This is a genomic window from Microcystis sp. 0824 (assembly GCF_003112475.1).
GTDB classification, from domain to species: domain Bacteria; phylum Cyanobacteriota; class Cyanobacteriia; order Cyanobacteriales; family Microcystaceae; genus Microcystis; species Microcystis aeruginosa_C.
Genome location: NZ_BDSM01000075.1, coordinates 56,735 through 112,850, shown reverse-complemented (window position 1 = coordinate 112,850; position 56,116 = coordinate 56,735). Strand labels below are relative to the sequence as shown.

Sequence of the window (56,116 nt, the reverse complement as noted above, 5' to 3'; positions counted from 1 at the left end):
GGACGAGGACGGATATCTCCTGTTTCTTTATGTTGCTTCAATAACTTCTGAATAAAGCTTTTAGCCACGTCAAATCTCTGGGCTAGTCCTCGAATAGAAATTTTTTCTTTCTTCCAGACATCGATAATTTTTTGGCGAAAATCTACGGAATAGGGTCTCATAGGAAGCTGGCGAGTTCTATTATTTGTCTATTTGCTTTTCATTGTACCTCATAGCTCCAAGAAGTGCTATAATATCGACTAGTATTAATCGTATCCTCATAGACAAAAGCTGTTACTAGATCATCGTCATTGGTATTAATAATACCATCTAGACCAGCATAAGTAAAGGTATATTGAGAGCCAGAACGTGTTATCTGACCGATACCCAAATCAAGGGTTTGACCACTCAATAAATTGTAACTTTGTCCATCAATAGATAGTCTTTGATCCTGTGCTAAATCTATATCATAGTTAATATTGTAACCACCAAGATTTATAGCAAAAGCAGTATTGACTGAAGCACCAATCCAATAAGGTGAAGCTTCTTGGCGAGTTTGCACTTGAAAATCATCTATCAGGGATTTCACAAGAATAAACTCCCCAGTTGTTTGAAATTCATAGGGTTTACCATCAAAAGTTGACAGATGTACATCACCCCAACCATGACCGTTACCGACAACACCCGCAACACTGAAAAAGATGGAAAAATCTTGACCTGTAATAGGGGATACAGAACCTAGCGTCCCATCAACCTTAACCTTGTAAGCACTGTCCAACGGATTTAAACTAGCTGCTGGAATATAAATTTGTTCGATGTAATCAACCGCGTTAATAGTACCGCCAGCAACATTATCTGTTCCATTAAACCCCATACCAGAAGGTAAAAAACTAGCAGTATTGAGCGGTAAAAAACTAGGAGTGTAAATTAAACCACTATTATTCCCCTCTAACGTCAAATTTAAGTTAGCATCCGTGCTAAGACCGCCGCCAGGAACTCCTGTCCAAACTAAAGTTGCTTTAATATAGCTACCTTGAGAACGGGATAAATAACCTAAATTTACAGTTGATCCGTTGAATGTATCCTCAGCAAGTAGTTCTCTTGTTAGGGTATTTGTCGCATTTCCTAGGTTGGTTGCGAATGAATTAGCAAGGAATAAATTAGCGTTATCCGTGGGTTCCCATAAATTTGTAAAAAATAGACTTGAACCTGTCCCATTTACAGAGGTATGGATAAGTAGTCCCTTCTCCGTGGAATCTAGCGGATCAATCAATGTTGTATTGGGTGCGGCTGGACCATTTAGCGCACCTGTAGGTATGGGAGCATAAGGGATATTAGGAATAATGGCAGGAGTACTGCCAGAAGGTAACAAAATGTTTTTAAACCGCGCCCTGAATGCAACAGGACTACCAATCGCCGAAGGCATTGTTTGGACATTTTCATACCAAAAATTATCCTTAACATCTTGATTGATTAAGAAAGTCGACGCCGATACTAAGTCGGCTGGTGTAAGCGCTTGCTCTATCTGAATACTCTGGCCACCTACAGTAATTGTTGCCCAGTCATTCTCATTTTTCAAAGTGTGTAATGTCACAGCACTGAGAATATTACCACGCACCAACCTAGAAAAAATGTCTCCCTCATCACCAGCGCTATCCGTCTGATTGATATGAGCATCAATAAAATGCCCGTATTCTTCTAACAAAACCGCAATAATGTCTGTCTCCGTAGCTGTATCAAGAAAATTAGCAGCGAGATAAATCTTATTCGTGCTAGTCCCATAAGCACCACTAGCATTACCAAGAATGCTACTATCAAGGATTTCAATTTGTGGAAATGAACTAAAATCACCTACAAGCCATTGAGAACGGAGATTTGTGGCTACTGTATGGTCATATTGTGTACCAAATGCTATTTCAAACAAATTCCAGAAGTCATTTAAACCAGCAAAGTTTTTCAGTTGGTTATAGGTCTTGTTGAGAGTGGCCTGAAGAAGATTAGTCATAACATCCTTTCCATCAACTACTTGTTTGCATTTACATTTAATCGATCAAGACTTATGAGACTGGCACTAGCGATAGCCCAGATACATTAAAGTCATCGTTATGTGGTATTGTAGATGGTCTTTGCGGAAGTAAATTTTTGAGGAAACAATTTTTAACATCGGATTTAAATATCGGACTATAGCGTTTCCTGTTCGCACGAGGTACATTATTAATGTTGAAAAGCTTAATTAGCAAAGGTTTAAGTGTGCCACACAGGCGTGAGAACCTTTATATACCCACTTTCCGCACTTCTTAACATTCAATTGATAATTTTTACTAATATATTTCTGACCACCCCTTACCAGTAAGGATTATAGCTACAATGATGGATTTTTATCAAGGTGAAGAATTGTAAATTTTTTTCTCAGAAAAAATCAATTATTGAAAATGTTCTCAATAGTAGTTTCTACAATGAAGGTTTTTTGTCAAAACATCTTGGGGAATGTATAGCACTTTTCACTTTACTGAGGTATCGACAAGTTTTGCCAACAAAGGGCTTAAGCCCCTTGCCTACACCTCATTCTGATGAAAACTGCTATAAAAATACATAAAAGTATATGAAGATGTGCGGAATGTCGGATTTAGGCGTTGCTGATTTGAGATATGAATCTTCTTTTCTGGTATTTTTAAAACCTAGAGCCAAACTAACTTTTGCATCTGATGCAAAGTTGGCATTCATACCTTGATTCAGCAACGCCTCAACTGGTACAAATGTATGAACAACTGCCTGTAAGCATCCCACCGAAAAACTAATGCGCTCCGGGGTTGGGATTGAGTGATAAAATCAGAAATAACGCCCAGTTTTAGCCGAGAGTTTCCCTTTCAAAATCCCAACTCAGTAGATTGACAAAAATTGAGCTGCAGCCTCAGTTCTGATCACCGATCGCTGAAATCCCTAAAATTGAGCGATAATGTAAAGTAAAGTAAAACTTTCTGGACAAATTCTTATTATGGTGTTATTCGGATTCGGAAAAAAATTAACTTTGCCCACAGTAAGGGAAGCACTACCCGGGCGATCGGAAAAAATGCCCGTACCTAGCAGCCACTACGTTAACGGTCATCCTTTGCAGCCCCCCTTTCCAGGCGGTATGGAAAGCGCAATGTTTGGTTTAGGCTGTTTTTGGGGAGCAGAGCGCAAATTTTGGCAATTAGAAGGAGTTTACACCACGTCCGTGGGTTATGCGGCTGGTATCACCCCTAATCCCACCTATCAGGAAGTGTGTACCGGCATGACTGGGCATAATGAAGTGGTCTTAGTGGTCTATGATCCCAGTGTGATTTCCTACGAACAACTGTTAAAGGTTTTCTGGGAAAGTCATAATCCCACCCAAGGAATGCGTCAGGGTAATGATACGGGAACTCAGTATCGATCGGGTATCTATACCTATAGTCCCCAGCAAAAGCAATTAGCGGAAAAATCTCGATCGATCTATCAAGACGCTCTCAATAAAGCGAGCTACGGTCAAATTACCACGGAAATTATCGACGCACCTGAATTTTATTATGCTGAAGGTTATCATCAGCAGTATTTAGCTAAAAACCCCGGCGGTTACTGCGGTTTAGGGGGAACGAAAGTGGAATGTCCGATCGCTCTTGATCTGAAGTTAAATTAAGTACGGTTAGGAGTCAGTTATCAGTTATCAGTTATCATTCATAATTCATAATTTATCATTCATAATTCATAATTCATAATTCATAATTTATCATTCATAATTCATAATTCATAATTCATAATTTATCATTCATAATTCATAATTCATAATTCATAATTCATAATTTATCATTCATCATTCATAATTCATCATTCATAATTCATCATTCATCATTCATCATTCATCATTCATCATTCATAATTCATCATTCATCATTCATCATTCATCATTCATCATTCATCATTCATCATTCATCATTCATAATTTAGATCATAAAATATCTTTTCTTTTTTGCCACCAATAGGTAAGGATAAAATAAATAAGGGAATGAAGAATTAATACTCCCCAATTCAATAACAAATTATTGATAGATAATTGATAAACTTGATTGGTATCCTCAAAGGGTAAAGGGAGCTTAAAAGTATTTTGTTCTTTCGCTTCTGCAATCATAGCTTCCACCTCTACTAATACCCCGTAGGCACCAATCGACCAGCGACTAATCATCAACCATGATAGATATTTTCCCAGACCTTCTAAGTTAAATAATACCCCAGCAAAGATAATCTGAGGAATTAAAATTAAAGGTAAGGCACTATTTGCTTGGGTGATATTACTAACACCAGCAGAAATTAATAAACCGAGATTAATCGCCGCAAATATAGTTAAAAATGTGGTGATAAAACAGCCAATTAACCAGGTCATTAATTCCGGTTGCGGGTCAGTAAATCCCCAAAATATCACGCAGGTGATTACAATTGTTTGCAGAAAAGCTAAGGCTGCTAAAACCAGACTTTTTGACAATAAATAGGGTAATAATCCCAGATTAACTAATCTTTCTCGCCGATAAATTGGCGATTCTTTGACAATTTCCTGTAGGGAACAGGCAAAACCTACCCATAATTCCGCGCAGGTAAAAACAAAGAGAGTTTTTAAGGCTAAAGGTGCGGATTGGATAGCCTGCTCAAAACTGGGATTATCCCCCAAAAATAAAGGATTTTCGTCCCCTAAAACCATAGCCATTAAGAAAATTCCGATCGGGGCGGTTAATAGGTATAAAATTAAACTAAATTGATCACGGATAATTAACTGGCTATAGCGTTGACATAAAACCTGTAGTTGCGACCAAAAAGATTGTTGAACCTGTTGCGGTTTACTATGATTTTGCTGAAATATTTTACCGATTCTTGCTTCAATATTATTTTTGTAGTAGTCGGATTTTTGGAAACGTTGGCATTCTTGCTCAACTTTTTCGCTAGTTTCCAGATGAATATAAATATCGGCAAAATCCCCCTGAGGTAAAGAGAAAAAATTTAAGGCCTCCCCCGGAGAACCAAAATAACATAAATTGCCCCCTTGACCAAGAAAAACTAATCGATCGCAGAGATTGATATTATTAGTAGCATGGGTGACTAGGAGAATTGTTCTGCCTTCTTTGGCCAATTTTGCCAGCAATTCCATCATCTTTTTATCTAAACCGGGGTCTAATCCCGAGGTGGGTTCATCTAAAAAGAATAATTTGGGATTGGCTAATAATTCTACCGCAATACTCACCCTTTTTAACTGACCACCGCTTAAGTCTCTGACTAAAGTATTTCTTCTTGCTAACAATTCCACCTGCTCTAGGGTTTTCTCGATCACTTCTTGGCAATTAAGATCCGGAGGTAGCCTTAATTTAGAAGCATAATATAACACTTCTCCCACAGTTAAATCCCTGTGAACGATATCGTATTGGGGAACATAACCGATTTGGGTGCGATAGATATTAAAATTCTGGCGCAGCTCTTCCCCATTCAGATAAACAGTTCCCGAGGTGGTGGGTTCAATTCCCAATAAAGTCTTTAAGAAAGTCGATTTTCCCGCACCGCTTCCCCCGACAATCGCCACTAATTGACTCGGTTCGATCGGTAAGGAGATATGATTGAGAATTATCAAAGGTTGTTTCTTTTTATCCCGCACCATCCTGACGATATTTTCGGCATCCAGACGGATATTATCCCCCGTATCTAATAAAACTAATTCATCTCCCTGCAACCGAAAACTATAGGGGCCGATTCTCACTGTACAACCGTTGGTTAAAATGGCACTACCCGATACTTTTTCTCCGTCGATAAAGACTCCATTGGTGCTTTTGTCGTAGAGAATATAACGATTTTGGTTATCGCTGTCGATAATCGCGTGTTGTCGGGAAATTGTCGGTGCGTCTAAAACCACAGTCGCAGCATTATCTCGTCCTAAAACTACACTGCGATGGCCGAGGGAAACCGATTTAAAAGCGAAAGATTGGCTTTTTACCTGTTGGTTAGGATGATAATAGGTGATCTTGACCGAATTTTTGGCATCTTGACCGATATTAATCTCATCTCCATTTCGTAAAAGATAGCCCTCTTTGGGAGTAATGACGCGATTATTGATAAAAAGTTGATTGGAACTAGGATTAGTCCCGTCTCCATCGTAGATATAGTAATCATCTCCCTGACGACGAAAACAAGCTTGGACTCGACTCACCACCTTCCAGTGTGGGGGAACAACTAAATCCACCTGTTGAGCATCCCGTCCCAATTTATAATTAGGACGACTCAGATTAATAGAAGGGAGAATTTCTCCCTGATTATTAAGAATAATGTAGGGTTCTTGACTAATAACCGTTTTAATGTTGGGAGAATTGGTCATAAAAAGTCGATCGGTAGATGGCGTTCGCGGGGGACGGTAAGAAGCTAAGATAGAATTGATGTCTCGATCGCTACTGTTAACCTCAGAGTCTGCAACGAACTCTAGAGATCATCTTAGTAAAACTTCTTAGGATCGATCGAGCTTGTCTAAATTCCTATTCCTAAGACCTATCCACAGGTTATCGTGCTGTTAGACGATGGTTACAACTCCTATTTCTCCTACCGCCAAGGTTTCTAAAGTCGAAGGTATCAAAGAACGCAGTAATTATCTACGAGAACCTTTGGCCAGTGAACTCCTCGAAGATACAACCCATTTTACCGATGCGGCGGTGCAGATCCTCAAGTTTCACGGTTCCTATCAACAGGATAATCGCGACAATAGAGCCAAAGGTCAAGAAAAAGACTATCAAATGATGTTGCGTACCCGCAGTCCGGGGGGTTTTATTCCCGCGCAACTATATCTTACCCTCGATAGTTTGTCCGATCGCTACGGTAACGGCACTTTACGGGTGACAACCCGCCAAGGCTTCCAATTGCACGGCATTTTAAAGAAAAATCTCAAAGCCACCCTCGGGGAAATTATCCGCAGTATGGGATCCACTTTAGCGGCCTGTGGTGATGTTAACCGCAATGTCACCGCACCGCCAGCCCCCTACAAAAATCGCCCCGAATACGGCTATGCTTGGGAATATGCCAATAATATCGCCGATTTGCTCACTCCCCAAACTGGAGCTTACTACGAAATTTGGCTCGATGGCGAAAAAGTGATCAGTGCAGAAGAAGCACCAGAAGTCAAGGCATCGAGACAAAAAGATACAAATGGGATTAACAAAAACGATCCCATCGAACCGATCTACGGTCAACATTATATGCCCCGTAAGTTCAAGATCGGTGTCACCGTGCCGGGAGACAACTCCATCGATATCTACACCAATGACCTCGGTTTGGTGGTGATTACCGACGCAAACGGGGAATTGCTAGGTTTTAACATCCTTGCGGGGGGTGGACTGGGAAGGACTCACAATAAGGAAGAAACTTTCCCCAGAATGGCCGATCCGATCGGTTATGTGGACAAAGAAAATGTGTACGATCTGGTAAAAGCGATCGTGGCAACCCAAAGAGATTACGGTGATCGCGGCGATCGTCGTCATGCCAGAATGAAATATATCCTCGAAGAATGGGGAGTAGAAAAATTCCGCAGCACTGTTGAGGGTTATTTCGGCCAAAAAATTGCCCCCTACCAACCCCTCCCCGATTGGAAATATCAAGACTTTTTGGGATGGAATGAACAGGGAGACGGAAAATTATTTTTTGGTCTTTCTGTGGAGAATGGCCGGGTCAAAAATGAAGGCAGTTTTCAGCTAAAAACCGCCTTAAAAGTGATTATCGAGCGTTTTCAGCTACCCATGCGCTTGACGGCTAACCATAATATCATTCTCTACGACATCGAACCCAAGGATCAGCAAGCGATCGAGGCGATCCTGAAAGAACACGGAATTATTACCAATCCCGCCGAAATTGACCCTTTAACCCGTTATGCCATGGCCTGTCCCGCTTGGCCTACCTGTGGATTAGCGATTACTGAGTCAGAAAGAATTTTACCCAGCGTGATTGAACGCATTCGCACCCTGCTTAATCGTTTAGGATTAAGCAAAGAGGAATTTGTCATCCGCATGACAGGATGTCCCAATGGCTGCGCGCGTCCCTATATGGCAGAATTAGGATTTGTGGGTAGCGCTCCCAATTCCTACCAACTCTGGTTAGGGGGAACAGCCGATCAAACTCGACTAGCGCGTCCCTATTTGGATAAAATGGCGATCGATGATCTAGAAAAGGTCTTAGAACCGATTTTCGTTTACTTCCAACAGGATCAACAAAATAACGAAACCTTCGGAGAATTCTGTCATCGAGTCAATTTCCCTGCTTTACAAGCATTTTCAGCCACCTACACACCTAAAATGACCGAAACTACTACCACTGAATCAAAACCCAAACGCGTGCGTAAAAATCAAAACCGTGTCAGCGTCCCCGATGATATGTTTGTCCGTCTCAAGGAAGCTTCGGAAACGGAAAAACGGCCGATGAATCAAATCATCAATGAGGCGCTAGAGGCCTATTTCAGCCAAAAATCCTAATCAGTTATCAGTGACCAGTTATCAGTGACCAGTTGTCAATTTAAGAGAATTAACTTTTGAGAGTTATCTGGGAAGATTACCAATAACTCTTAATTCTCGTATATATCCTCAGTCTATGCTTAAAAATGAATGAGGGAAGTCCAGTCATATCAATTTGTACCCCTCTGGTGGGAAATTATGACAATCTCACGAACTAAAACAAATCCTTGGCAAAAACGTTCCGGAGAGGATGTTAAAAAATTATCAGATAATGAAATTAATGAAAAATATGAACAAGGTGAACGAAGATTATTATTAGAAATGAATCGAGAAAAGTTGCCTAGTTTTGCTGAGTCTTTAAATAAACCTAACTATATGGAAAAGCGTCCTTTCTATCAGAGACGGGATCGCTGGGACGCACAAAAACAATCGAGACTAATTGAATCTTTTTTGATGAATATTCCCGTACCTCCTCTGATTCTCTATGAAACTTCCTATAACTCCTATGAAGTAATGGATGGTCAACAAAGAATCACAGCAATTGAGAATTTTTATAATAACAAATTAAAATTAACAGGGTTAGATATCTGGCCTGAATTAGAAGGAAGAACCTATGAAAGTCTTCCTGCAAAAATCAAAGATGGTATTAATCGACGAGCCATTTCAACTATAGTTGTTATTACCGAGTCTCTATCGGACCCAGAGGAATCTTTATCTTTAAAACAACTGGTTTTTGAACGCCTCAATACAGGAGGTGTATCTTTGAGTCGCCAAGAAATAAGAAACTGTATTTACTCTGGGAAATTCAATGAACTTTTATTAAAGCTTTCTGAGAATACTATTTTTGCTAAAGCTTGGGATATTCCTATTGATGATAAAGAAGAACTTAAAGAAAATAGATTTTATAAAAAGATGGAAGATGTAGAATTAATCCTCCGTTTTTTTGCCCTGAGGGATATTGACAAATATACAGGTAATTTATCTAACTATCTGGATAATTATATGATGAAAAAAAGTCTTAATTTTTCCGACGAGAATATCCAAGAGTTCGAGCAAGTATTTAACCAAACTATAGAGTTAGTATCTAACATTTATCAGGATCAGTTATTTAAGCCTTTCGATAGTAAAACCAAAACACATAAATCGAAAGCTTATAAAGTTTACTATGATGCAGTGATGATCAGTTTCAGCAACCATTTATCTGATTATCAAGAATTAATTACTAGAAAATCAGCGATAATTGATGAAACTATCAGCTTATTTACTCAAGATTCCCAGGGAATTACTCATCAAGATAAAAAATTAAAAAAAGGACTTTTCACCGGAGAAGGGGATACCAAAGATGATTTTAAAGCTCGTATTCAAATTTTTGATTCTCTGATTCAACGAGTTCTTAAGCAGAGTATTTGAGAATGTTTGAAGGACTTTTAAATAACCTAAAGGATGAGATAAAGACCATTCGATCAATAATTAATATCAGTGAAAAACTTAGAGAAATTATTGCGGATAATCCTTCACAACTCAACACAGAAGACTTAAAATATCTTCAAGCAAATGCTCCTTTAGGAGACAAGTGGCTAGTTAACGATCATTGTTCATCTATCACAAGGTTATATGCTCTTTACGAAAATTTTGTCGAAAATCTAGTGGGAGATTGGATTATTTTGCTGCCTCAATTATATAGTTGCTATCAAGATTTACCTGAATCTGTAAGAAATTAAGCATCAGACTGGTTGTGCTACATTACTGGGCAATGAAAATAAAAGAAATCGCTTCGATTCTCTTTCAGAGAGGGACATTATCAAAAATTTATTTGATACTGAATACAAAAATACAACTAAATATAATCTCACATCAGCTGCTTTTTTGTTACATGAAGCTAATCTGAGAAAAGATCAATTAACCAGACTTTTAGTCGATGCTGGCATATCTGCAACTGATTCTTGGCAATGGATAGAAAATCATAAAAAAGTTAAGAATTTTATTGACAATAATAGTAGGGGTAGTGTGGAAAATGAATTAAAGAATTTTATAGAACTTCGTAATAATTCTGCTCATGGTAAAGAAATAGATACCGTTCTTAATGCCAATGAGTTACTACAATTATGTGATTTTGTCGAAGCTATATGTCAAGCTATGAGTGAATTAGTTCTTTATTGCTTTGTTGATAGGAAGAAAAAGATAGGAAAGCTTCAAAAGCTCGGTGAAATTGTCAATTGGTATCAACAAAAAAAAGCCTGTGCTATCAAAATATCAGATGAGCCACAGGAACCCAATAAAAGACTAGAAGTCGGTAAAAAAGTTTTTTTAGTCAGTGAAAATAAAAAAATATGTCAAAATGCTATTATTGAAAGTATTCAAATTAATAAAAATGGCAAAAATACCCCTCGCCGAAGAATTCCAATCAGAGAGATAAAAGATTCTGAAATAGGCTTAAAATTTGACAAAGAAGGTCAAAGAGGATTAGAAGTTTATTTAGTTATTTCGGAATGATTGAAATGAATATAGCGTTTCTGGTAAATGTGAATTATAACCAGATTTGGCATCATTTCCCCACTCGCTAACCCCTCACGGATTACTTTTTACTGTTTACTAAAAAATCTCTTGTTTCTTAATCAAATTCTGCTTTTAGATCCCGACGCATTAATTCATAAACGGCAACTTGGGGAGAAATTTCCCCGCGCAAAAGACGATCAACTTGACAGGTAATCGGTACATATAAATTTTTTTCTTGGGCAATTCTCATCAAAACTTCTGTGGTATTTATTCCTTCGGCAGTTCCCTCTAATTTCGCCAAAACTTCCGGCAAAGATAAACCTAAAGCTAATTGATAACCCACTTGATAATTGCGGGATAAAGGACTATTACAGGTAGCTAATAAATCCCCTAAACCCGATAAACCGAAGAAAGTTTCTTGACAACCTCCTAGACAAGTTCCCACCCGAATTATTTCCGGTAAAGCGCGAGTTAACAGGGCAGATTTAGCATTAGTACCTAACTGTAAACCATCACAAACCCCAGAAGCGATCGCCATGACATTTTTAAGAGTGCCACCTAACTCAGTCCCCAAGGGATCGCTATTCAGATAAACCCGAAAAGATTCCCCAGATAATAATTTTTGTAACAATATTGCCGCTTTTTGCTGATAACTTGCTACCACCGTCGCAGCGGGTAAACCTTGATTAATTTCTTTAGCTAAATTGGGACCGGAAAGAACCACAAGGGGATTAGCGGGAAAAGCTTGATTCCACAGATGAAAAGGTGTACGAGTGGTGATTGGGTCTAAACCCTTAGTAGCAGTGACGATAATTGTGGAAGAATTTAATTGTAATTGCTGTAATTGTTCGATCGTGGGAACAACTCCTTTAATCGAAACTGCTGAAATAATTACGTTAGTATCTGCTATAATAGCCCCTAAATCTTCCCCAGTATGACGAGACCAAACCCTAACAGCTAAGTGATTACGTCTAGCCAAATTAGCGAGAGTTTGCCCCCAAATTCCCCCACCTATAACCGTAATTTTCTTGGCATTTTCTAACAACTTTTATGATCCTCCTTATTAGTGATCCCTGATCAGTGACTGGTTAGAAAGCATTCGATTTTAAGGTTATGAGTCTTAAATGAAATTATTCACCGATTACCGATAAATGTTGACTGACAACTGAAAAAAATGACAACCTATCGCAATCCTGCCCCCACTGTTGATATTATCATCGAACTGATCGACTCGCCCCATCGTCCGATCGTACTAATTGAGAGAAAAAATCCGCCCTTTGGTTGGGCAATTCCGGGGGGATTCGTGGACTACGGTGAATCGGTGGAAACGGCGGCAATTCGGGAAGCTTACGAGGAAATCAGCTTACAGGTGCAGTTAATCGAGCAATTTCACGTCTATTCCGATCCTAACCGCGATCCGCGTCAACACACCATTAGTATCGTTTTTATCGCCACGGCAAAAGGAAAACCGATCGCTGCCGATGATGCCAAAAAAGTCGGGATTTTTCATCTCTGGGAATTCCCCCAACCTTTATGCTTTGATCACGATCGCATTCTCAATGATTATCGTCGTTATCGGGATTATAAAATCCGTCCCACACATTAAACCCCAACTTAGCTATAAAAGCAATCCTTGCCAAAAACGTCCCCGAAAAAACCTTAAAACATTAGACACTTCTGAGGGCGACAATCGGTTCCAATTTAGAGGCACGATAGGCGGGAAAAACGCCGAAAAAGAGACCGATACCCGTGGAAACGCTCAAAGACAGGGCGACGGCGGTGGCGGAAACAGTGGCGGATAAGGGAGAGAAACTGGAGACGAGAACGATCGCTCCTGCACCGAAGAGAATACCAAGCGCACCGCCGGCGATGGAAACGAGAGTTGATTCAATCAGGAATTGTAAGAGAATATCCTGTTCTCTGGCTCCGATCGCTTTTCTTAGTCCGATTTCCCCGGTTCTTTCCGAAACCGAAACCAGCATAATATTCATCACCCCGATACCACCGACAATTAGTGAAATACCAGCGATTAAAGCCAAAAGTAGGGTTAGACCCTTGGTAATCGTGCCGAAGATTTCGATCATCTGTTTAGCAGTTTCGACGCGAAAATCATCCTCAGCGACGATTTTATGGCGTAAACGCAGGAGATTCTGGATTTGGAACTTAGCGGCGCGGATTTCCTCCCCCGATCGCGCGGTGAGACTAATCCAACTCAACTCGACACCGTAGGCAGAGGTTTTGCCCACCAGTTGCGAGTTCATGGTGCTAAGGGGAATAATCAGCATTTCATCCTGATTATTGCCAAAAAAGGAGCCTTTCGCCTCTAAAATCCCGATCACCTCAAAACTGAGATTTTTGATCCGCAGCTGTTGACCGAGGGGATTTTGGGTGGGGAAAAGTTGCGCTGCCACTTCAGTGCCGATCACCGTTACCCGTTTGTTGCGGGCTAGATCGATATTATTGATAAAACGACCTTTTTCCAGGGTAAAATTGCGAACAGAAGCGTATTCTGGGGTGCTTCCCGTGACTAGAGCCGTCATGTTGCGATTACGATAGGAAATCAGGAAACGAGCGTTTATTTCCGGGGCGACTTCAGCGACGGTGGGAACTTGTTCGGCGATCGCCTGAGCATCGGCTAAAACCAGGGTTTTCGGTAAATTAACAGTGGTATTGCGTGCTTGTCGCGACCCCGGCACCACAAAAAGAGTATTGGGTCCCAAGTTAGCAAACTGGTCATTGGCTAAGGTTTGCGCCCCTTGGCCAATACCGATCATGGCCACCACCGAAGCGTTACCGATGATAATTCCTAACATGGTCAGGCCGCTACGCACTTTATTGGCCCTTAGGGTGGAGACGGCCATTTTTAAACTTTCGATGATAAACATATAGGAGAATTATGAATTATAAATTATGAATTATGAATTAGGAAGTGGGGTGTGGGGTGTGGGGTGTGGGTAGAATAAATAAAATAATCTCCTGTCCCCTGAATCCTCTCCCCTGAATCCTGACGACCGACTCCTGACGACCGACTCCTGCCCGATCATAAAAAAGACAATTTGGAGATATTTGTCAAGAAAAATTATTGAGATTTTTGATTATTTTTGATTAGTTTTCGAGGTATCTTCGGCTCCTTCGGGGAGATCGATAAAGACCTTTTCTCCGGCTTCCAAACCTGATAAAATTTGGGTTTTATCGTCCAAGACCAAACCGATAGAAACGGGTTTAAAACTGGGTTTATTTTCGGCATCGGGAACTAAAACCCCTGACCTGCCTTCCCGGGTGACAATGGCGACAGTCGGCACGACGAGGGCATTATCTAACTGCTGGCCGACAAAAGTTACATCCACATTCATTTTCGATTTGAGTTTGTCCCGTCCCGTCACCAAACCGATTCTGACCTCAAAAGAAGTAACATTATCCTCGATAATCGCTTCAGGAGCCACAAGAATAACTCGACCTTCAAAGACTTCTTCAGGAAAAGCATCGGCGACAATTCGCACTGGTTGGCCGCGCTGCAATAAACCCACATCTATTTCCGGCACTTTAGCAATCACTTCCAATCCCGATGCTAGGGCGATAATCGAGGTGGAAGTAGCGGAAGCGGTACTAGAGGCCGAAGTGGTGGGAGTGACAAAAGAACCCTCGGTGGCGTATTTTTGGGTGACGATGCCATCAAAGGGAGCAGTAATTACCGTATCGCGGTATTGAATCTTAACTTGCTCTAAATCAGCCCTAGCGGCCGCTACAGATGATTCTAGTCGAGCCAGCTCGGTTTCTTGGGTTTTTTGGCGTTGTTCGAGGGCAAATTTCGCTTCTGCGATCGCTGCTGCCGCTCGGATCATTTCCTGCTCAATTCCCGCTACTTCTGGGGAAGCGGTTTTATCCGCTTGTTCCAAACGGCGGATCGATTCGTCTAAATTGGCCTTAGCATTGAGATATTCATTGAGGACGGCATCAAATTGGTCTTGAGCGATCGCCCCTTCCCGGACTAAATTTTCATTGCGTTTAACCCGATTTTCTGCTAGTCGAAAACGGGATTGGGCTGCTTGTACCTGAGCTTGCAGCTGGTCTAAATCTTTGGGAATTCTTTCTTTGGCCTGAGCTAAACGGGCTTCTAATTGCTTATAACTGGCCTGGGCTTGATAAAATCGGGCCTGTAATTGCCGGATATCTTCGGGAATACTGCGTTTAGCCTGTTCGAGATTGGCTAGAGCTTCCCGCAGATGCGCTTCTGACTGCATCCCCTGGGCATACACCTCTAAATTATCCATGACGGCGAGGGTTTGTCCCTTTTTAACGATCATGCCCTGATCCACCAATAATCGCACTAATCGGCCGGGGTTTTTCGGGCTAATGTTGACACTTTGGATCGGTTCCACCCTACCACTAGCTTTAATTTCCACAGCGAGGGTTTCCCGTTGAGCAGGAACGGTCATTTTCGCCAATTCTAGGGCAGGAGGAGGTGTTTGCAGCAAGCGATAAGAAACCACTCCCACCGCCAGAAAACCACTAGCCATGAGTCCGAATATCCAAAATAGGGGGCGATTTGATTTTCCCAACACGGTTATTGCCATCGATCAGCCAAAAGTTAATTGGTTATATACTAACGTCTCTAGAGTTGCCTTTGTTGTTTCTTTAGCCAACAACTCCCAAGCGAGATAGACTGATTAAAAAAGGCTTATCGCAGGGGTAAACTGTGCCAAAACTTCAATTAATCATTTCTTTGCTCATTTTTTTCGTCGCTGGCAGCCCGCCGGCTTTTTCCCAAGCTCTACTCCCCTACACCATCGAACCAGAGTTAGAACAGATGGAACAAGCGGGAATTGAAATCGCCGAGGATGCCATCCAATTAGCTCGTTTTCGTCGTACCGATGCGGCTCTTTCCAGGGCTAAGTTAGCGGTGCAGTTGGCCCCCCATCTCTATCAAACTTGGTTTATTCTCGGTAGTTTATATCTGCAAGACGATCAGGTGCAACCCGGCATCGAGGCATTAAATCAATCTTTGTCCCTTGCTCCCGCCGATGCCCAAGCTAATATTAAATTTTCCCTCGGTAGCGCCTATTTTCAGAATCAGGATTACAAGTCTGCTATTGCCCAGATTGAAGCGGGTTTGCAAATGAAACCCGATATCTCCCCCGCTCTTTTTGATCTCGGTAATTCCTATCTCAAGTTAGCACAATATCCTGATGCGATTGCAGCTTACGAAAAAGCTGTTAGTCAAGATAAAAGTTTTTGGCCGGCTATTAATAATATCGGTTTAGTTAAATACGAACAGGGTGATAAGGAAGCGGCTCTTAAAGATTGGCGGGCTGCTTTGAAAATTGATCCTAAACAGCCGGAACCTCAGTTAGCTATTGCGGTGGCCGTTTATAGTCAAGGGAAAACCGAGGAGGGCATCAAATTAGCTCAGGCCGCTCTCACTAGCGATAGTCGTTATGTCAGTCTGGAATTTTTAGAGGAAAATCTCTGGGGTAAACTTCTTCTGCAAGACACGGAGAAGATGTTTAATCATCCCAAAATGAAAGATTTTATCGCTCGTTTACCACAACCAACCCCAGAATTGGACGAAGAAAATTAAGCTTATAGCAGCAAGCAATAAGATAACTCCTTAGTTAATTTGTTAGGAATTCTTGAGGCTTGCTCCAGCTAATTAGGATAAACTCGCCCTTTCCATCCCCCCCCTTGGCCGCGCCAATAACGCAGGGCAGAATCGACGGTCATTAAACTATAAAAGAGGGCAATTAGGGGTAAAGTTAAAGCCCGCAGAGGGGATAATTTATATAGTCTTAAAGTTGGGCTATAGGAAAGGGCGATTAGTAATAAGGTGACGGCACTAATTATGATGATTGATGCTTCTTTTAAGACCAATCCCCAGATTAAACCCAAGGGGGCGGCTAAATAGGTTAAAAACATCCCGAAAATTGTCCCGATTAACCAAAGTGTTGAGTAATTTAGTTGTGTAAAGGCGGTGCGGGCTACCATATTCCAAATGCTGGCTAAATCGGGATAGGGACGGAGACTATAGGTGGTTTCTGTTAATCCTAACCAGATGGATTTCTCAGTATTTTCAGGGTGATTTTGCAGATATTTTTTAACCGCAATTGCTAAAGAACAATCATCGATCAAAGCTTGTTTAAGAATCTCAATACCGCCAATTTTTTCTAGGATATCTCGGCGAATTAAAATGCAACCTCCGGCAGCAGCGGCTATCGGGGAATTAGGGTTATTAACTAGGGGGAAAGGATAGAGTTTCTCGAAGAAAAAAACAAAGGAAGGAATGAGAAATTTTTCCCAAAAACTGTCACAGCGTAGCAACACCATCAGGGAAACTAAAGCTTGTTTTTCCTGTACTGCTTTAGTAACTAATTGGGTTAAATTATCTGGTGCGTGGGCAATATCGGCATCAGTGAAGAGAAAATAATCGGGAGCGAATTTCTCGGTAGCCTCTGTTATTCCCTGTTTCATTGCCCATAATTTACCCGTCCATCCTATCTCTAAAGGTTGTCCAGAAATAATAGTTATCTGGCCATATTTATGATATTTATCGGCAATTTCTTGGGCAACTTTTCCCGTACCATCACTGCTTTGATCGTCAATTAAAATAATCGAAAATTCTCCTTGATAATCTTGTTTAAAGAGGGATGTTAAACTGATGGGTAAAACGTCTGCTTCGTTTCGTGCGGGGATAATTGCCGAGACTTTTGGATAATTTGTTAAGGGAGAAGTGACAGGATTAATTTTTTGGTTAGATAGCCAAAATTGTCCCCTGGCTAAGATTAAATATAACCAAATTATCAGCGATAGGGAAGTAACTAATAATAAGAAAAATGTCATAAGCTAGTCGGCTTTCGATGAGAGAATGGGGAACAGTTTAAAAAGAGGATCAAATTTAGATGCACAAAAGCTTAACCAGTTTGGGGTTTAATAGAGGGCATTTAGGGTAAAATAAAAGCAAGTTAGCAAGATTAACCGAGGGAGTAAATCATGGATTATGATGTAGTAATTATTGGGGGGGGACCGGCGGGAGGTCACTGTGGCAGATTATTAAGTGAAAAAGGTTATCGTGTTCTTTTGGTGGAACAACATTCTAGTTGGCAAGATAATAATTTTTCTAGTGCCGCTTCTCCCCTAGAAATTTTAGAACAATTTAATCTCCCCGAAACCGTGGTGGCTAGGTTTTGGAAAAATATCGAAATTATCTCCACCAGCATACATCATTTTTGGTCATCACCGCAACCTTTAGGGGTAGTTTTTGATTTTGCCAAATTGCGAGAGTTTTTAGCCGCAGAAGTGATGCGTTGGGGGGGAGAAGTTCGTTTAGGTTGTCGTTATCTGAAATATGAACAGATGGAGGATAAGCTAACTGTTTTCTTGAAATCAAAAGGTGAGGAAATCGAGACAGTTACTACTCGTTTATTGGTTGATGCTACCGGATACGCTAGAGCAGTTATGTATAAACACAGACGAGAAAAACCTGATTTTTTAAAAGCAGTGGGCATTGAATATTTAATTACTGTGCCAGAACTAGATTATCAAAAATATCAAGATAATTTAGTATTTTTTCTCGGTCATAAATGGAGTCCTAAAGGTTATGGCTGGATTTTTCCTATGGATAATCAGCAATTAAAAATAGGAGCTGCTTGGTTAGAGGGAGAACATCCTTATATTGATGAAGTTAAGCCTTTAAAAAGTTATATTACACAAATTATTCAAACCTACATAAATCTCTCTAAATATGATATAATCGACATCCATGGCTCTATTTTAGAATATTCGCTCAATCTGCAAGATATTTATTATCAAGAACCGAATATTATAGCGATTGGTGATGCTGTTTCTACGGTTAACTTTTTAGGAGGGGAAGGTATTCGCTATGCTATGAAAGGAGCCGAAATTGCTTGTCAATACATGGAGGAATATTTACAGGGAAAATCGAGTAGTTTTGCCCCTTATCAACAGAGGATGCAAGAATATTTTCAACCAAAATGGAATTTATCCGATCGCCTCAGTCGCAAAGTTTATTTAGAATATAGTGATGTGCGTATAGATCAAGGAGTATCCTATCTCAAGTATCTTTCCACTCAGGATATAATCGACATTTTATTTTACTACAAATTTGAGAAATACACAAAAGGGTTAGGAGGATTTCTGCTGGGGAAATTACGTCAATGGTGGCACCGAATTTTCCCTAGTCAAAAACCTGAGTAAATAGGCTAGGATAAAGCTAAGGAAACAATATTGGTAAAGACCGTGAGTAAGTTTATTCGCTACAGTACAATGATCACTCTGCTGGGCATTTTAGCAGCCTGTAGTGGCAATCCTGCCCTAGAAAATCGTCTGGCTGCCGATCCTAATCTACAAACAAATCCCATACCAGAAAACTCTCCTAATAACCAGCAATTACCCGCAAATTTTCCCGCAGAAATTCCTCGATATAGTCAATCAGAATTATTATCCGTGCAGACAAATCCTGATAATACTGGTGGACAAACTCGTTGGCAATCCAACGATCCCAGCAATGCGATCGAGGCTTTTTATCAACAGGAATTAGTTAATAATAATTGGGAAATTATTACTCCCTTTTCTGGGGAAGGAGTCAATAGTACCCTAACGGCCCGTCGAGATAATTTAGAATTAACTATCACCATAACTGCCACTTCTCCCAATACCGAATATAGCCTTGATTATCGTCCAACGGGAACCCCGATTGCTTCCCCTAGTCCTTCCCCTATTTCTTCCCCTATTTCTTCCCCTTTACCCAATCTTAATCCCACCAGTTTTAACGATCTCGAATCCTTACCTAATCCCTTAAAAAGCCACATTCAAGACTTAGCTAGATTAGGAGTATTAACAGGTAATAACAATCAGTTTAACCCTAATGATACAATAACGCGCCGAGAATTTGCTCGCTGGTTGTTACAGGCTAATAATGCCATTTATGCTAATGTAGCGGGTAAACAAATCCGTTTAGCTACTCCCAATAGTTCCCCGACTTTTAGTGATGTTAAAAATAACGATACCGATTATGTTTATATTCAAGGATTAGCAGAAGCGGGTTTAATTCCCTCTCCTTTAACGGGGGATAGTAGCGCCCTTTTATTCCGTCCCAATGCTCCTTTAACCCGGGAAGATTTAATCGCTTGGAAAGTGCCATTAGATGTCAGAAAAGCTTTACCGAGTGCCAATCTTGATACGATTAAAAATACTTGGGGTTTTCAGGATACTAATAAAATTAACCCGCAGCTGGTGCGCTCTCTTTATGCCGATTTTCAAAATGCCGAACAAGCTAATATTCGGCGAGTTTTTGGTTTTACTACCCTATTTCAGCCAAAAAGACCAGTAACTCGCGCTGAAGCTGCCGCTACTTTATGGTATTTTGGTTTTCAGGGTGATGGTGTTTCCGCTGCCGACGCTGTGCAAGGTCAAGATACGCAACAGAGTGGGGTTAATTGAAATTTGTCCATAACAATTAAGGCTGTGTTAGGAAAATACAAGCACTCTTTTTGACATTTCTTCATATCTATTCAGAAAAATTAACAAAGGATTCTTGACCCTGCAGCTAGGGTAATATTTTATCCTAAAGATAGAACTCTGCTGCAGGGGATTTTGTTGCTGACTTCCGCTGCTATTAACATTATGACCCATCAAACTCTCAAACTCGTCGGGATGAGTTGCGCTGGTTGTGCTAATTCGATCGAGCGGATAATTAAATCTATCCCCGGAGTGATTCGATGTCAAGTTAATTTTGGCATGGAACAGGTGGAGGTGGATTATGACCCCAAGCGTACCGATCTTAACACTATTCAAGCAAAAGTTAGGGATGCCGGTTTCCAGGCCACACCGATAACAGAAATTAATCTCGAATCCAGACCAGAAAAAGAACTTCTCCCTAAACTATTGATCGCTATTGTTATTAGTATCATACTTTTTATCGGTTCTTTACCGATGATGACGGGTTTATCTCTATCTTTTATTCCCCACTGGTTACACGCTCCCTTATTACAATTAATTCTCGCTACTCCCGTCCAATTTTGGTGTGGTCAAAGTTTTTACAAAAATGCTTGGAAAGCCTTTAAAAATCGCACCGCCACCATGGACACTTTAGTAGTTTTGGGAACCAGTGCCGCCTATTTTTATTCCCTGTTTTTAACCTTCGGGAGCGATTTTATCGAAAAACAGGGGTTTCCTTCCCATGTCTATTACGAAGCATCAGCTATCGTCATTACTCTGATTTTACTCGGTCGTTTCTTTGAAAAACGTGCCAGAAAAGAAACGGCCGCCGCTATTAAACAATTAATGGGATTACAGGCAAAAACTGCTAGGGTAATTAGGGAAGAACAGACGCTAGATATACCAATAGAAGAGGTGAAAGTAGGAGATATAATTTTAGTGCGTCCGGGAGAAAAAATTCCCGTCGATGGCATAATTATCCAAGGCAGTTCTAGCATTGATGAATCGATGGTGACAGGGGAAAGTTTACCCGTGCGAAAAACCGTCAATCAACAGGTAATCGGTGCGACAATTAATAAAACCGGTAGCCTACAAATGCAAGCGTTACGGGTGGGAAAAGATACGGTTTTAGCTCAGATTGTCCGATTAGTGCAAACCGCGCAAGCATCAAAAGCACCTATACAAAGATTAGTCGATCGAGTGACTGCTTATTTTGTGCCGGTGGTGATGATTATTGCCGTAATAACTTTCCTATTTTGGATTCTCCGCACGGGTAATCTCACCCTCGCTTTGATTACAATGGTGGAAGTCCTAATTATCGCTTGTCCCTGTGCGCTAGGATTAGCTACACCCACCTCGATTATGGTGGGAACAGGACAGGGAGCAAAACAGGGAATTTTAATTAAAAATGCCGAAAGTTTAGAATTAGCCCAGGGCATCACTACCATTGTCCTCGATAAAACGGGAACTCTCACCCAGGGTAAACCAACGGTGACGGACTTCTTGACTCGCGAGGGGGTGAGGGATGGACGGGAATTATCGCTGCTGCAGTTAGTCGTATCGGTGGAGAATCATTCTGAACATCCGTTAGGAGAAGCAATAGTTAGATATGGGCAGTTAAACCAGATTAAAACCCTAGAAGTAACCGAATTTGACTCAATAACTGGGGCAGGAGTGCAGGGAAAAGTCGGGTCGGATTTCGTGCAAATCGGTACACAACAATGGTTAGAACGTCAAGGAGTTGAAACAAAAGTTCTTAAAAAAGTCGCCCACGATTGGGAATGGCAGAAAAAAACCGTGGCTTGGATAGCGGTTAACGGGGGTTTAGAGGGGGTTATCGCCATTTCCGACGTTTTAAAACCTTTTTCTTCCTCAGTGGTCGCCAAGCTCAAAAAAATGGGCTTAGAGGTGATGATGATGACGGGGGACAACCTCGAAACCGCAGAGGCGATCGCCGGAGAGTTGGGTATCCGGCGCTTTTTTGCCGCACTCCGTCCCCAAGAAAAAGCCGAAAAAATCGAATATTTGCAGAAAAAAGGGAAAATTGTCGCCATGGTTGGCGATGGTATCAATGATGCGATCGCATTGGCGCAAGCGGACTTAGGTATTGCCATTGGCACGGGGACCGATGTAGCGATCGCCGCCAGCGATATAACCTTAATTTCGGGAGATTTACAGGGAATTGTGAGCGCTATTGAGTTAAGTCGGGCAACAATGCGAAATATCAAAGAAAATCTCTTTTTTGCTTTTATTTATAACTTGATTGCTATTCCCATCGCTGCCGGAGTCCTCTACCCTTTTCTGCTCAATCCGATTATTGCCGGTGCTGCCATGGCTTTAAGTTCCCTTTCCGTGGTGACGAATGCCTTGCGATTGCGTCGAGTTCATCCCAGGGTGGGGAGCAGGGAGAGGGAATTATGAATTATGAATTATGAATTGGGGAGTGGGAATTATAAATTATGAATTATGGATTAGATGAACGTAGCTTGGCTTGAAGCATGAAACCCAACGCCCGATCATGTTACGCTACCGCTAACCCATCCTACAAATAATTGTGCCTCCCTACTTATGAATTATAAATTATGAATTAGGGAGCGCCAGAGCAGGGAGCGCCGGAGCAGGGAGCAGGGGAGTACCGGAGATGGGGAGGTGGGGGGATAATTTTCGTTAACAATTCTTAAGGAAAAACCAGAAAAATTAGCTGTACGGGGGATGATACCGTAGAAAAGGCAATAGAATAATCATCCTGATATGACTGACTCCCCTGAAATACCTTATTTATTACGCGCTGCCAAAGGAGAAATCTTACCCCGTCCTCCCGTGTGGATGATGAGACAAGCAGGACGTTATATGCAGATTTATCGAGAATTGCGGGATAAATACCCCAGTTTTCGGGAAAGATCGGAAAATGCCGATTTAGCGATCGAAATCTCCCTGCAACCTTGGCGTGCTTTTCAACCGGATGGGGTGATCATGTTCTCCGATATCCTCACTCCCCTGGCGGGAATCGGTATTCCCTTTGATATTATCGAAAGTAAGGGGCCGATTATCGATTCTCCCATTCGTACTCAAGCGCAGGTGGACCAACTTAATCCCCTCGATCCCGATCAGTCTTTACCTTTTATCAAAACGATTTTAAAAACCCTGCGTCAAGAGGTGGGAAATAAATCCACTGTCCTCGGTTTTGTCGGAGCGCCTTGGACTTTAGCAGCCTACGCAGTGGAAGGGAAAGGTTCTAAAAGTTATTCTGTGATTAAAGGGATGGCTTTTTCGGAACCCTCGGTACTGCACCAATTTTTAGATAAATTAGCGGATATGATCGCCACCTATGTCCGTTATCAAATTGATTGTGGGGCGCAAGTAGTGCAAATGTTCGATTCTTGGGCGGGTCAATTAACTCCCCAAGATTACGATGTTTTTGCCTTACCCTATCAACAAAAAGTAGTTCGTTTGGTGAAAGAAACCCATCCCGATACACCCTTAATTCTCTACATTAGTGGCAGTGCTGGCGTTTTGGAAAGAATGGCTCAATCGGGGGTTGATATTGTCAGCGTCGATTGGACCGTGGATATGGCGGAAGCGAGACAGCGTTTAGGTAAATCGATGATGGTTCAAGGTAATATCGATCCGGGGGTTTTATTCGGTTCCCAGTCCTTTATTCGCGAGCGGATTCTTGATACTATTCGTAAAGCGGGTAATCAAGGTCATATTCTTAATTTAGGTCATGGTGTTTTGGTGGGAACTCCTGAAGATAACGTGCGTTTCTTCTTTGAAACTGCTAAACAAGCGGATAAATTATTAGCAGTTCACGCCTAGTATGTCGTGATCAAGGTTTAGGGAATAGGGGTTAGGAGGTAAGGAAATCGTCTCTAACACCCAACACCTAAGAGTGCATCTCATAATTGTAAATCTACTAAGTTGGGATTCTCTGATAACTTCTGTTGAAAAACTGTGCTTTCTAGGTTGTTTGTTTCCAACCCAGACTCTTGGGGGGTTCTACCCCCCAAACCCCCCGTCGGGGGACGAAGCGCCTCCCCCGAACCCCGGAGCGCATTAGTTTTTTTGTGGGATGCTTACACGCAGCTGCTGATATATTTGTAATAATTTAAGAGTCACTGACCATTACTCATTTTTGATATTTCTGCAAAGTTTAGATGCAGCTCTCCAAAATCCGAACTCTTGATTCCCTTTTTACTTTCAAACTGTCCCCTAAATTCTGCCGTATCAATTAAAATAATGAAAAAAATATTTCTAACGGGTGTGAGTGGCTGTATTGGGCATTATATCGCTGAGATTTTACTGGAAAATCCCGACTATGAATTATATTTTTTAGTGCGTAATGCCGAGAAGTTAAAATTTAGTTACGAAGGGCGATCAAATGTTCATATACTTTTAGGCGATATGGAAAATATCGAGGTATATGCCGAGCTTTTAAAAACAATAAATATAGCGGTTTTAATCGCTACCAGTTGGGGAGGAGAGGAGGAAAGTTATCAGATTAATGTGGTAAAAACCCTAGAATTAATTAGTTATTTAGATGCTCAAATCTGCAAGAAAGTCCTCTATTTTTCTACTGCCAGCATTCTCAATCAAAATAACCAACTTTTGCCAGAAGCTGGGGAAATAGGAACTAATTATATCCGCACCAAATATATTTGTTATAGCAAATTTACTGACCTAGAAATTGCCGATAAAATTATCACTTTATACCCCACTTTTGTCTTAGGTGGTGACGAAAATAAACCCTATTCTCATATCTATGGTGGTTTACCGGATGTGTTGAAATATATCGGTTTAGTGCGTTGGTTTCAAGCTGATGGCAGTTTTCATTTTATCCATGCCAAAGATATAGCTCAAGTGGTGAATTATTTAATCGAAAATCCCGCACCAGAAAGCAAAATTGTCCTAGGCAATCAACGGACAACAGCTAACCAAGCAGTGGAGGAAATCTGTACTTATTTAAACAAAAAAATCTACTTTCGCATTCCTTTATCTTTAACCATTGCTAACTTTTTTATCAAAGTTTTTAACTTGCAGATGGAAGCATGGGACCGCTTTGCCATGAATTATCGCCACTTCACCCACATTAAAACCTATACTCCTGCTGATTTTGGTTTAAAAAACTATTGTTCCACCCTCGATGATGTTTTAGCCTTGCGAGGAATTCCCCGAAAAAAACCCTAAGTAGAGGGAACGGAAAAATATCTATAATTAATTCTGTCTGGATGCTTACAGCGTTTTCCCTAAAGATGAAGTCTAACCTAATTCCGCAACTGACTTTCCAAAACGAAAACTTCCTACCTCACCATTAAGATAACTGCTATATCGGTGACTCTTAAATTAGTACAAATATATGAACAACCGCGTGTAAGCATCCCACCGAAAAACTAATGCGCTCCGGGGTTTGGGGGGTAGAACCCCCCAAAAACTTGGCTTGAGTGATAAAATCAGAAATAATGCCCAACTCTTAACGCCAAATAGACTAATCTTGAAATTGTCTAGCATGAAATTGAGCGTAACGACCATTAAGATTTAATAACTCCTCGTGATTACCCACCTCGATAATTTCACCCTTTTCTAAAACTAAAATACGGTTAGCTTTTCTGACAGTTGCTAATCGGTGAGCAATAACAAATACTGTGCGCTCCGTCATAATTCTTTCTAAAGCTTCCTGCACTAAAGCTTCCGATTCCGAATCGAGCGCCGAAGTCGCTTCATCTAAAATTAAAATTCTCGGATTAGATAAAACCGCTCGCGCGATGGCGATTCTTTGTCTTTGTCCACCCGATAAATTAACACCCCTTTCTCCCACATAGGTATAGTAACCCTGGGAAAGTTCACCGATAAATTGATGAGCGTTGGCGATTTTTGCCGCTTTTTCCACCTCTTGCAGATTAAAATCTCCCTGGCCAAAAGCGATATTTTGGGCTATAGTACCAGAAAAGAGAATATTTTCCTGTAAAACTACGCCAATTTGTCGCCGGAGACTTTTTAAAGTCACATCACGAATATCCACCCCATCGATTAAAATCTTGCCGGCAGTGGGGTCATAAAAACGCAATAAAAGATTAACTAAAGTGGTTTTTCCCGCTCCCGATGCTCCCACTAAAGCAATCATTTCGCCAGCGTGTGCAGTAAAATTAATATTTTTTAAAACCTGTCTGTCCTCATTGTAATAAAAATTTACTTGACAATATTCAACTTCTTTGCTATGGAGTGGCAGATTGATCGCATTCGGTTTTTCGGTAATTGTTGGCAGAATAGCTAACAATTCAAAAATCCGATCCATGGAGGCTTGACCCTGTTTAAATTGATTATAATTACTGGTAATATGGGCGATGGGATCGATTAACATTGCCACCGCCGCCACATAGCTAACAAAGTCAACACCAGTTAAATTCTTTTGGGAAATTTGCCAACCCGCAAGGAAGAATAAAAAGATAACTCCCATCGCTTGCAAAAATCCCACCACGACGTATTGTAAAGCTTTGGTGGATTCCGATAGGTATTGAGCGCGGCGATTTTCCTCCGCTTCTTGAGCAAAAAGCTCGGTTTGATAATCTTCAGCTGCGAAAGCTTGCACCACACGAATACCGCCAAAAACTTCGGTTAATAACGAAGAAAGGTTAGATATTTTCGCTTGGGCGCGACGAGCATATTGTAATAATTTTTCACCAAAAAATCCCACCAAAACTCCTAACAAAGGAGCGATAATAATGACAGCGATTGTCAATTGCCAGTTAACAATAAACATATAGGCAAAGACGACAATTAACTGTAAGGCTGAGGGAATAAAATCATGGAAAAATTTGTTAATTACTTCCCCAATGCGATCGATATCTTCCGTTAAACGATAGGATAAATCACCAGTTTTTGCCGTTTCAAAGTAATTTAATCCGAGGGTTTGCAGATGAGCATAAACTTTTTTTCTTAATTCTAGGGCAATTTTTAAAGAAGCTTTTGCCATCAGGGAATCTTGCCCATACTGAGACATTCCCCGCAGTAAAAAAACCACTGCCCCCACCCCCGAAAGTGTCGCCAATGCTTGCACATTTCCCTCACCGATATATCTGGCCATTTGTCCGGCTAACCAAGCTAAAATCGGCCAAAATACCGTAAATCCGATCGTACAGATGAACGCCAAAATAATTGTTTGGGTTTGGGGACGGAGATAGGGAATGAGGTTCCAATAACTAGAGCGAGATTTCAAAATAATTTATCGCCTTTAAATATGTAGGTAGGTGTTAAAAACTGTCGGCACCCCCCTTATTAAGGGGGGATTAAGGGGGGATCAAAGGCAAAATCTATCTTCTCTTCAATTATAAATACTTACTTATTAAGTATTCCTGCAAAATTAATTTGCTAGTCGAGACAGTTATCAGTTATCAGTTATCAGATTTAAGTTTTAAGTGGGCAGTATTAAATAGAAGTTTCCTACTGTCTTTTCACTGTTTACTGTTTACTGATCACTGATTACTGTTTAGACAGTCTTGCACTTTGGCCAGAGGGTTAGGGAGAGGTATAATTAACTTTGCTTAGGTACTGAAGAAAAGGAGATTAACTGACAAATTTGTTTAAGGGGTTAATCGGGGGGTAGAGACGTTTTTAGTCCACGTCCCTACGATATTTTCCAATAATACAAAGTTATTCTGGGATTAAACCGCCACAGCTTGATTAATGTAGCCTAATTCCGTCAATTTGTTCCAGACTTTGGCGACACTTTCCTCTAAAGTCTCTAAATCAGTGCGGCATTCCACTTCTGGGTTAAAAGGTGGTTCATAGGGATCATCAATTCCCGTAAAAGACTTGATTTCGCCAGCACGCGCTCTTTTATATAATCCTTTCACATCGCGATCCTCACAGACGCTTAAGGGAGCATTCACGAAAACTTCGACAAAACTGCCAATTTTTCCCCGTACTTCCTCACGAATCTCACGATAGGGAGAAATAGCTGAAACTAGGACAATCACACCGTGACGGGTGAGCAAATTAGACACAAAACCAATGCGACGGATATTTTCATCGCGATCCTCTTTACTAAATCCTAAACCTTTGGTGAGGTTCGTCCGCACTATATCGCCATCGAGAACCTCAATTGAATAACCTTCAGCGATTAATTTTGCCTGTAATGCCTCGGTAATCGTGCTTTTCCCCGCACCGCTCAATCCTGTTAACCAAACCGTCACGCCGCGCTGTTTCATAGCAATCATTAATAATAGTTAAATCCTGTTTAGCGTACCATATCTCAGTGATCAGTGATCAGTTACCAGTGATCAGATGGGAGTTTTCAGTTCACTGATTACTGATAACTGCTTACTGATAACTGAACAACCCCCAACCTGATTGAAACAAACAACCTGTCACCACGATCACTGATAATGTATGTTGAGTTGCTGTCTTTAATAAGGTAATGTTTAAGAAATTCCCCCCTCACACCCCGCTCATTCTTGGACTAGGTTCTGGGGTTGCCCTTTTTACTCTCACCAGTCTCTTTCTCTTTCACCCGAAAATTCTCCCTTGGCTCGATCGCAATAGTGCTTCGGTTCCTAGTCAAGATCCTAACCAACCCTCTGCCGTGGTTGATAGCGCTTCTTTACCACAAACCGAGCGAGATGTCAAGTTAAAAGATGTTGCTGATGCCAACGCGCCCTCTTTAGATCGTAGTCGCGCCCGCTATCTCTTGGCTATGGATTTATTGAGAAAATATGAAGGCGGTCCGGCTTTAAAACAATTAGAAGGCTTAGAAAAACAATATCCTGTCCTCGCTCCCCAGATTCTCCTCAAACAGGGACGCGCCCACGAATTAACCAATGATAGGGAAAAAGCGCAAGAAATTTGGCAAAAATTACTGGAAACCTATCCCCAATCGCCCGTAGTGGCCGAAGCTTACTACTCTTTGGGCAAATACGACCCCAGTTATCAGGAAAAATTGCTCAGGGAATACCCCCGACACCCGCGTACTTTGGCTTTAATTCGCCAACGTCTTCAAGAAAATCCCGATCAATTTCCCTTATGGTTGCAGTTAGCCAAGGCTAATCCTTTTGATCCTACCCTCAATCAAGCCCGCGATCGTTTGGTGAAAGACTACGCCGAGCAGTTAACTCCGGCGGATTGGGCAATGATTGGGGCGGGTTATTGGCAGTCGGGATTGTACGAAAAAGCCTATAAAGCCTATGCTAAAGCCACTCCTAGCCCCGAACAAGCCTATCGTTACGCCCGCGGGCTACACATTGCCAAAAAACTGCCAGAAGCTCGCAGCGCTTACCAAAAATTAATTAAAACCTATCCCCAGGCCCCAGAAACCGGTTTAGGATTACTGCGACTCGCCCAGATTTCTCCTAACCGCGATGCCATAGCATATCTTGATCGCATTGTCAAGCAATTTCCCGATCGCGCTCCGGAAGCTTTAGAAGCGAAAGCCAAATTACTGGAATCAACTAATGCCCAAGCCGCTAGTCAAACATGGCAGACTTTATTAAATAAATACCCAAAATCCGACGAAGCCGCCGATTATCGCTGGTTAATGGCCCAAAGAGCCGCTAAATCCGGTGATTACGCCAAGGCGTGGCAGTGGGCGCAGCCAATTGCGGTTAATAATCCCGATAGTCAAACTGCTCCGAAAGCGGCCTTTTGGGTGGGAAAATGGGCGCAAAAACTCGGCAAAAACCAAGAAGCAAAACAAGCTTTTACCTACACTATTTCTCGTCATCCCCATTCCTATTATGCTTGGCGCTCGGCGGTTTTATTAGGTTGGGACGTGGGGGATTTTACCACTGTCCGCTCCTATAATCCTACCACCGTCAAACCCGCCACTCGTAACGATCCCCCCGCCGGTTCGGAAGCTTTCAAGGAATTATATCGAATTGGTGAAGATACGGACGCTTGGAATCTCTTCCAAGCAGAAATTGTCGATCCTTGGAATTTAACCGTTGACGAACAATTTAACCTCGGTGTCTATAAACTCTCTCGCAATCAAAATTTAGAAGGAATTAACCTGATTTGGCGCTTGCGAGAAAGAGATACCCCGGAGGAAAGGGAAGCATGGAAAGTCCTGCGACAAAATGATAAATACTGGCACGCTTTATTCCCCTTTCCCTACTACAATACTATCCTGGAATGGTCAAAAGATAGACAATTAAATCCCCTGCTCGTGACGGCTTTAATCCGGCAAGAATCCCGCTTTGAAAAAGAAATTCGTTCTCCTGTGGGGGCAGTGGGATTAATGCAAATTATGCCCGATACCGGTAAATATATCGCGGGTAATACTGGCAATAAAAGTTATTCTTTAACTAATCCCGAAGATAACATTATGATGGGGACATGGTATCTCGACTATACCCATGGCAAATTCGCCGGAAATTCACTTTTTGCCGTGGCTAGTTATAACGCAGGACCTGGGGCAGTTTCTAAATGGAGACAGCGTTTTGATTTTAGCGATCCCGATCAATTTGTCGAGAATATTCCCTTTAGAGAAACTAAGGGTTATATAGAATCGGTGTTTGGTAATTATTGGAATTATCTCCAGATTTATAACCCCGAAATTCAAGAGCAAATGAAGAGAATTACTAACCCTTCCTAGGGGATTGATGGGGATGGGTAATTAACTCATTCCCTTACTAACTTTTTTCTTAATTATGCAATCATTTAACTGGCAAACCGTCGATCGAGATTCTCCTTTTACTCGCCTAGATTTTCGGACCAAATTAACCATGATGATCGTGGTTACTCTCATCGCTTTTACTTGGGAAAGTCCCCTCGCTGGCGGTTTTCTAACTCTTATTGTCGCTTTAGCTTGTCTCTGGGCGGGGGTAAAATGGTCTTATCTCCTCACTATTTTCAAATTCATGGCTCCTTTTTATCTATTCTTATTAATTACCATGGGATTTTTTAATGTGGAACAGGTAAAAGCTTTAACGGGAAAAACTGAATTAACTCCCTTATTAACTATCGGTTCTGCTCAAATGACTGTCGAGGGAACCCTCTACGGTTTAAATGTGATCTTTAAAACTCTCACCATGGTTTTAATTATTCCCCTCGCTATTTTTACCACTGATATAAATCAGATGATGGTGAGTTTAACTAAAGCCAGAATTCCCTACAAAATAGTCTTTATTTTTTCCTCTACCCTGCGCTTATTTCCTCTCCTAGTAGAAGAATCTCGATCGATTATTTCTGCTCAAAGATTACGGGGATTAGCAATAGAAAAAATGGGTTGGTTACAAAAAGGAAAAATTTATGCTTCCATCGCTGTACCTTTAATTTTAAACGCTATGGCTAAATCGCAAAAATTAGAGGTAGTTTTACAAGCTAAAGCTTTCTCTGGTGATCCCGATCGCACATTTTTACAGGAATCAATCTTAACCAATAAAGACTATTTATTAATTATTGGCTTTCTATTTTTATTGGTTTTGGCAATCATTCTCTATGTAAAATTCGGGGTGGGAAAATTTGCCTGGTTATTTTAAGATTAATCCCTATTGTATAGCTCGATCGATCTGGGTATATAAAGCTTCTAAATCTCCGGAATTGTCTAAAACAATATCAGCTAAGGCAATTTTTTCGGCTAAAGGCATTTGATTATTAATCCGAGCGATCGCTTGTTCTCTAGTTAAGTTATTTCTAGTCATTAAGCGTTGAATTTGTTGCTCGAAACTGCAATAAACCACCCAAATATCCGTGACTAAATGGGTTAATTTGGCTTCCAATAATAAAGGAATAGAACAAACAACTATCGGGGCTTCTAACTGCTCTAAATGCCGCTTAAAACATTCTCTAACGTAGGGATGAATCTGACTTTCTAACCAGATTTTTTCCTCGGGATTATTAAAAATAATCTCTCCTAACCGTTGGCGATTAAGGGAATTATCCTCAGTTTTAACTTTTCTGCCATAACGCGCCAAAATTCTCTCTAAAATTGCCGAACCTTTTTCCACTGCTTCCCGAGCATAAATATCCGCATCAAGGACGGGAATTTTGTAGATATTTTCTAAATAATGAGAAACCGTGGATTTACCACAAGCTATTCCCCCTGTTAACCCAATAATTCTTCTCGACATAAATTATTAAATTGCTAATCTCAATTAAGGTGCGTTACGCGCTCGCTAACACACCCTACGGTTATAAACTCTCTATCTGTTGTAAAACTCTTGCTTGTACTTGTTGATAGGCAGTTTCCACATCTCCTAAATCGCGACGAAAACGATCCTTATCGAGAATACGCGCTTGAGCATCCTCTTGGGTTTTATCCCAGAGACGACAGGTATCGGGGCTAATTTCATCACCTAGATAAATTTTGCCCGTTTTATCAACTCCAAATTCTAACTTAAAATCGACGAGAATAATCTGGCACTTATCGAAAAATTCTTGCAGATATTGATTGATTTGCAGGGCTAAATCTCGTAACTGATTGACTTGCTCCTCCCTGGCAATATCGATAACTTTTATGCGATCGGGCGTTAACAAAGGATCGCCCAAAGCATCATCCTTGAGGTAAAATTCTACAAGAGGAAAAGGTAAAACTTTCCCCTCCTTTAATCCCGTTTGCTTGCACAAACTCCCGGCGGCGATATTTCTGACTACTACTTCCAAGGGAATGATTTTAATCGCCTTGACGCGCATTTCCCTAGAACTAGGGCGATCGATATAATGGGTAGGTATTCCTAGGGATTCTAACCATTTAAATAGGGCAGTGGAGACAGTACAGTTAATTTCCCCTTTGCCAACAATTTGCCCGCGTTTTTGGGCATTAAAAGCGGTGGCATCGTCTTTGTAATAAGTGAGGAGAATATCGGGATCATCGGTTTGATAGAGAATTTTGGCCTTACCTTCATAGAGTTTTTCCATAGTTATCATCCTCGGCAATTGATAGAATAAAATCGATGGTTAATCAGATAGTGGCAGCAGTAAATTTTGGCGATCAACCTAGATAAAAATTTTAGATCATCAGGGAGATGATTGTTGAGAAAAAATAATGTATAATTGCTGCTTAAAGATAACTGCCAGCATTTTGAGACCGAGCCTTAACCTATAACCAAAAAGTGTCACGATACCAGGGTCAACTTTTGGCGAATCGGCCCAGTTTTTACTTGAATCCTCGATGATAGCCAACAATTGATATTATCTCCCATTACCATTACCGAAAAATCTAAAGAAATTCCGCAAAATTACCCGCCGTCGCCCTATGAACCAGAATCCTCCTAACGATGATAACCCGAATCTCCCCGATCGCCGCAAGGAGAATTTTCTCTATCCTCGCGCCCCCTACCATGGAGAATTTAAGCCAGAAAACTTGCTATTTAACGCCAATTTACAGGAATTTGCCCAAAAAGTCAGTTTTATTTGTAATCTGGAAACGGGGGGCAAAATCAGTTCTCTAGAAGCCTACCAAAAAATTAAAGCCCTCTGGAAAGACTTAAAACAGAGCAAAAAAGGCCTAGGCATTGGGGAAAATCCCTTTAAAAAAGATGATGATACCTAAAGGAAAAAAAGACTGGGACAGAAATATTTTCTGCCCCATAGAATGAGATGAGCAAACGCTTAAAAATTACCGTGATTTTGGATGGCAGTTTCTAATTTTGCCACCACTTCCTCAACGCTAATTACTCCTAAATCGCCCGTGGCACGGGTGCGAATACTTAAACTATTACTTTCCATTTCTTTTGCCCCCACCACTGCCATCACGGGAATTTTTGCAGTTTCAGCATTGCGAATCATTTTACCCAAACGTTCGCCACTGGTATCGGTTTCGGCGCGAATTCCTAATAGTTGCATTTTCGCTGTCACCTCTTTAGCGTAATCCAATTGACTATCACTAACCGGTAATAATCGTATCTGGACAGGGGCTAACCAAAGAGGAAAATCGCCTGCGTATTCTTCGATTAAAATACCGATTAAACGTTCCAAAGAACCAAAAGGTGCGCGATGAATCATCACCGGACGTTTACGATTACCATCTTCGGCAACGTATTCTAATTCAAAACGTTCGGGTAAATTATAATCTACCTGTACCGTTCCTAACTGCCATTCTCTTTCGAGGGCATCTTGGAAAATAAAGTCTAATTTTGGACCGTAAAAAGCCGCTTCTCCGGGGGCTTCAAAATAATCCATCCCCAAAGTTTGCACCGCTTTTCTAATCGCTGATTGTGCCTTTTCCCAAGCGTCATCGGAACCGATATACTTATCCGATTCAGGGTCACGAAAACTCAATCGCGCCTTAAAATTCTTTAATTGTAAACTCTTAAACACCGTCAAAATTAAATCAACAACGCTTAAAAATTCCCTGTCTAATTGTTCGGGAGTGACAAACAAATGGGAATCATCGACGGTAAAACCGCGAACTCTAGTTAATCCTCCCAATTCTCCCGATTGTTCGTAACGATAAACTGTGCCGAATTCTGCCAAACGCATCGGCAATTCCCGATAAGATCTCAAATCACTTTTATAGATTTGAATATGAAAAGGACAGTTCATCGGTTTGAGGACAAATCCTATTTCCTTACTAGCAGATTCCTCATCGTCCGCCATCATGGGAAACATATCTTCTTTGTACTTTTGCCAGTGACCGGAAATTTTAAACAAATCCACGCGAGCAATATGGGGAGTAACTACGGGTAAATAACCGCGTTTTAACTGTTCTTTTTTGAGAAAATCTTCTAACAAAGAACGAATTAAAGTTCCTTTGGGTGTCCATAAAGGCAACCCCGGCCCGACAGAATCAGAGAAAATAAATAAACCTAATTCTTTGCCTAATTTGCGATGGTCTCGTTTCAGTGCTTCTTCCTTACGGCGCTTGTATTCGGCTAATTGTTGGGGATTTTCCCAGGCTGTGCCGTAAATGCGCTGTAATTGGGCTTTATTCTCATCCCCGCGCCAATAAGCACCCGCTACCGTCTCTAATTCGATCGCCTTAACGTCTAGTTCACTTGTATTGCCTAGGTGCGGACCGGCGCACAAATCCCACCAAGCGTCACCAAGATGATAGAGGGTGATGGGTTCTTGAATTCCCGCCAGAATTTCCAGCTTATAGGGTTCATTAATCGCTTTAATGCGCTTTTCCGCCTCTTCCCGAGAAACTTGCTCGCGAATCACCGGCAGTTTTTTATTGATAATTTTGACCATCTCTTTTTTGATTTCCTTGAGATCCTTATCGGTAAAAGGTTCTGGCACATCAAAATCGTAGTAGAATCCAGTTTCAGTCCAAGGCCCGATAGTAACTTGGGCTTTCGGGAATAATTTCTGCACCGCCATGGCCATAACATGGGAGGTGGTGTGACGAATGCGCTTGAGGTGGTCGGATTCGCTGGTTTTCGGTAGTTTAATCGGGGCTTGGTTATCCATGTCTTTTGAATTTACACCTTCTCTATTCTCTATTTTAATGGTAAAAGGAGTCTTTAGTCAGGAAAAAAATCAAGATAGATAACAATGCCATTTCCCCTCATCTCTAACCTCTAAACCCTCATCTCTATTTCCCGATGAAAAAACTAATTTTATCCTGTTTATTTTTGGGATTGGTTGCTTGTAATCCCTCGGTTAACACCACCGATAACCAAAAACCCAAGGTAATCTCCACTAGCACAATTATCGCCGATTTAACCGCACGAGTGGGCGGTGAAGAAATTGACCATCAAGACATTTTAAAACCGGGGGATGATCCCCACGTTTATGAACCAGTTCCCGCCGATAGTGTCGCTTTAGAAAAAGCCGATTTAATTCTCTATAACGGTTATAATCTCGAACCGGGGTTAATTAAAATGATCAATTCTACGGGGATTAAGGCGAAAAAAGTGGCCGTGGGAGAAGCAATCAAGCCTTTACAACTGGCAAAAGAGGGGCAGAAAGTCCCCGATCCCCACGTTTGGGGTTCGGCGAAAAATGGGATAATCATGGTGGAAAAAATCCGAGATCAATTGATTGAATTAAGTCCCGAAGATAAAGAGATTTTTACTGCAAATGCCGCCCAATTAATCGCAGAATTAGAAAATCTTGATCGCTGGATTACTGCGGCTATTGAAACTATCCCCCCTTCCCAAAGGCAATTAGTCACCACTCATGACGCTTTTCAGTATTATGCTCATGCCTACGGTTTAAAAGTTGCGGGAACTTTAATTGGCATTAGTACCGAAGAACAACCTAGCGCCCAAACATTGAAAAATCTAGCCGATGCTATTAAAAATCTTCAGGTTGCTGCTATCTTTGCCGAGACCACTATTAATCCCGCTTTAATTACCACTGTAGCCGAAGAAGCGGGGGTGAAATTAGCACCACAACAATTATATTCTGATTCGATCGGCGCAGTGGGTACTGGAGGGGATAGTTATGTAAAAATGCTGAAAGAAAATACTCGATTGATCGTGGAATCTTTAGGAGGAAAAGTACCCCAAGAAGGTCAATAGACCTCTTGTAAAAATCAAAAATTGTCATTAAAGTCAGGAGTCAGGAAGGCAGAAATACCGACAATCAGCAATTATCGGTGACTTTTAGATGATGACAAATGGATCAGCAGCTGCCTGTAAGCATCCCACCGAAAAGCTAATGCGCGGGGGGTTTGGGGGCGGCGCCACGCCCCCAACGGGGGGTTTGGGGGGTAGAACCCCCCAAAAGCTTGGATTGAGGGAAAAAATCGAAAGTAACGCCCGACTTTAGCAGAGAGTTTCCCCTTAAAAATCTCAACTTAGTAGATTTACAAAGCGGGGTTTATTTCCCAAATCCTTTACCGCGATTGACAGCAGGTAAACTGAGACAATTGTTAATCTGTTCTTTTAGGGTTTCATGATCGAGATTTTGACCGATAAGAACTAGCTGATTTTTCGGACTACCTTTCCATTCGTCATCTTCGAGGGTAAAACGTTTACCACTAAGGTGGAAAATATGACGTTTAGGACTTTCATCAAACCAGAGAATACCCTTAGCGCGGAAAACGCTTTCTGGTAACTGATTATCGAGGAAATATTGGAACTTCCGAATCGAAAAAGGTTGGTCACTAGCAAAGGAAATAGAAGTAAATCCATCCACCTCTAAATGATTGGAATGGTCGTGATGATCATGATCGTGATCATGGTCGTGATCATGATCGCAATGGTCGTGATCGTGGTCGTGGTGATCATGGTCGTGGTGTTCTTCTTCTGTGTCGAAATATTTATCCGATTCAAATAGTCCGACGCTGAGAATTAAGGGTAAAGGGACTTGACTTTTGCTAGTACGAAGAATTCTCGCTCCTTCCTTCATGTCCCGGATTCTTATTTCTAAAGAATCCACATCCCCTTCATCCACTAGATCGGTTTTATTGAGAACAATAATATCACCGTAGGTGATTTGACTTAAGGCCGCTTGCGAGTTGAATAAATCGAGACTAAAATTGGCACAATCCACCATAGTGACAATGGAATCTAAACGGGTCATTTCCCGTAATTCCGTCCCCAAAAAGGTTAAAGCTACCGGTAAAGGATCGGCTAATCCCGTGGTTTCTACGACTAAATAATCGATTTTTTCGGGACGTTCGAGAACTTTATAAACTGCTTGAATTAAATCCTCGTTAATCGTGCAGCAAATACAGCCATTATTTAATTCTACCATGCTGTCATCACTGCTGATAATCAGTTCATTATCGATACCGATTTCACCGAATTCATTGACAAGAACAGCAGTTTTTAATCCCTGTTGATTGCTGAGAATATGATTGAGGAGGGTAGTCTTACCACTACCAAGAAACCCAGTAATAATTGTTACTGGTAGCCCTTTTTTTGGCACTGACATCGTGTTAATAGTTTGTGATTCGACGGTTTGCATAATGATTTGGGGGTGAGTATTCTGTCACTAAAAAGCGATTTTTCGGGATGAGATGGCTAGTTTTTCTCGATCGAACAGTCTCCACTCGATCGCCGACTATTTTTATTGTAGATATTTTTGGACCACATCCCATCCTGTTAGGGTAACAAAAAGAAAACCAAGAAACAATAAAAGATTAGTGCCGATGTGGAGAGACCGCGCTAGAGGTGGACGAGTGGTAATGTTCAGGCCGGTAATTGCCGAAACAAAAACCAGAAAAACCACCGATAAACCCGCTATCAGGTGGGAAGAGTGGCCTAAACTGCCATAATGACCGATTGTTCCCACTAATCCGATTCCCAGCAGAATTAAGACCAAAGCAACCATGATCAGGCCGCTGAGGAGATGAAAGGATCTTAACCATTGTGGTCGAGATTGGCCCGCGAGTCGTCGATAACCCATGTTTACCCCCGAAACCGCTAGTAAAAAATAGGCAAAGAGGGCAAATCCCATCGACCAAGCGGCAATTTTCCATAACCAGAGAAAGGAGGGGAGATTCATAGGGGTGGGATTATTGTTAGCAAGGAAAGGGACGACCGATCGTGTTAATTTAAGTTTACCGGACAAAAATCAGCAAGTTAGGGCTAATATGTCTCATCTCACCATCGACACGGAAAATAATCAGCGTCAACCCTTTGAATTACCGGGGGCTAAACCCCATTATAACCCCGATCGACCCGGACAAGTTAATCATATTTTTCTCGATTTAATTATTGATATTCCCCGACAAAGTTTTCAGGGCAGCTGTCAGATTACCCTCACCCCCATTCGTCAGGGAATTAGCAGTTTAACTCTGGATGCGGTGAATCTAAATATTAATTCTGTGTTCATTGAAGGTATCAGTCAACCCTTTGACTATGATCGTTCTCTCCTGACCATTCATCTGTTACAACCCACCACCGATAAACCGATTATCCTGACGATTAACTATCAGGTTAAGCAACCACAGCGGGGATTATATTTTATCGGACCTGATGAATATTATCCCGATAAACCGATTCAAGTTTGGACCCAGGGAGAAGATGAAGATTCTCGCTTTTGGTTTCCCTGTTTTGATTACCCCGGTCAATTAACTACCTCCGAAATTCGGGTTAAAATTCCCCAACCCTATATCGCTATTTCTAACGGGGAATTAATCTCGGTGGCAACCGTTGGTGAAGACAGAATTTATCACTGGTCACAAAAGCAAATTCATCCTACCTATTTAATGACTCTTGCGGTGGGAGATTTTGCCGAATTATGCGACTCATGGAATGGTGTTCCCGTTACTTATTATGTGGAAAAAGGACGGGAAGAAGAGGGACAAAGAAGTATGGGTAAAACTCCCCGCATGATCGAGTTTTTTAGCCAAAAGTTTGGTTATCCCTATCCCTATCCTAAATACGCGCAAGTTTGTGTAGATGATTTTATCTTTGGTGGGATGGAAAATACTTCCACCACAATTTTAACCGATCGCTGTTTAATTGATCAAAGAGCCAGCATTGATCATACTTGGACAGAAAGCTTAGTTGCCCATGAATTAGCTCATCAATGGTTCGGTGATTTAGTGGTGATTAAACACTGGTCTCACGCTTGGATTAAAGAGGGAATGGCTTCCTATTCTGAGGTTTTATGGACAGAATCGGAATACGGAAAAGCAGCTGCTAGTTATTATTTATTAGGGGAAGCAAGAAGTTATTTAGAAGAAGATACTTCCCGCTATCGTCGTCCGATTGTTACTCATGTTTATCGAGAAGCTATCGAACTTTATGATCGTCATCTCTACGAAAAAGGTGCTTGTGTTTATCACATGATCCGCTCTATTTTAGGGGAAGATTTATTCGCAAAAGCGATTCATACTTTTGTCCGGGATAATGCCCATAAAACCGTGGAAACCGTGGACTTATTACGGGCGATCGAAAAAGCGACCGGCTACAATTTATTATTCCTCTTTGATCAGTACGTTTATCGCGGTGGTCATCCCGATTATAAGGTGGCCTACAGTTGGGACAATCAGAATAATTTAGCCCAATTAACTGTCACCCAAACCCAGGATGAAAAAGAACTATTCGACTTGAAAATTCCCGTCGCTTTTGCCTATCTCAACTCTGAAGATCTTACCTACAATCTGCGAATTCACCAAAAAGAACAAAGTTTCTATTTTCCCCTAGCACAAAAGCCCGATTTTGTCAAGTTTGATCGGGGTAATAATTTCCTCAAAACCGTCACTCTTGAGTATCCCATCGGCGAATTAAAAGCGCAATTACAACAGGATCCTGATCCGATTTCCCGTATCTATGCAGCCATAGCCATTGCTAAAAAAGGCGGTTTAGAAGCGATCGAAGCTTTAGGGACATCCCTAGAAAATGAGCCTTTTTGGGGGGTGCGTGTGGAGGTGGTCAAACAGTTAGCAACTCTTCGGTTAGATCAGGCGGTTACTGCTTTAATTAAAGGTTTAAACGATGAAAAAGCACAAGTACGTCGGGCAGTGGTCGAGGGATTAAGTGAAATTAAAACCTTAGATAGTTATAACGCGCTTAAATCCCTATTAGAAACTGGAGATGCTAGTTATTATGTGGAAGCGGCCACGGCGCGAGGATTAGGCTCCATGGCCGTGGGACAATTGCAAAATAAAGAAGGGGAAATTATTGACCTGCTCAATCATATTTTACAGTTAAGAAAGGGGTGGAATGAGGTAGTAAGAGCGGGCGCAATTGGCGGTTTAAGCCAGTTAAAAACCTCGCCGGCGGCTTTAGAGTCAATTTTGACCTACACGGCTTTAGGCACGCCTCAACCCCTGAGATTAGCAGCTATCCGCGCCCTGGGAGCGATTTCTTCGGGACAAACCACCGACAAATTAACCGTAATTTTGGAACGTTTAGAAACTATTGCCAAGGAAACTTTTTTCTTGACGCAGGTGGCAGTGTGTAACGCTTTAGGACAGATAGAAAATGCCAAAGCTATCGCTATTTTACAAGCTTTGAGCGATCGAACTCCCGATGGTCGCGTGCGTCGTGTAGCGGAGGAAGCAGTACAAAAAGTCCAGAAAAAATTAGGTTCCGACAAAGCAATTCAGGAAATTCGCGAGGAATTAGAAAAAATGAAACAGGAAAATCAGGAACTTAAAAGTCGTTTGACCAAATTAGAGGCGAAAAATAGTTAGTTAACCTGAGTGATCAGTTATCAGTCAATATCAATACTTATCAGTCAGTGCAACAGAAAGCTGGTTTCTGGTAAATATCTAAATTAAAGCTCAGATTTTTTGTTAAGAAACCCGCTTTCTCCGAGCTTGTTGAGTGAGAACAGAGTAGCTCGATCGATACATCTGAACAACAAAAAAGCCCCCCTTTCGAGGATGCTCTTTTATCTAATGATTTAGACGCTAACTGATTGAAATGCTAAAAATAGGTAATTTATGTACTTTCCCATCAAAGTCAGGTTAGATTATGACCGTTTCTTAATTAAAAAACCCACCAAAGAAAACAGTCCTAACCCTAATATAGAACTAGGCTCCGGTACAGATGGATTATTTTGCGGATTTAAACGAGCGAGCCAACCTTCACTAACACCACTGGGGTTAATTCCACTACCCACAATTGTTAACCCATCAGCAGAAATTGCGGTAGCATACTTTAAAGTCCAACCCGCTAAATTTAAACCATAATCATTAGTTAAAACCTCTTTTAGGCTCCGCATCCCTTGGCTACTATTCCAGATAATTGCCTCATCACCAATAGCACTTTTGCCAGAACCAACAATAACAGATCCATCTGCTGATACTCCATAAGCCCTGCTCAAGAAACTGCCCCCAGACAAGTCCCCCAGTCCTACCATCCCCGTCCCTTGTGTCCAACGGAATGCTTCAGTACCATTAGCACTATTGCCCCAACCGACAACAACAGACCCATCTGCTGATACTCCATTAGCTACCCTAGAGAAAACACCCCCAGATAAGTCTCCTAGTCCTATCATGCTCCCTCGCCGCCAACGGAATGCCTCAAAACCATTAGCACTATTGCCATAACCAACAATAACAGACCCATCTGCTGATACTCCATTAGCTTCGCTTTGGAAAACACCCCCAGATAAGTCTCCTAGTCCCGACATCCCCGTCCCTTGCCAACGGAATGCCTCTTGACCATTAGCGCTAAAGCTTCGACCAACAATAACAGACCCATCTGCTGATACTGCTAAAGCACTGCTACTGGTAATACCCCCAGATAAGTCTCCTAGTCCAACCATCCCCGTCCCTTGTGTCCAACGGAATGCTTCAGTACCATTAGCACTTTTGCCAGAACCAACAATAACAGATCCATCTGCTGATACTCCATAAGCTACGCTGTTGAAACTCCCCCCAGATAAGTCTCCCAGTCCCACCATCCCCGTTGCTTGTGTCCAACGGAATGCTTCAGAACCATTAGCACTCTGGCTGACACCAACAACAACAGACCCATTTGCTGATACTCCATAAGCTTGGCTATTGAAAATACCTCCCGGTAAGTCCCCTAACCCCTGAAAAGAGGCGGCTTGTGCCGGAACAGCCACCCCGATCGCACCCAATCCGATCCCTAAGCTGATACAATTAGCTAGTATCTTGTTCATAACTTGATAAGAGTCCAAAAAACTAAGTGATTCTTACAATCTAGATGTTCACTTTGGTTTTGTCTGTGGGAATTTGTGGCCATTTTGGATTTTCTGATACAATAATTTTTGTGGGATAAAGTGGGATTTAGTGACAAAAAGGAGGGCAAGGATCATAAAAAAGGCTAAATTTGATTTTTAGGTTCGATCCCCCCTAGCCCCCCTTGAAAAGGGGGGAACCAGACTCAAAGTCTCCCTTTTTAAGGAGGGAAACAGACTCAAAGTCCCCCTTTTTAAGGAGGGAAACAGACTCAAAGTCGCCCTTTTTAAGGAGGGAAACAGACTCAAAGTCCCCCTTTTTAAGGGGGATTTAGGGGGATCGAACTAGCGAAGCTTATAACTAGCAACTTCGGTTAATTTAAATGCGGAACAAATTACTAAATTAAGAGGTTAATCAGTCAAAAAAAGGCAAGAAATGGAAGAATTATTAGAGTTAAAAAATCTATTACTAGCTGGCAATGTTCCCGATGCCTTAATCTTGGTAGAGGAAATGACAGAAATGAGCAAAGATGATAAGCTCAATAAGATTTTTATCTTTAGTATTATTGTCCTATTACATCTGATTAAACAGCAAGCAGAAAAACGCAGTACACGCTCATGGGAAACCTCTATTTCTAATTCTGTTCGACAGATTCAACGCATTAATCAACGACGTAAAACTGGAGGAAATTATCTAACACCAGAAGAATTAAAAGAAACCTTAGATGATGCTTATTCTTCGGCTTTAAGACAAGCATCATTAGAAGCTTTTGAGGGTATATATAAACCCGAAGAAATTGAGGCTATGATCGATAAAAATAAAATTATTAATCAAGCATTGGCATTAATATTAATCGATTAAGTAACAGGTGACAGTCGGAAACAAATCAGGAGGTTTAAATGTCAGAAACAGTCGCTTAAAGATTAGCAGCCTATTGAAAAACCTTAACGGAGGAAAATTAATGATTAACTTAGAACAAATTCAACAAGATATTAACCAATTACCTGAAGAAGCACAAAACTTACTGATTGATTTTATTGAGTTATTAAAAAAACGCTATTCTTTAGCAAAAAAGCCAGAGATTGCAGCAAAAATAAACCCTGAAGCTCAAAGTACCCTAGACATTTTAAAAGAATCTGGATTAATCGGTTGTATTAGTGCAGAATCAGACCTTTCTACTAATTATAAATCCGTTCTCAAAGAAGGATTAAAAGCTAAATATGATCATCGTTGATACTGGGTTCTGGGTGGCTTTATTTAACAATAAAGATCAATATCATCTAATAGCACAGCAAACCTTAGCACAGTATTCTTCTCAACCCCTAATTACAACTTGGTGTGTTTTAACAGAAAGTTGTCATCTTCTTTTACAACGTTCTCCAAATCTCTATACAGGAGTTGAAAAACAAATAAAATTAATGAACGTATTTGAGAGACATCCCCAAAAATTTCTATTATTTCACCTTGAAAATACTCATCTAGAAAGAATTCAAGACCTTATGAAACAATATCAAAGTCTGCCAATGGACTTAGCCGATGCCTCCCTAGTTATCTTAGCAGAAGAGTTAGGAAATGGACGTATCTTATCAATTGATAATCGAGATTTTAATACCTATCGCTGGAAAAATAAAAAACCCTTTATTAATCTTTTCCCAAATTTCTAGTTAATCAGTAGTCCGTAGAGTGTAGGGTGCGTTAGGCGGCTATCAATTTAGTCAAAAAACCAAAATTAATAATTCGCCGTAACGCACCACCTCTATTATTAAATTGGTGCGTTACGCTATTGAAGAGCGCACCCTACGAGTCCGTAGAGTGTAGGGTGCGTTAGGCGGCTATCAATTTAGTCAAAAAACCAAAATTAATAATTCGCCGTAACGCACCACCTCTATTATTAAATTGGTGCGTTACGCTATTGAAGAGCGCACCCTACGAGTAATATCACTACAAGCTTTACTGTCTAAGGCGGATTTGCTATGACAGTTTGCCCTTCCCGACTTTATGGGGTACAATGTTCGTAGGCGATACATTGATCTCTTGCAAGAGGGAAGTAAAATGATTATTAGTCTGATAAAAAAACGAGAAAACTAAAATCTGTTCCCTTATCCCAAACAGTAATACAAAAGTTCTATTACTTACTTATATGGATATTCAAACCCTTTTAGAATGGACAGATAAACAGGTATTAGAGAAAACTGGTAAACATCTTGATTCGTTGCAAGAATCCATCTTACAGGGTATTTGGGAACATCAAGATTACGAAGAAATTGCCAAAGATAATCAGCGCAGTTATGACCATATAAAAAAAGAAGCATGGAAATTATGGCAACTGTTATCAGATGTTTTTGAAGAAGATATAAAAAAGTCTAATGTTCGTTCTGTTTTAGAAAATAAAGCTTCATCTACTATTTATCACTTTGTTAACTATCATTGTAATAATATCGGCAATAACCATATAAATATCTGTAGAGAAAATAATCCCTACTCAGAAAACAACTTAAAAAAGTCTTCAAATTTTCCAGATAATGATCATCAATCCCCCATAATTGACTTAACAAAAGCCCCTGAATTAAGGTATAACTATGGACGTAAGTTAGAAATATCAACCTTAAAAGAATGGCTAGATAATAAAACTCGATTAATTACTATTTATGGGTTAACCGGAATTGGAAAAACAGCTTTAACCCTTAAATTAGTTTCAGAAATTGCCCCACAATTTGATTATATTATTTACCGCAGTCTGGAAAATATTCCTCAATTAATCGCTCTCAAGGATGATCTAAAACAGTTTTTCGCCCAATCTCTATCAACCCCCTTACCTGATATAATAGATTATCTAAGCTCCTATCGTTGTTTAATTATTCTTGATGATGTGCAGAATATTTTTAAACCGGGGGAATTAGCAGGTAAATATTTAAGCGACTGTCAGGATTATCATAAATTTTTTCATCAAATTGCTACCACATCTCATCAAAGTTGTTTGATTTTAATTAGTTGGGAACTTCCCAGAGATTTTGTCACCTTAAAATCCGATAAAATTAAAACTTTATACCTGCAAGGTTTAACGACAGAATTTGAAGAAATATTCAAATAATACGGTTTAAAAAATGAGGAGAAATGGACGGAACTGAGGGAACTTTATCAAGGTCATCCTAACTGGTTAAATATCATCTCCTCAACCATTATTGAGCTATTTGATGGGGAAGTATCCTTATTTTTAGAACAAATGAACAATGAAATTTATTTGGGGGATATGGAAGACTCGATCGAATGTCATTTACAGCGTTTATCCGCAACAGAAAAAAAGGTGATACACTGGTTAGCTAATCAAACTGAAGCGGTAGAAAAGTTTCCCAAAACTGCTAATCTTGACTTATCTACTTCTGAATTTTGGGCAGCTATTCAGTCATTAATGAGACGCTGTTTACTGGATAAATTACCATCAGAAACCTCGTCCTATTTTCCTATTAATCCTGTGTTTAAATCTTATCTTAAAAGAAATCCTAACGATTAGGAAAAATTTACCTTATTATAAATATATGTGTACCGCAACGCAGAAACCCGCAGGATCGCTTTCCAGTCTATCCTATTTTCTATACACCTGATCGTGACTACCAATATCAATTAACAAGATGATAACTTCTAAATATTCTCCATCTTCCGAAAAACTAAAAATAATTCCACAATCGTAAGCTACAGTACAAGACCATAACCCTTCTAAATTACCACTTAACTTATGGGTTTTTAAAGACAGTGTAAATGGGTCTTCTGCCAGTTTTCTAAGTACATCGAAAATTTTAGGTTTTAACTGGGGATTTTTCTTGATTAGCTTCTTAAACGAACGCTTAAACCCATCACTCCATATTAGATCCATTGTTAATCCTCATTCAAATCAGCAATCAAATCTTCTACGGTTCCCCTTCTGGCCGTTCCAGTAGCGATCGCATCTTTCAATTCCTTAAAATTAGCTAAAATTTCTCTTTCTCTTGCTTTAGCTCTATATTGACACAAAATCTCTAACAATGACTCCTGTTCATCCTCTGATAAATTCTCAAAAGATTTGATCATTTCTTGCAAAGTCATCATTTTACCTCTTAACTCTCGATAAAAACCTGGGATCTCTTATTCTTTGTGTGATCTCGCGTAGCGAGCGCGTTGCGACCAGTTTAACTTATATAAGAGCGATCAATCTTTGTGTCCTTTGTGTCTTTGTGGTTTGCTCCACTCGCTCGTCACCAGGACTGTATCTTAGACCTACCAAACCTAAGAGAGCCAAACTTATCTTATTATAAATATATGTGTACCGCAACGCAGAAACCCGCAGGATCGCTTTCTAGTTTTTCCTATTTTATCAATACACTTCATCATGAGTACCAATGTCAAGTAAAATGATAACTTCCTCCTGGGTGTCTGGATCAATTTCTATAGAAAAAATAATCCGGCAATCATAACCACAAGAACAAGCTTTAAGTCCCGATAATTCCCCTTTTAATGAATGAGTTCCCAAGTTCAAAAAATAAATATCTTCCCTCATTTGTGCCAATGTTTTCTCAATCGCTTTCTGTCGTTGAGGATTTCTGAGAACAAATTTACGGAAAGTCCGCTTAAATTTAGGCGTTAAAACCAGTTCTCTCATAATATCTATTCTAAAGTTTCTCTCAATTCTCTCAGAACAATTTCTAGGGGTTGAGGTTTAAATTCTCCTTGATGAAAAGCATTAATTGACTCCCTCGCATCCCTAGCAATTTCTTGACGACGAATATCAAGTAAACGATTTTGTAAAATTTCTAATAACATTTCCTGTTGTTCTAAAGATAGTTGCTCAACAGCATTTAAAGCTTGTTCTAAACTGATCATAATTCAACCTCAAAAAACCACCTTATATTCTAACAACAAAAAAGCACCCCCTCGCGGGAGTGCCTTTTCGTTCAGACTAGGAATTAACCATTGATAGCAGGAGCGGTCAGAGCTACAGGAGCCTGTTCACCACTAGCTAAGTCTAAGGGGAAGTTGTGAGCGTTGCGCTCGTGCATTACTTCCATACCGATACCAGCGCGGTTTAACACATCGGCCCAAGTACCGATTACACGACCTTGAGAATCGAGAATCGACTGGTTGAAGTTGAAACCGTTGAGGTTAAACGCCATGGTGCTAACACCCATTGCCGTAAACCAGATACCGATTACCGGCCAAGCACCTAAGAAGAAGTGCAGAGAGCGGCTATTGTTGAAAGAAGCGTATTGGAAGATTAAACGTCCGAAGTAACCGTGAGCGGCAACGATATTGTAGGTTTCTTCCTCTTGACCGAATTTGTAACCGTAGTTCTGAGATTCGATTTCAGTGGTTTCACGCACTAAGGAAGAAGTTACTAGAGAACCGTGCATCGCGGAGAACAGAGAACCGCCGAACACACCGGCAACACCTAACATATGGAAGGGGTGCATCAGAATGTTATGTTCTGCTTGGAACACGAACATAAAGTTGAAGGTTCCAGAGATTCCTAAAGGCATACCATCAGAGAAAGAACCTTGTCCGATGGGGTAGATTAAGAATACAGCAGTAGCGGCGGATACAGGTGCCGAGTAAGCCACACAGATCCAAGGACGCATTCCTAAACGGAAAGACAGTTCCCACTGACGACCGAGGTAGCAGAAGACACCTAGTAAGAAGTGGAAAATGACTAACTGGTAGGGACCACCGTTGTATAACCACTCATCTAAGGAAGCCGCTTCCCAGATGGGGTAGAAGTGGAGTCCAATCGCGTTGGAAGAGGGAACAACTGCACCAGAGATGATGTTGTTTCCGTAGAGTAGAGAACCAGCTACAGGCTCGCGGATACCGTCGATATCTACAGGAGGAGCGGCGATAAAGGCGATGATGAAGCAGGTGGTGGCGGTGAGCAGGGTGGGGATCATGATCACACCGAACCAGCCGACATAAAGACGGTTGTTGGTGCTGGTGATCCACTGGCAGAACTGCTCCCACAGGGAAGCGCTTTCGCGCTGTTGTAGAGTTGTAGTCATGGTTGGATAATTTCTGTATGTATTAGGTTGTCAAGGTTCGTTGTTTGACATGAGTTAATACTATCGGCTTTTTATAGTTATGTAAAGGGGTTTTAAGGAATGTTTTTTTATCAATGTCATAACTTTTACTTATATAATTGATGTTGAGGTAAACTAGAAGCAGACAAATTCTGCAAAAATAAGCAATGATACCCGAAATTACCGCAAAACTATTGGAAGCGAAGAAAGAAAAAGGCCTCAGTTTCGCTGACCTAGAAGCGATTCTAGGGAGAGATGAGGTGTGGATTGCCGCTGTTTTTTACCGGCAAGCGAGCGCCTCCCCAGAGGAAGCAACGAAAATTGTGGCAGCTTTGGGACTGGGAACCGAAATCATCCCATTCTTAACCGAGTATCCTGTCAAGGGATTGGGTCCGGTTGTCCCCACCGATCCCCTGATTTATCGTTTCTATGAGATCATGCAGGTGTATGGAATGCCCCTAAAATCGGTAATTCATGAAAAATTCGGCGATGGTATTATGAGTGCGATCGATTTTACCCTCGACGTGGATAAGGAGGAAGACCCTAAAGGCGATCGCGTTAAAATTACTATGTCGGGTAAGTTTTTACCCTATAAGAAGTGGTGAGTCCGGCCAAAGTCAACGGTAAGGAATTTCTATTCCTTGCCGCTTTTGCTATTTTTCTTAACAAAACTTAACAATTGACAGCAAAATTTTGCTTGCTTTTTTTTGCAGATTTTGGGACAATATTTTTAAAAGAGTTTACTAATAATCGGAATCTAAGCACTTAACCATAAACACAACAGTCCCATTATAAGAAAATCATAACCCAAGCCGCCGCAAAAGTCAAGGTATCTCTCCTAATTATGCTGTGAAACTTCTAATTCCTTGAGCGGTGAGGGTTTGGGGAATTATGAATTATGAATTATGAATTGGGGAGTGGGAAGACAGTAAACTGATAACTGCCAATTCAGACTTCAATTGGCGATGTTATATTGAACATTTTCAAGAAGAAGGCGCACCGCAAAGCGTATCTCTGCGAGATCGCTGTTTTTTTACCGCTTATGAAACTAACATTATTGTTCCTTTAAAATCTTTGAGGATTGAGGTAGAGATGGCAGATGTTTATAACAAAGTAATCTTTAGTTAAAGCCTTAAATATGGAGCTTTTGTTATCATTAGAATACATAAATATTCGTCATAAAAAAATTAGCGTAGGCAATGATTAATAGAAAAACTGAATATTTGTGCAAGTTGTGGTAAACAAGTTACCTCCGCTATTCGGCGAAGATTAACCATAACGATAGCTCCAAAAAACATTATATTAACAAGAAATGGTGAATAGGGAACTCCGAAATATGAAGAAGCACCAGATAAAAAAAGATGTGCCACAAAATATGATACTATAACAAGCAATAAATCAGTTAAAATTGCAGATATATCTAAACTTAAGCCTAGTACAGGTGTTATAGCATAACTTAGAATAGTCAAGCTAGTACCTACTATAAATAGTAGGGATATTGCTCCAGCATCTTGTGCAAAAAATCCCCAAAATCCCAAATAAATCGCCATCAATGAAAACCCAACAGAGACAGCTTTTACGATCCCATCGTAAACATTTCCCAAAGCATTTCCCCAATCCATAAAAAATTCTCCAGCTAAGTTTGTAAATCTCTAAAGTCATGAAAGTATCAGCAAGATTGAGTAAATCTTAAAAATCTATATTATTTAGCGACCAAACATTTCAAGCAATTGCTCGAAAGTACCACAACTCTTAACTACTTCTGAGTCAAGGATTCCGACCATAAAAAATCCCGAAATTACAAAAACGAGAAGACCCTCTTGAAAATTACTGGTAGGCGCTATACTTGGTAACATTCCGAAAGCCAATAATGCAATGTCTCTGGCCAAAGTCATCAGAAGTTGTTCCTGTGATGATTGGTTTAAAAACATCTGTAAAAGAAACTGAAAAAATATTACTATAAGTATATGCCAATTTAGAAAGACTTGGGCAACTAATTCACGTGCAAATAACCCAACAACAGCAAGTAATACACCATAGAAGAAAAAGAAATATGAAATTAAACAACTCAAGTAATGAGGCATTATTAGCAAACGATTTGCCAAATCCATAAAAAATTCTCCAGCTAACTTTACCAATTTATGAAATTATCAAAGTATCAAAAAGGTTGGGTAAATTTTGACAATTTGTGCACTCGATTTACTCACCGAATAATTGACCATGTACAGCATTTACAAACGCTTCTGCTTCTGATTTTTGCCATGGCAATCCAGTGACAGGAGTTGCTGTTCCTCCGGCCGTAACCACACTTACCGTTGGAGATCCCCACATCAATAGAACACCAAAAATCAAGGGAATAATACCCACTACTACAGTTATCAAGACAATTCCTAAAACAACAAGGAATAGTCCCCCAACAACTTTCCTATCCATTTCATATCGAACTGAAACAACTTGCTTGAGAGGAACATCTTCTCTTCGTCCACCACTAAACCAGCTTTTCTTCGCCATATAGGTAAGTCTTTTGTTCGTTACAATACCAAAACAGTTGTCAACTAAGACATTTTCTTTAGAACTTGATGTCATTTTTTCCTCCTCATTTGATTTGTGTAATGGTTGATCGTGTGACCTGGACTGCATTGCCTAAACTGGCTTTAGGCATCCTGACTGTGATATACTAGAATCTGTACTATCACACATTTTCTTTAGATTGCCTAAATAAAGCCTGGAAACTGCTTAATTACTTAGGATACATCGTAGTCTTGAGTTTAGTCAGTCGGAAAAGTCGGAACTTACAGCCAAACAATTGATCTGAAATATCGGAAATATCAGCTAAAATAAGTAAAAAACTTACCTAATCTATAGTCCATGTTTCAAGCTAATCTATCTAATACGGTGTTAAATCTCTTAGATGAGTTGGTTTTTGCCAAAACAGATCAACATCTAGACTATCTTCAAAAAACTATCTTGCAAGGGACCTTAGAAGGTTACAAATACTCAGAAGTTGCCAAAGAATCTCATCTTAGTGAAGGTCATATTCGAGATAGTGCTTCAGAATTATGGAAAATTTTGTCAGAAGTTTTAGGGGAAGATATTACTAAATCAAATATTAGAGCAGTTTTAAAGAAATCTCAGTTCTATAATCATATTTCATCAGGTAGAGATTTTGTTTCTCTTAATAATGTCAATCTCTGTACTTCTAATCTATCTGCGTCTAATGGCAATAACCACCAATCTCAACCTGACAATAATCGTACCTATTTAGATTTAGGTCATATTCCTGAAATAACTCAATTTTATGGAAGAATTACCGAATTAAATAACCTGCAAACTTGTATAGTTGCGGAGAAATACCGTTTGGTTACTGTGTTAGGTTTAAAAGGAATTGGTAAAACCACCCTTTCTTTGAAACTGGTTGATAAAATCAAAAATAGTTTTAATTATGTTATTCGCAGAAGTTTGTATTTTTGTCCAAAATTAGATGAACTTTTAAGTGAAATTTTACCCTCTATCAATCCTCAATTGAAGCTCTCTCAAAGTCTTGACAAGAAATTAAATTTATTCTTAGAGTTAATAAAAAGCCATCGCTGTTTGATTATTCTTGATGATTTACAAAGTCTATTTGATTCTAAAAAACTAGCAGGTAATTATCAAAAAGAGTACCAAGATTATCAACTATTGTTTAAAAGCATTGCTGAAGTCAATCATCAAAGCTGTTTACTGTTGTTGAGTCAAGAAAAACCTATTGATACGACTTTTTTGGTGCAGAAAAATAAATTCATTAAAACATTAATCATAGAAGGTTTAGGAGAAGATGCCATAGAAATTTTGCGCCATCATAATCTATTAAATGAAGACAGTTGGGAAGCCTTAATTAAATGTTATCAAGGTCATCCTCTTTGGTTAGAATTAGTTGCTAGTTTTATTCAAGAGACATTTTTAGGTAAGGTTGCTGACTTTTTGGAGATTAAATACCCGATTGCCGAAGAAACTTTAGAGCAGACTTTATTAAGTATTTTGCAAAGTTTAACAGAATCAGAGAAACTAATGCTAACAGAATTAGCAAATTTTAATCAACCTATTTCTATTAAAGAAATGATCGACCAAACTTCTCTAGCTTATACAGATTCTTTGAAAGTAATTCAATCTCTAATCAGACGAATAATAGTGGCAAAAGATGAAAACGCTCTATTATGTTTGAATCCTGTTTTTAAAGCTTATGTAATTAATCATCAAATCTAGGGCTGAGTCGAAAATTTTATCGCAATCATAATAGTTTACGAAATTCTACGACTGTCAAATAGTTACACCTGCATTTTAATTTCAGGAATTTCCCCATCTTGCCAGCGTTTTTCCAAGGCTGCAAGATACTCATTGCATCTTGTATATTAGTTAATGCCTCTTCCTCAGTATATCCCCCAGACCAACAACCGGGGAGCAAAGGAGCGCCAACAGTAATTCCTTTTTCAGAACGATAAAGGACAATTTTATATTTCATCACAGTAGGGATCACAATTTATCTATAAAGCCATGATATAAACCAATCAAGAAAAGACTTTAATGTCTTGAGTATCCCATCAGGCCAAAGTTCTCTCCATGGTATTGAATCTTCACTATCGCCACACTGTTGAACAAGTTTAGCACCTGTCTCTCTCCCTTGTTGAGATACATATAAATCTGATATATCTACAGCTTCTATAATTTTATCTTTATCTGATTTTGGTAAATCTTTCCAACCAGATTCACAATAAGAATCTGGATGTGTTTCATAGGCAAACTTACGAAAGTCATCAGATTGAAGCTCTAATTTTGCAAATAATTCAGGATCGGCTTTTAACTTATTTTCCATTTTCTGCTGTAAAGATTTCCCGACATTTTTTAGAAATTCTTGCCCTTTTTTAGTCAAATTAGGATAAGTTTCATTCATAAATCTAGTCAAGTATTTATGTCCAAACTCTAAGTAATAATCTGGTGGTTGCTGGCCAGGATTTCTTTTCATAAAATCGTCGTAGCGAAATTGATAGTAATCTATATTCCCCAATGAGTCTGGTGGATAAGGAGTAGGAATAATAGAACCATAATCAGCGCAATTTGTTGAACTTTTTTCTTCAAAAATATCAATACATTCAGGCATGACCCATCCTTGTAGTTTAGTATCTTGATCAAATACCAAATACCAAAGATGATCTGCTTCATCTCTAACCCAAGCAAACTTTCCTGTAGGTGGAATCCGAACAACGTCAATATTAGTACCTGATTTCAAACAATGAATAATCTTGGCATTTATTGATGGTTGCGTTCGGAAATTAACACAACTACTACCTCTTACTTTATGAGAAGAAGTTTCACCATCAAATTTTTGAGCTAAAACTGGTAAAATTACATTTACGTTAAGATAAGCCGTTAACAATCCTAACATAATATTGAGATTTAAAATAGATATTTTAATCATAATATAACTCTCCGATTCAAAAATTTAAATTTTCAGGGTTTCCATAAATTGACAGGATTATCAACTAGAAACAGAGTAACCATTCAGGGGGAGCAGGAAAAAAACTGATAGCTGCCTCCCGTCTCCTGTCTCCTGAACTGATTAACCTAAATCTCGGTCTTTAGTGACAGTAATTTCCTTAGATAAGTGGCGATACCAAGTAAAATAGAGACCGATGGAAAGTAAAAGAAAAACCAAAGCCAAAATCTTCAAACTTTGCCACTGCTTGATGATTAAAACAATCCCCATCATAAAGAGGACTAATTGCCAAGGAACGGTAAGAAAAGCGGCGATGATATCCCGTTGATTTTCCGCTTTAATTTTTGCCTGTAGGTTAGGTTTAACACTGTGACGGACTTCTCCCCAAAAGCCAAAAGGTCGGGTAACATTATAGAAATTTTCCATAACTAAACTATCGGTGGGAGGAGTTAACAAAGTAGCGATAATACAGCCAGCTAAAGCGAACAAACTCGGCACAAGAAAGAGGATATATTCCTGATATTGACTGTGACGAAAGAAAGGTAAAATTATCACTTGTGAGGCAATAGCCGCAATCATTCCCGCTAAAGTTCCCACAGCAAAACCATAACCATTAAAGCGCCACCAATACCAACGTAATAGGAGAGGAACTGCTAATCCCACCCCTAAGCCCGTGGTTAACCAACCCCAAATATCATTGACATTTTGGATATTAAAACTCAAAACTAAGCCAATTACTACCACAAAAATCGAGGCCAAACGACCTTGAAAAACTAACTCCTGTTCTCCCGCATTCTGTTTCAAAAAAGCTTGATAGATATCTTTGACCCAATAGGCAGCACTAGCGTTAATAACTGCGTTAAAAGTGGACATAGCCGCCGCTAAAAAAGCAGCAATTAATAACCCTTTCATCCCCACCGGAATGTATTGAGTAATGACCGTGGCCAGAATTCTTTCTGGATCTGTAATCGTGCCTTTAGTTAAACCGTAGTGAATACCTAAAACCGCAAAAGCTGTGACTAGCGGCCAACGGAAAGAAAGCAGAATAATCCAGAATAAAGATAATAAACCGGCATCTCGATCGCTTTTGGCCGCTAGGTATCGTTGTAACATATAACCACCGCTGCCGCTGCAACCTTCGATGATGGTTTTAACTAAATAAAAGAAAATCACCCCACCAAACAAATTAAAGATGGCATAATCTCCGGGTAAATCCAAAGTCAGGGAGGGAAAAATACTAGCCCAGTCGCTTAAATTCCAAGTTTTTGGCTCCGCTGCCCCCGGAATTGCTACCGTGAAACTATCAGGAAGATTGACAGTAAAAAAAGCCACTGTCGATACATAAATTACCGCCACAAAAATCAGAAACCCTTGAAATAAATCGGTAATTACCCCACCATAAAAACCACTGGCCACCGTATAAATCAAGGTTAGAAGAATTAATATCACCGAAGCAAGACGATCATCCATACCCAAAAACTGCCCTAAAAATTTCCCCCCCGCAACGGAGAAATAACTCATCGCACCGATAGAGAATAAGAGAGTGGCGACGGCGCTAATAATTCGGGCAAAATTACCCTGTTTTCCTGGTCCAAAGCGAAATTGCATCCATTCCGCCATGGTCATAACTTGGGCCCGGCGATTCCATTTGCCCATAAAAGCCATGAGAAAGGCCATAATTAGGACAACACCGCCGCGGATTTCGATAAATAGTCCTTTGGGTCCGACAGCGTAAATAAGGGCAGAAATGACCATAGTTCCCGCTAAATCGGTGTTAGCT

47 protein-coding genes and 2 pseudogenes (1 of these 49 only partly in view) are annotated in these 56,116 nt (G+C 40.4%); 24 read left to right on the top strand and 25 right to left on the bottom strand.

What is annotated here, in order from left to right:
* Together N0824_RS20425 and N0824_RS20420 are read right to left on the bottom strand one after the other, a co-directional pair.
* Positions 1–161, bottom strand: a pseudogene (locus N0824_RS20425) (IS630 family transposase); the annotation flags it as partial.
* 38 nt (positions 162–199) lie between these two features.
* Entirely contained in the window at positions 200–1,984 is a 1,785-nt protein-coding gene (locus N0824_RS20420; RefSeq protein ID WP_199224940.1) for a VWD domain-containing protein, read from the bottom strand.
* A 990-nt stretch (positions 1,985–2,974) separates the two neighbouring features.
* Between N0824_RS20420 and msrA the strand changes: the two genes are divergently transcribed.
* The gene (msrA, locus tag N0824_RS20410; RefSeq protein WP_108938065.1) at positions 2,975–3,637 is read left to right on the top strand and encodes a peptide-methionine (S)-S-oxide reductase MsrA; all 663 of its coding nucleotides are present in this window, start codon (positions 2,975–2,977) and stop codon (positions 3,635–3,637) included.
* Positions 3,638–3,946: 309 nt separating this feature from the next.
* Here the strand turns inward: msrA and N0824_RS20405 are convergent, their stop codons facing one another.
* On the bottom strand, positions 3,947–6,346 hold the full coding sequence (locus N0824_RS20405) for an FHA domain-containing protein (protein WP_108938064.1): 2,400 nt from the start codon (positions 6,344–6,346) through the stop codon (positions 3,947–3,949).
* Between the two features lie 196 nt (positions 6,347–6,542).
* Between N0824_RS20405 and sir the strand changes: the two genes are divergently transcribed.
* From sir to N0824_RS21655, 4 genes are all read left to right on the top strand, one after another.
* Positions 6,543–8,480, top strand: coding sequence for a sulfite reductase, ferredoxin dependent (sir, locus tag N0824_RS20400; RefSeq protein WP_108938063.1), 1,938 nt, complete (start codon positions 6,543–6,545; stop codon positions 8,478–8,480).
* 129 nt (positions 8,481–8,609) lie between these two features.
* Positions 8,610–9,869, top strand: a complete 1,260-nt coding sequence (locus N0824_RS20395) for a DUF262 domain-containing protein (protein WP_108938062.1) — start codon at positions 8,610–8,612, stop codon at positions 9,867–9,869.
* 2 nt (positions 9,870–9,871) lie between these two features.
* Positions 9,872–10,180, top strand: a complete 309-nt coding sequence (locus tag N0824_RS21660) for an MAE_28990/MAE_18760 family HEPN-like nuclease (protein ID WP_255420546.1) — start codon at positions 9,872–9,874, stop codon at positions 10,178–10,180.
* Complete coding sequence (locus N0824_RS21655) at positions 10,176–10,952, top strand: HEPN domain-containing protein (RefSeq protein WP_306438778.1); 777 nt, start codon at positions 10,176–10,178, stop codon at positions 10,950–10,952. Before N0824_RS21660 ends, N0824_RS21655 begins: the two co-directional genes overlap by 5 nt.
* A 118-nt stretch (positions 10,953–11,070) precedes the next feature.
* On the opposite strand, the gene N0824_RS20385 is transcribed toward N0824_RS21655, so the two are convergent.
* A complete protein-coding gene (locus N0824_RS20385; RefSeq protein ID WP_108938061.1) occupies positions 11,071–12,000 on the bottom strand; it encodes an NAD(P)H-dependent glycerol-3-phosphate dehydrogenase in 930 nt (309 codons plus the stop codon).
* A gap of 129 nt (positions 12,001–12,129) precedes the next feature.
* Between N0824_RS20385 and N0824_RS20380 the strand changes: the two genes are divergently transcribed.
* A complete protein-coding gene (locus N0824_RS20380) occupies positions 12,130–12,561 on the top strand; it encodes an NUDIX hydrolase (protein WP_108938060.1) in 432 nt (143 codons plus the stop codon).
* Positions 12,562–12,622: 61 nt separating this feature from the next.
* Here N0824_RS20380 and N0824_RS20375 read toward each other — a convergent pair whose 3' ends face one another.
* The gene (locus N0824_RS20375; protein ID WP_108938059.1) at positions 12,623–13,840 is read right to left on the bottom strand and encodes an ABC transporter permease; all 1,218 of its coding nucleotides are present in this window, start codon (positions 13,838–13,840) and stop codon (positions 12,623–12,625) included.
* Between the two features lie 210 nt (positions 13,841–14,050).
* Positions 14,051–15,529 carry an efflux RND transporter periplasmic adaptor subunit gene (locus N0824_RS20370; protein ID WP_108938058.1) on the bottom strand — a complete coding sequence of 493 codons (1,479 nt, stop codon included), beginning with the start codon at positions 15,527–15,529 and terminating at the stop codon, positions 14,051–14,053.
* Between N0824_RS20370 and N0824_RS21130 the strand changes: the two genes are divergently transcribed.
* Together N0824_RS21130 and N0824_RS20365 are read left to right on the top strand one after the other, a co-directional pair.
* Positions 15,471–15,617 (top strand): hypothetical protein, encoded by a 147-nt coding sequence (locus tag N0824_RS21130; RefSeq protein ID WP_002740204.1) that lies wholly within the window; start codon positions 15,471–15,473, stop codon positions 15,615–15,617. The genes N0824_RS20370 and N0824_RS21130 overlap by 59 nt on opposite strands.
* Before the next feature lie 34 nt (positions 15,618–15,651).
* Positions 15,652–16,533 (top strand): tetratricopeptide repeat protein, encoded by an 882-nt coding sequence (locus tag N0824_RS20365; RefSeq protein WP_108938057.1) that lies wholly within the window; start codon positions 15,652–15,654, stop codon positions 16,531–16,533.
* Between the two features lie 68 nt (positions 16,534–16,601).
* On the opposite strand, the gene N0824_RS20360 is transcribed toward N0824_RS20365, so the two are convergent.
* Entirely contained in the window at positions 16,602–17,789 is a 1,188-nt protein-coding gene (locus N0824_RS20360) for a glycosyltransferase (protein WP_108938056.1), read from the bottom strand.
* A 150-nt stretch (positions 17,790–17,939) separates the two neighbouring features.
* Between N0824_RS20360 and N0824_RS20355 the strand changes: the two genes are divergently transcribed.
* From N0824_RS20355 to N0824_RS20335, 5 genes are all read left to right on the top strand, one after another.
* Positions 17,940–19,163: an NAD(P)/FAD-dependent oxidoreductase gene (locus N0824_RS20355; protein WP_108938055.1), complete on the top strand. Its 1,224-nt coding sequence runs from the start codon at positions 17,940–17,942 to the stop codon at positions 19,161–19,163.
* Between the two features lie 30 nt (positions 19,164–19,193).
* Complete coding sequence (locus N0824_RS20350) at positions 19,194–20,408, top strand: S-layer homology domain-containing protein (protein WP_108938054.1); 1,215 nt, start codon at positions 19,194–19,196, stop codon at positions 20,406–20,408.
* 183 nt (positions 20,409–20,591) lie between these two features.
* Positions 20,592–22,826, top strand: a complete 2,235-nt coding sequence (locus tag N0824_RS20345) for a heavy metal translocating P-type ATPase (RefSeq protein WP_108938053.1) — start codon at positions 20,592–20,594, stop codon at positions 22,824–22,826.
* 330 nt (positions 22,827–23,156) lie between these two features.
* Positions 23,157–24,221, top strand: a complete 1,065-nt coding sequence (hemE, locus tag N0824_RS20340; RefSeq protein ID WP_046660879.1) for a uroporphyrinogen decarboxylase — start codon at positions 23,157–23,159, stop codon at positions 24,219–24,221.
* Positions 24,222–24,641: 420 nt separating this feature from the next.
* Complete coding sequence (locus N0824_RS20335) at positions 24,642–25,589, top strand: NAD(P)-dependent oxidoreductase (RefSeq protein WP_108938052.1); 948 nt, start codon at positions 24,642–24,644, stop codon at positions 25,587–25,589.
* Positions 25,590–25,887: 298 nt separating this feature from the next.
* Here N0824_RS20335 and N0824_RS20330 read toward each other — a convergent pair whose 3' ends face one another.
* Together N0824_RS20330 and cysC are read right to left on the bottom strand one after the other, a co-directional pair.
* Positions 25,888–27,615: an ABC transporter ATP-binding protein gene (locus N0824_RS20330; RefSeq protein WP_108938051.1), complete on the bottom strand. Its 1,728-nt coding sequence runs from the start codon at positions 27,613–27,615 to the stop codon at positions 25,888–25,890.
* A 445-nt stretch (positions 27,616–28,060) separates the two neighbouring features.
* Entirely contained in the window at positions 28,061–28,606 is a 546-nt protein-coding gene (gene cysC, locus N0824_RS20325; RefSeq protein WP_108938070.1) for an adenylyl-sulfate kinase, read from the bottom strand.
* Between the two features lie 209 nt (positions 28,607–28,815).
* Here cysC and N0824_RS20320 point away from each other — a divergent pair, with 209 nt between their 5' ends.
* Complete coding sequence (locus tag N0824_RS20320) at positions 28,816–30,984, top strand: transglycosylase SLT domain-containing protein (protein ID WP_108938050.1); 2,169 nt, start codon at positions 28,816–28,818, stop codon at positions 30,982–30,984.
* A gap of 55 nt (positions 30,985–31,039) precedes the next feature.
* Positions 31,040–31,870 (top strand): energy-coupling factor transporter transmembrane protein EcfT, encoded by an 831-nt coding sequence (locus N0824_RS20315; protein WP_108938049.1) that lies wholly within the window; start codon positions 31,040–31,042, stop codon positions 31,868–31,870.
* A 9-nt stretch (positions 31,871–31,879) separates the two neighbouring features.
* Here N0824_RS20315 and coaE read toward each other — a convergent pair whose 3' ends face one another.
* A complete protein-coding gene (gene coaE / locus N0824_RS20310) occupies positions 31,880–32,461 on the bottom strand; it encodes a dephospho-CoA kinase (protein WP_108938048.1) in 582 nt (193 codons plus the stop codon).
* A 61-nt stretch (positions 32,462–32,522) separates the two neighbouring features.
* Positions 32,523–33,248, bottom strand: a complete 726-nt coding sequence (purC, locus tag N0824_RS20305) for a phosphoribosylaminoimidazolesuccinocarboxamide synthase (RefSeq protein ID WP_108938069.1) — start codon at positions 33,246–33,248, stop codon at positions 32,523–32,525.
* A gap of 337 nt (positions 33,249–33,585) precedes the next feature.
* Here purC and N0824_RS20300 point away from each other — a divergent pair, with 337 nt between their 5' ends.
* A complete protein-coding gene (locus tag N0824_RS20300) occupies positions 33,586–33,882 on the top strand; it encodes a hypothetical protein (protein ID WP_108938047.1) in 297 nt (98 codons plus the stop codon).
* A 59-nt stretch (positions 33,883–33,941) separates the two neighbouring features.
* Here N0824_RS20300 and thrS read toward each other — a convergent pair whose 3' ends face one another.
* Entirely contained in the window at positions 33,942–35,741 is a 1,800-nt protein-coding gene (gene thrS / locus N0824_RS20295; RefSeq protein WP_108938046.1) for a threonine--tRNA ligase, read from the bottom strand.
* 134 nt (positions 35,742–35,875) lie between these two features.
* Here thrS and N0824_RS20290 point away from each other — a divergent pair, with 134 nt between their 5' ends.
* Positions 35,876–36,796 carry a metal ABC transporter solute-binding protein, Zn/Mn family gene (locus tag N0824_RS20290; protein WP_108938045.1) on the top strand — a complete coding sequence of 307 codons (921 nt, stop codon included), beginning with the start codon at positions 35,876–35,878 and terminating at the stop codon, positions 36,794–36,796.
* Between the two features lie 301 nt (positions 36,797–37,097).
* Here N0824_RS20290 and N0824_RS20285 read toward each other — a convergent pair whose 3' ends face one another.
* The gene (locus N0824_RS20285) at positions 37,098–38,189 is read right to left on the bottom strand and encodes a GTP-binding protein (RefSeq protein WP_108938044.1); all 1,092 of its coding nucleotides are present in this window, start codon (positions 38,187–38,189) and stop codon (positions 37,098–37,100) included.
* A 102-nt stretch (positions 38,190–38,291) separates the two neighbouring features.
* Positions 38,292–38,729 (bottom strand): DUF4079 domain-containing protein, encoded by a 438-nt coding sequence (locus N0824_RS20280; RefSeq protein ID WP_108938043.1) that lies wholly within the window; start codon positions 38,727–38,729, stop codon positions 38,292–38,294.
* Positions 38,730–38,733: 4 nt separating this feature from the next.
* Here N0824_RS20280 and N0824_RS20275 point away from each other — a divergent pair, with 4 nt between their 5' ends.
* Entirely contained in the window at positions 38,734–41,370 is a 2,637-nt protein-coding gene (locus N0824_RS20275) for a M1 family metallopeptidase (RefSeq protein WP_108938042.1), read from the top strand.
* Between the two features lie 281 nt (positions 41,371–41,651).
* Here the strand turns inward: N0824_RS20275 and N0824_RS20270 are convergent, their stop codons facing one another.
* Positions 41,652–42,809 (bottom strand): HAF repeat-containing PEP-CTERM protein, encoded by a 1,158-nt coding sequence (locus tag N0824_RS20270; RefSeq protein ID WP_108938041.1) that lies wholly within the window; start codon positions 42,807–42,809, stop codon positions 41,652–41,654.
* A 454-nt stretch (positions 42,810–43,263) separates the two neighbouring features.
* Between N0824_RS20270 and N0824_RS20265 the strand changes: the two genes are divergently transcribed.
* From N0824_RS20265 to N0824_RS20250, 4 genes and pseudogenes are all read left to right on the top strand, one after another.
* A complete protein-coding gene (locus N0824_RS20265; protein ID WP_108938040.1) occupies positions 43,264–43,689 on the top strand; it encodes a DUF29 family protein in 426 nt (141 codons plus the stop codon).
* Between the two features lie 100 nt (positions 43,690–43,789).
* On the top strand, positions 43,790–44,062 hold the full coding sequence (locus N0824_RS20260; protein WP_002761103.1) for a hypothetical protein: 273 nt from the start codon (positions 43,790–43,792) through the stop codon (positions 44,060–44,062).
* Positions 44,049–44,492: a type II toxin-antitoxin system VapC family toxin gene (locus tag N0824_RS20255; RefSeq protein ID WP_002761104.1), complete on the top strand. Its 444-nt coding sequence runs from the start codon at positions 44,049–44,051 to the stop codon at positions 44,490–44,492. The genes N0824_RS20260 and N0824_RS20255 overlap by 14 nt, the downstream gene beginning before the upstream one ends.
* 476 nt (positions 44,493–44,968) lie before the next feature.
* Positions 44,969–46,339: pseudogene (locus N0824_RS20250) on the top strand (AAA family ATPase).
* Between the two features lie 72 nt (positions 46,340–46,411).
* On the opposite strand, the gene N0824_RS20245 reads toward N0824_RS20250, so the two are convergent.
* The 5 genes from N0824_RS20245 to psbA all read right to left on the bottom strand — a co-directional run bounded on the left by N0824_RS20245 (position 46,412) and on the right by psbA (position 48,848).
* A complete protein-coding gene (locus N0824_RS20245) occupies positions 46,412–46,699 on the bottom strand; it encodes a type II toxin-antitoxin system mRNA interferase toxin, RelE/StbE family (protein WP_108938039.1) in 288 nt (95 codons plus the stop codon).
* A gap of 2 nt (positions 46,700–46,701) precedes the next feature.
* Entirely contained in the window at positions 46,702–46,908 is a 207-nt protein-coding gene (locus tag N0824_RS20240) for a hypothetical protein (protein WP_002799381.1), read from the bottom strand.
* A 268-nt stretch (positions 46,909–47,176) separates the two neighbouring features.
* Entirely contained in the window at positions 47,177–47,461 is a 285-nt protein-coding gene (locus N0824_RS20235; protein ID WP_002750823.1) for a type II toxin-antitoxin system YafQ family toxin, read from the bottom strand.
* A gap of 5 nt (positions 47,462–47,466) precedes the next feature.
* A complete protein-coding gene (locus tag N0824_RS20230; RefSeq protein ID WP_108938038.1) occupies positions 47,467–47,682 on the bottom strand; it encodes a hypothetical protein in 216 nt (71 codons plus the stop codon).
* 83 nt (positions 47,683–47,765) lie between these two features.
* Positions 47,766–48,848, bottom strand: coding sequence for a photosystem II q(b) protein (psbA, locus tag N0824_RS20225; RefSeq protein ID WP_002731626.1), 1,083 nt, complete (start codon positions 48,846–48,848; stop codon positions 47,766–47,768).
* A 185-nt stretch (positions 48,849–49,033) separates the two neighbouring features.
* Between psbA and cynS the strand changes: the two genes are divergently transcribed.
* Positions 49,034–49,471 carry a cyanase gene (cynS, locus tag N0824_RS20220; protein WP_108938037.1) on the top strand — a complete coding sequence of 146 codons (438 nt, stop codon included), beginning with the start codon at positions 49,034–49,036 and terminating at the stop codon, positions 49,469–49,471.
* 582 nt (positions 49,472–50,053) lie between these two features.
* Here cynS and N0824_RS20210 read toward each other — a convergent pair.
* From N0824_RS20210 to N0824_RS20200, 3 genes are all read right to left on the bottom strand, one after another.
* Entirely contained in the window at positions 50,054–50,488 is a 435-nt protein-coding gene (locus N0824_RS20210) for a hypothetical protein (RefSeq protein WP_044033973.1), read from the bottom strand.
* Between the two features lie 84 nt (positions 50,489–50,572).
* Positions 50,573–50,977, bottom strand: a complete 405-nt coding sequence (locus tag N0824_RS20205; protein WP_043999989.1) for a hypothetical protein — start codon at positions 50,975–50,977, stop codon at positions 50,573–50,575.
* An 88-nt stretch (positions 50,978–51,065) separates the two neighbouring features.
* The gene (locus tag N0824_RS20200; protein WP_043999243.1) at positions 51,066–51,452 is read right to left on the bottom strand and encodes a hypothetical protein; all 387 of its coding nucleotides are present in this window, start codon (positions 51,450–51,452) and stop codon (positions 51,066–51,068) included.
* A 282-nt stretch (positions 51,453–51,734) separates the two neighbouring features.
* On the opposite strand from N0824_RS20200, the gene N0824_RS20195 reads away from it, so the two are divergent.
* Positions 51,735–53,108 carry an NB-ARC domain-containing protein gene (locus tag N0824_RS20195; protein WP_108938036.1) on the top strand — a complete coding sequence of 458 codons (1,374 nt, stop codon included), beginning with the start codon at positions 51,735–51,737 and terminating at the stop codon, positions 53,106–53,108.
* 274 nt (positions 53,109–53,382) lie between these two features.
* Here N0824_RS20195 and N0824_RS20185 read toward each other — a convergent pair whose 3' ends face one another.
* The gene (locus N0824_RS20185) at positions 53,383–54,318 is read right to left on the bottom strand and encodes an SH3 domain-containing protein (protein ID WP_108938035.1); all 936 of its coding nucleotides are present in this window, start codon (positions 54,316–54,318) and stop codon (positions 53,383–53,385) included.
* A gap of 141 nt (positions 54,319–54,459) precedes the next feature.
* A protein-coding gene (locus tag N0824_RS20180; RefSeq protein ID WP_108938034.1) for a sodium:solute symporter family protein crosses the window boundary here: on the bottom strand, positions 54,460–56,116 show its 3' portion. It continues 155 nt past the right edge of the window; the window shows 1,657 of its 1,812 coding nt (coding positions 156–1,812); its start codon lies off the right edge, out of view; its stop codon occupies positions 54,460–54,462.

Excerpts from the sequence above, each read along its gene's own strand:
- N0824_RS20420 (WP_199224940.1), bottom strand. The coding sequence starts at position 1,984 with ATGACTAATCTTCTTCAGGCCACTCTCAACAAGACCTATAACCAACTG.
- msrA (WP_108938065.1), top strand. The coding sequence starts at position 2,975 with ATGGTGTTATTCGGATTCGGAAAAAAATTAACTTTGCCCACAGTAAGG.
- N0824_RS20405 (WP_108938064.1), bottom strand. The coding sequence starts at position 6,346 with ATGACCAATTCTCCCAACATTAAAACGGTTATTAGTCAAGAACCCTAC.
- sir (WP_108938063.1), top strand. The coding sequence starts at position 6,543 with ATGGTTACAACTCCTATTTCTCCTACCGCCAAGGTTTCTAAAGTCGAA.
- N0824_RS20395 (WP_108938062.1), top strand. The coding sequence starts at position 8,610 with ATGAGGGAAGTCCAGTCATATCAATTTGTACCCCTCTGGTGGGAAATT.
- N0824_RS21660 (WP_255420546.1), top strand. The coding sequence starts at position 9,872 with ATGTTTGAAGGACTTTTAAATAACCTAAAGGATGAGATAAAGACCATT.
- N0824_RS20380 (WP_108938060.1), top strand. The coding sequence starts at position 12,130 with ATGACAACCTATCGCAATCCTGCCCCCACTGTTGATATTATCATCGAA.
- N0824_RS20375 (WP_108938059.1), bottom strand. The coding sequence starts at position 13,840 with ATGTTTATCATCGAAAGTTTAAAAATGGCCGTCTCCACCCTAAGGGCC.
- N0824_RS21130 (WP_002740204.1), top strand. The coding sequence starts at position 15,471 with ATGAGTCCGAATATCCAAAATAGGGGGCGATTTGATTTTCCCAACACG.
- N0824_RS20370 (WP_108938058.1), bottom strand. The coding sequence starts at position 15,529 with ATGGCAATAACCGTGTTGGGAAAATCAAATCGCCCCCTATTTTGGATA.
- N0824_RS20360 (WP_108938056.1), bottom strand. The coding sequence starts at position 17,789 with ATGACATTTTTCTTATTATTAGTTACTTCCCTATCGCTGATAATTTGG.
- N0824_RS20355 (WP_108938055.1), top strand. The coding sequence starts at position 17,940 with ATGGATTATGATGTAGTAATTATTGGGGGGGGACCGGCGGGAGGTCAC.
- N0824_RS20345 (WP_108938053.1), top strand. The coding sequence starts at position 20,592 with ATGACCCATCAAACTCTCAAACTCGTCGGGATGAGTTGCGCTGGTTGT.
- hemE (WP_046660879.1), top strand. The coding sequence starts at position 23,157 with ATGACTGACTCCCCTGAAATACCTTATTTATTACGCGCTGCCAAAGGA.
- N0824_RS20335 (WP_108938052.1), top strand. The coding sequence starts at position 24,642 with ATGAAAAAAATATTTCTAACGGGTGTGAGTGGCTGTATTGGGCATTAT.
- cysC (WP_108938070.1), bottom strand. The coding sequence starts at position 28,606 with ATGAAACAGCGCGGCGTGACGGTTTGGTTAACAGGATTGAGCGGTGCG.
- N0824_RS20320 (WP_108938050.1), top strand. The coding sequence starts at position 28,816 with ATGTTTAAGAAATTCCCCCCTCACACCCCGCTCATTCTTGGACTAGGT.
- N0824_RS20315 (WP_108938049.1), top strand. The coding sequence starts at position 31,040 with ATGCAATCATTTAACTGGCAAACCGTCGATCGAGATTCTCCTTTTACT.
- coaE (WP_108938048.1), bottom strand. The coding sequence starts at position 32,461 with ATGTCGAGAAGAATTATTGGGTTAACAGGGGGAATAGCTTGTGGTAAA.
- purC (WP_108938069.1), bottom strand. The coding sequence starts at position 33,248 with ATGGAAAAACTCTATGAAGGTAAGGCCAAAATTCTCTATCAAACCGAT.
- N0824_RS20300 (WP_108938047.1), top strand. The coding sequence starts at position 33,586 with ATGAACCAGAATCCTCCTAACGATGATAACCCGAATCTCCCCGATCGC.
- thrS (WP_108938046.1), bottom strand. The coding sequence starts at position 35,741 with ATGGATAACCAAGCCCCGATTAAACTACCGAAAACCAGCGAATCCGAC.
- N0824_RS20290 (WP_108938045.1), top strand. The coding sequence starts at position 35,876 with ATGAAAAAACTAATTTTATCCTGTTTATTTTTGGGATTGGTTGCTTGT.
- N0824_RS20285 (WP_108938044.1), bottom strand. The coding sequence starts at position 38,189 with ATGCAAACCGTCGAATCACAAACTATTAACACGATGTCAGTGCCAAAA.
- N0824_RS20280 (WP_108938043.1), bottom strand. The coding sequence starts at position 38,729 with ATGAATCTCCCCTCCTTTCTCTGGTTATGGAAAATTGCCGCTTGGTCG.
- N0824_RS20270 (WP_108938041.1), bottom strand. The coding sequence starts at position 42,809 with ATGAACAAGATACTAGCTAATTGTATCAGCTTAGGGATCGGATTGGGT.
- N0824_RS20265 (WP_108938040.1), top strand. The coding sequence starts at position 43,264 with ATGGAAGAATTATTAGAGTTAAAAAATCTATTACTAGCTGGCAATGTT.
- N0824_RS20260 (WP_002761103.1), top strand. The coding sequence starts at position 43,790 with ATGATTAACTTAGAACAAATTCAACAAGATATTAACCAATTACCTGAA.
- N0824_RS20255 (WP_002761104.1), top strand. The coding sequence starts at position 44,049 with ATGATCATCGTTGATACTGGGTTCTGGGTGGCTTTATTTAACAATAAA.
- N0824_RS20245 (WP_108938039.1), bottom strand. The coding sequence starts at position 46,699 with ATGGATCTAATATGGAGTGATGGGTTTAAGCGTTCGTTTAAGAAGCTA.
- N0824_RS20240 (WP_002799381.1), bottom strand. The coding sequence starts at position 46,908 with ATGACTTTGCAAGAAATGATCAAATCTTTTGAGAATTTATCAGAGGAT.
- N0824_RS20235 (WP_002750823.1), bottom strand. The coding sequence starts at position 47,461 with ATGAGAGAACTGGTTTTAACGCCTAAATTTAAGCGGACTTTCCGTAAA.
- N0824_RS20230 (WP_108938038.1), bottom strand. The coding sequence starts at position 47,682 with ATGATCAGTTTAGAACAAGCTTTAAATGCTGTTGAGCAACTATCTTTA.
- psbA (WP_002731626.1), bottom strand. The coding sequence starts at position 48,848 with ATGACTACAACTCTACAACAGCGCGAAAGCGCTTCCCTGTGGGAGCAG.
- cynS (WP_108938037.1), top strand. The coding sequence starts at position 49,034 with ATGATACCCGAAATTACCGCAAAACTATTGGAAGCGAAGAAAGAAAAA.
- N0824_RS20210 (WP_044033973.1), bottom strand. The coding sequence starts at position 50,488 with ATGGATTGGGGAAATGCTTTGGGAAATGTTTACGATGGGATCGTAAAA.
- N0824_RS20205 (WP_043999989.1), bottom strand. The coding sequence starts at position 50,977 with ATGGATTTGGCAAATCGTTTGCTAATAATGCCTCATTACTTGAGTTGT.
- N0824_RS20200 (WP_043999243.1), bottom strand. The coding sequence starts at position 51,452 with ATGACATCAAGTTCTAAAGAAAATGTCTTAGTTGACAACTGTTTTGGT.
- N0824_RS20195 (WP_108938036.1), top strand. The coding sequence starts at position 51,735 with ATGTTTCAAGCTAATCTATCTAATACGGTGTTAAATCTCTTAGATGAG.
- N0824_RS20185 (WP_108938035.1), bottom strand. The coding sequence starts at position 54,318 with ATGATTAAAATATCTATTTTAAATCTCAATATTATGTTAGGATTGTTA.